A 57671-nucleotide genomic window follows, 5' to 3' on the forward strand; every position below is an offset into this window, starting at 1 on the left:
ACGGGATAAGCGCTGAAAGCATCTAAGCGTGAAGCCCCCCTCAAGATGAGATTTCCCAGTATGTAAGACCCCTTGAAGACGACGAGGTTGATAGGTTCGAGGTGGAAGCGCAGCAATGTGTGGAGCTGACGAATACTAATCGGTCGAGGGCTTATCCTAAAAGCTATCACGAAGTGAAAGCTGCTTCGGAAGCATATGCTTGTTGATCTCAGCTAAGTAAAACCTTTCGCAAAGGTTCGTATCCAGTTTTCAAGGTGGAAGTTGCCCGAGTTTACATACCGTTCCCTGATAGCTCAGTTGGTAGAGCACTCGACTGTTAATCGAGTTGTCACAGGTTCGAGTCCTGTTCGGGGAGCCATTCATGGGGAAGTACCCAAGTGGCTCAAGGGGACCCTCTGCTAAGGGGTTAGACTGCGTAAGTGGTGCGAGGGTTCGAATCCCTCCTTCTCCGCCAGATCTTGTTTTAATGAAAGTAAGGCCCGTTGGTCAAGTGGTTAAGACACCTCCCTTTCACGGAGGTAACAGGGGTTCGAGTCCCCTACGGGTCACCAGCATGGAGGCTTAGCTCAGCTGGGAGAGCATCTGCCTTACAAGCAGAGGGTCGGCGGTTCGATCCCGTCAGCCTCCACCATGAATAGCTTGATTAACGACGCGGGGTGGAGCAGCCCGGTAGCTCGTCGGGCTCATAACCCGAAGGCCGCAGGTTCAAATCCTGCCCCCGCAACCAATTCAGACATTATCGGACAAGTTCCGAAGTGAATATTACGGAGCCGTGGTGTAGTGGCCCAACATGCCTGCCTGTCACGCAGGAGACCGCGGGTTCGAATCCCGTCGGCTCCGCCATTAATTCACTTGCTCAAGCGGCTCGGTAGCTCAGTCGGTAGAGCAGAGGACTGAAAATCCTCGTGTCGGCGGTTCGATTCCGTCCCGAGCCACCATTCTTCAAACGTTTTATCACCATGCCGGTGTAGCTCAGTTGGTAGAGCAACTGACTTGTAATCAGTAGGTCGTGGGTTCGACTCCTATCGCCGGCACCATTTTTCTTCGAGTCATTAGCTCAGTTGGTAGAGCACCTGACTTTTAATCAGGGTGTCGTAGGTTCGAATCCTACATGACTCACTTGTTTTGCGCGCGTATGGCGGAATTGGCAGACGCACCAGACTTAGGATCTGGCGGGCGACCGTGGGGGTTCAAGTCCCTCTACGCGCACCATCATTATGCGGAAGTGGCTCAGCGGTAGAGCATCGCCTTGCCAAGGCGAGGGTCGCGGGTTCGATTCCCGTCTTCCGCTCCATATTTGCGCCCTTAGCTCAGCTGGATAGAGCGTTTGACTACGAATCAAAAGGCCGGGAGTTCGAATCTCTCAGGGCGCGCCATTTTCTTCACAGCAGATTAGCATTAACGGGATGTAGCTCAGCTTGGTAGAGCACCTGGTTTGGGACCAGGGGGTCGCATGTTCAAATCGTGTCATCCCGACCATATCTAATCGCCAAAGCTCCTTGTGCAAACAAGGGGCTTTTTTTGTTGTTACGATTGATGCGCGATAAGGACGTCAACTAATAAATCAACTTCGCGTGATATCGAGATGCATCCGTAGCGCAGGTCCGCCCTGTGTGTTCGCGGCACCGACGACGACGAACCCCGCCGATTCGTAAAATGCTTTCGCGAGGTTGGCGGTTACCTCTATTCGCAATCCGCGACGCGCAAGGTCAGCGATCAGCGCACTAGCGACGCCTTGGCGCATCCAGTCAGGATCGGTGAACAAATCCTCGAGTTCGAGGTAATCATCGACCGGACGCGCCGACGCGAAGCCGACAACCTTGCCGTCAACGACAGCGACATGCGCGAAGGGCAGCATAGCGATGTCCCACACTAGCCATTCGGGATGGGCAGAGATAAGATGGCGGTCGGCTTCGTTTGTCAGCGAAGATCGGCGATAGACGTCACGCAGCATATCGATGTCATCCGCGACCGCGCTCCGAATAACGAGGTTAGACGAAGAGGGGCGAGATTTCGGCAACCCGTCGCCGTACTGATCGATCCATCTTCCTTCACGCTCGAGGTTTTCGATCCTCTCTCGGACCAACACGTAAATGGGACTGTCCGCTTCTCCGTCTACGATTGCTTTCTTTAAGGCTTGAATCTCGATGGAGATGATAAACCGCTTAAGTTCAGCCATATTCATAATGATTCAACGCTCCTCGTCCGTCGTTTAAACGTCCCCGTATACTGGATGTATATTATCACTTCGTGAACGTTAGTCTGTCGATCTCGGATTGCTCAATGCCTTCCTGCCTGAGCCGTGACGTGGTACTTCGATGGGGGCCGCTTATCACGATGTTGGTGAGGGCCATCGACTGTCTGTCAGGGGCGGCGAGATTCGTAGAGGGTATCTACGCGATAGAATAGGATTAAATTTCATAAAAACGTTTTATATGGAGTCAGTTGTTCGTATCAATTTTTGAAAGCGTTTTTATGAATTTTTGCTCTCAACCCCAGTAAGATCAAGGGTTTGATAGTTATAAAAAACGTTTTAGTTTAATGTTGTTAGAAGTAATGTTCTAATGGTAAGATGTGTCTATAAGCATTTGTAAGTGCTTACAATCGATGAATCATCTTTCTCGAGGTGATGGTTCGCGATAAGAGAGTTCATTCTAAAACGTTTTAAGTGTACAGCCTAAGTCATCATTATTCATTCTGGGGGGCTAAGTTCATGCAAAACAAGAAAGTTATTGCAATACTTACCACGGCCGTGCTTTCGACAACGCTGCTTGCGGCATGCGGATCGAACAACAATGATTCGAAGACGAATACGCCGGCGAATACTGCGAATGACCAACCAGCGAACACGAATAACTCGACTGATGCACCGGCGAATAACGCGGATAACAACAAAGCCGACGAGCCCGCAAAAGAGAAAAAGACGATTACGTTCGCGACGATTACGAACTACTACACGGCCGGACTGGAAGTGGCAGCTGAGGATTACAACAAGCTGCATCCGGAAACGACCGTCAAAATCGATATCATCTCGGATAATACGACCTACCAAACATCGTTCCAAGCGAAAATGGCGGCTGGCGGCGACGATGCACCGGATATCGTGCATGCCAACTTGCTCGGCGACAGCCCGGCGAACAACGTCAAGAAAGGTTTTCTTCTGAAGCTGAACGATCTCGTTAAGAAGCCGAATCCGTATAACAACGATACTACGCTGTGGGACGGCGTTGATTCCGCCTACTGGCCGTATGCATATACATCGGACGGCGACATCTTCATGCTTCCGTTCGATCTCGTCGGCACAGGCTTCTTCTACAACAAAGACATTTTCACGAAAGCAGGCATTGCTGACGCACCGGCAACGTGGGAGGATCTGTTCGCGGATCTTCAAAAGCTGAAGGATTCGGGCGTCATTCCGCTCGCGATGTCCCAAGCTACTGGCAGTGACTATGAAGGCTGGATGGTCGGCGCATTCCTTGACTGGTCGACGCGTCAATATGTGCCTGAAACGCTAGTTACGACAGGCGACGCGATTGACACGCCTCAAGTCAATGCGATTAACTCGAAAGTGGCATATGCCGTCGATAATCCATTCTTCGATATCGGCGCCGTAGGCAGCACGGAACGCCAGCTCATGCTGTGGAAATCAGGAAAATACGACGTTAACGGCCCAGCTGAACAGAAAACATGGTCGACGCTGAAACAACTTTCCACGTTCCTGCAACCAGGCTACGCAACGATGAAAGATGCCGATGCGTATCAATTGTTCATCTCCGGCAAAGCAGCCGCATACTGGAACGGCAGCTGGCAGGTCGGTCAGATCCTGAAGGATCAAAAGTCGCTGGGCGACAAATCGTTCCCATGGGGAACGTTCAAGTTCCCTGACTTTGCAACACCGGATCCGAACTTCCCGGGGCATCCGCGCGGTATTCTTGTACCGGGTCACCAACTGTCCGTAACGAACAAGAAGGATACGGATACGGTTGAACGCTCCGAGGACTTCCTGCAATTCCTGTATTCGCCTGCCGAAGCTCAAAAAGTATTCACGGCGACGATCGATGCCGGTCAGTTCGTTCAAGGCCCAAGCTTGGTCAAAGGCGTAACGCTGTCCGACGAAGTTAATGCTTACCTGAAAGGCTTCTTGGTTGCCGGTAACATGACGCCAATCAGTCTGTTGACAGGCGGTAACCCTACCGCTGAAGCAAACGCGACGGCAGAAATGAAGAGCTTGGAGCTGCAGTACTACAACGACAAACTCTCGATCACGGACTACCTGAAGAAGAGAGCGGCTCTCGCGGCGAAAACGAATGAGCAATACATCAAGGACAACAAAATCGACCTGGATCCGAAAACGAATCCTTAATCCGCATCAAACGGCGACGGGGCTGTGGCGAAAGCCACCCCCGTCCCCTCATTTAATCAAGTCATTTGCCATGCAAAGGAGATCCAACCGATGAACTTGGCCAAGTGGAAAAGATACGGAATTTCGTATTTGTTTCTGATTCCCTCGTTTCTGTTTATCGCGACATTTCTGTACTATCCGGTCCTCCTTGCGTTGTTCCATTCCTTCACGAAATGGAACCTCGTTACATCGGAATGGGTAGGACTAGGCAATTTCAAGAAGATGTTTACCGAAGGTTCCTTCACGACGGGCGCGAAAAACCAGCTGATTTATACGCTGACGGATGTATTTAAAGCGGTTGTATTCCCTCTGGTTGGAGCAGAGCTGGTCTATTTGGTCGGCGGTAACAAAATTAAGTACTTGTTTCGAACCGGGTTTATCTTGCCAATGCTATTGCCGGGCGTCGTATCGATCCTGCTCTGGCAAAATATTTACGATCCCACGAACGGGCTGTTGAACCAATTGCTTCACGTTCTGGGCTTTAACTCGACGCATGCTTGGCTGGGCGAAGACAAGACGGCGATATGGTCCATTGTCATGATGGGACTGCCATTTATATCCGGGCTTCCGTTTCTCATTTTCTATGCGGCGATCGGCAACATGAACCAGGAGCAGCTCGAAGCGGCCCGTATCGACGGAGCTAATGGCTGGAATGTGTTTACGAAGATGCACTTGCCGTTTCTTATGCCGCAATTCAAAATCGTTATTATCTTGACGATTCTCGGCAGCTTGCAGGACTATGTGAAAATAATGATCATGACCGGCGGCGGACCTGGCGTCGCGACGACCAATCCGGCAATGATTATGTACAATGCGGCCTTCGGCAGCTCACAATACGGCTACGGATCGGCAATCGGCGTGGCGTTGTTTTTGGTCATCCTCGTCCTCACGATTTTCAACTTGAAATTCCTGAAAACGGACTATTAAAAAGGGGGGCGCTCACATGACTAGTTCATTAACGAAATGGACGGGTGGGGTTCTGCTCACCATTTTGCTCATATTGACATTGGTACCGTTCTTATTGCTCATTTTCTTCTCGTTCAAGACGCAGTTGGAGGTGCTGATCGATTTCTGGGGCATGCCGGATAAGCTGCATTTCGAGAATTACACGGCAGCCTGGAAAGCCGTCAGATCCAGCATTGGAAACTCGTTGTATGTATGCGTTATTACCGTGGGAGGCGCCGTACTGATCGGTTCGTTATCGGGATACGTGTTCGCCAGACATAAATTTCCGCTTAAAGGGCCGCTCTATATGCTGCTGATCGGCGTCATGATGATTCCGTCGCTTCTTACTGTCGTTCCTCTCTATGCGATCATTACGAACCTGCATATGACGCACTCGTTCTGGGGATTGATACTTCCTTATATCTCCGGCACGCAGCTGCTCAGCATCATGCTTTGCCGCACCTTGTTCGAGTCGCTCCCGGAGGAGCTGTTCGAAGCGGCGCGGATTGACGGGGGCAGCGAATTTTATCTGTATTACCGGGTCGCGCTTCCGCTCTGCGTTCCGATCCTCGTCACCATCGGTATCGTCACGTTCCTAGCCGTTTATAGCGATTACCTGTGGCCGTTTATCGTGCTGGATCAATCGCAGCAGACGTTCACGATGGCCGCGGTCGGCTTGAACAAATCGGGCCGGTCGGATATCGGTCTTTCTTTCGCAGCTTATATCATCGGCAGCGTGCCGACCATTCTCGTCATTCTATTCGGCATGAAATATTACATCGAGGGTATGGTTTCGGGCGCCGTTAAATCGTAATTGAAAAGAGGAACAATATGGAGACGCATTCTATCGATACGAAGCTGCCGCAATGGATCTGGCATCCAGAGCGGGAGAAGAGGCTCAGCCTCGTTCTGACCCGCACGTTCAAGGCGGAGCATGATATTACCCAAGTCTCCTTCCATACCGCGTTTACGGGCGGAGCACGCATTCTGCTCGACGGAGCACTGATTGCAACGGTAGACGAACAAGCCGGTAACGCCGGCGCATTCATGCAAATCATATCATTCCCGGGAACGTTGGCAGCCGGGGAGCACGAGCTTCGATTGGAGCTGACCTGTAGCGAGATCGTTCCGCTTGCGGAAGTGAATTATTATTTGTGGGATCGCCGGGTTGGCGCAATCGCGTATTTGCAGGGCGAGGGGCTATGGTTGGCTACGGATGACGAGACATGGAACGCCGACGAATCGCAGGCCGCATTGATTTGTTTGCTTGGCGAGGAGCCTTTCGGCGATCTGGAGAATAGTCCTTCGTCGTTCGTTATCGGCGGATTCGGCGACATTCGGTCTTACGACTTGAGCAATGTCACGTTGCTCCAGGGACATGCGATACAGGCTTCCGTCAGCGGCTCGTCGTTACAGCTAACGGGACTGCATGGAGCGGACGGGAATCTTACGATTCCGGAGCAGGAGCAGCTTCAGCTGTTCTATCATCTTCGCAAGCAGAACGAATGGAAGGCCATGCGAAGCATTCAGAACGAGCTGGCGCTGGACGAAGCTTCGACTGTCGTCCTGGATATCGGGGCGGAGCACAATTGCCGATTCATCGCCGTGAATAACGGCTTGAACGCCGTGAAATTGCTATGGAATGGCGGCGAGTCTCTGCATGAATTGAACCATTATGATGGCTGCATTACGGAATGGGTGGTCGTAGAGCCAGGTCAAACCGCTTGTACGCTGCCGCAAGGCTTTCGCTATATTCAGTTGCAAGTACTTGGCGAAGTCGGCCAGCCGTTCGATCTGGCGCTGACCTTCCAAACGGTTCACGTAGCGCTTAATCAAGTCGGCAAGCTGGAAAGCGATTCGAAACAGATGAATGAGATTTTCGACGTAGCCGCGCATACGAGCCGGATTTGCCATCAAATCGGTTTGTGGGACGGCATTAAGCGGGACCGGCTCAATTGGACGTTCGACTTTTACTTGGCAGCGAAATCCGATTATTTCCTGTGGGATGACTATGCGGTTATCCGCCGTGCGGTGCGGGAGCTCGGCTTCGGCACGCCAACCGGCCATTGGATGAACGGAATCTGCGAATATACGCTCTGGTGGATCAAGACCGTCTGCGAGTATTACGATCAAACCGGAGACAAAGCTTTCGTACTGGAACTGAAGGAGCCGCTGCAGCGCCATATCGGGTGGGTACAGCAAAATACGCGCCCTGGCGACGGGCTGCTCGTGCAAGACGGCATCCTCGTCGAGTGGGTTCCCATCTCCGATCAGGAGAAACGGATTGCCCTGCAAGCGATTTATGCGCTGACGTTGCACGATCTGAAGAAGCTGGCGGCGAACATGCCTGAGCTGGAGCTGACATTCAGCTGGCCGTTAATGTCGCTTGCAAGCAGCGAATTCCTGAAGCCGGATTACGCGCTTGCCGTCAAAACGCTCGGCATCGCCAGCGGATACGTTTCGGACGAAGCGGCGGTCGCGTTCCTTGAGAGCTACTCGCTGCAGGACCCGCTTACCCCGCTGTCGGGGTTCCAGCTGGCGGAGTGTTACTCCCGTTATGGACGACATGAGCAGGCACATGACGTGATTGCCCGCATCTGGGGCGGCATGCTCGATGAAGGAGCAACCACCTTCTGGGAAGCTTGTAAGCTGGACATTACCGGAGCGCAGGATTTCCATGATGCCCTGACGACGTACACGGCTTACGGCTCCTATCGGATGAGCCTGTGCCATGCCTGGTCGAGCACGCCGGTCAAATGGATCGGGGAAATCGTCCTGGGCGTGCAGCCGCTCGAACCTGGCTACCGCAGCGTGCGCATTGCCCCGATGCCGGTCGGAGGCATCCGGGCCTGCAGCGGCACGGTAAGCACGCCGCTTGGACCGCTTACGGTCAAGTGGCATCTGGATGCGGACGGCGAGCTGCACACGTTCGTAACGGCGCCTCCCGGCATGAAGCTTGTGGAGCAAGACCGTTTAGTCGTCGAGCAGGAATCAATTTAACGCATAATTAGCAGTCATTGAACACCCGTCGAAGTGAATGCGGCCGAGGGCATAACGTCCCCTGTCCAGCGCGCTTCGAGGGGTGTTTTCTGCGTGGAGAATAATTGCTAGATAAAGGAAATAGTGCGAATTTTCTAGAAGTAGTAAAGTGATAGCGAATCTTACCATTTCGTATGGCAGAAAGAAAGGCGATCTCATGGAAGTATTCATAGGCGTCAAACAAATCGGCAAACGTCTGCCCGTGCTCGCGGAAAAACCGCTTGTTCTTGACGAGCCGCCGTCGACGCTGCGGCATCTCATTGCGATGATCGTCACGCAGGAGACGCAGCGGTATAACGCGCAAGAGCCGGAGGCAGTTTTCGTGCGCCTGCTGACACAGGACGAGCTGAAGGCTCAAGGAGACAGCGGGAAAATCGGCTTCGGCACGCGATACCATTCGGATCCGCAGGACGTATCGGCTGCGGTGGCTGCGGCTTGCCAAGCTTTCGAGGACGGACTGTTCAGGGTCGTCGTTGGCGATGACGTCATCGAGGAGCTGCATTCGACAGTGCATGTTCATGATCGCGATCGCATTCTCTTCATTCGGCTGACGATGCTGACCGGCCGACTATGGTAGATCGATAAGGAGGAGCAAGAAACATGCTGACGGTTTATGAGCAAGAGCAGCAGCTCGCGCATTATCTCGCGAACCAGCGCGAGCTGGCTTCAAGCTGGCCGGAGACTGCGCGCAAGCTGGCTGAGTGCATACTGGATTACGCGGAGAAGCCGACGGTAGAAGCTGAACAGGCGCTGGAGCGGCTCTTCTGGCTTCCTCAGACGACACGGATCGGGGAGTCGCTGCAGGGGGAACGGCTGGACGTCATCGCGAAACTTCTGGGGGAGGAGCTGGCGCCGCTCTTCAAAGCGGTATGGGACCGGGCGGTCTTGTATCCGTATACGAGCGGTCTCAGCCGCCTTCCCTTTCGCTCCCCGCAGCAGTCCGGCGTCTATCTTTCGCTTAATTTGCGACGGCTATCGGCTGCGGTCCATTTTGCGGCGCAAGGTTATGCATGGGGAGCAGATGCCGTCCTGAAGGATGCGCCGAACCATCCCTTCTTGCATGATTGGATCGCGCTTGGCATCGACCAAGGCGATGAAGGCTTGCTGAAGGCCGTTCTGCACGTCATGCGCGGCGATGCCGCTGACGGGAAACTCACGCGGAATATGATTAAGGGCTGCCTGATGAGCCATAATGCGGAAGCTCGGCAAGCGGTCTATGAGCTCCTGCTGTCAGCAAAGCTCCAGGAAGGTCTGCGCCAGACGATTCTGGAGTGCGTGGACGAATCGACTCGGGAAGCTTTCTGCGAGGTGCTTCTGCTAGTACTGGAGGATGATCTACTCCGCTTCCCTTCGGTCGTACGAGCGTTTGGGACCTGGACCGGAATCGTGCTCGACGTCGAGAAGCCGGGAGAGATCCGCAAGTGCCTGCAGAACGCGTACGATTGCCTAACCGATCGCGAAGCGGCAGCGGCATGCTTGCGAAGCGAAGATGCGCAGCAGTTCTATATCGGTCTATGGTCGATCGCCGTAGACGAGACGGCATGGCTGCAGAAGCCGATCATCGAGGCGGCAGCCAGCGGCCGAACGTATAAAATGATCGCCGCAATGGAGCTGCTGCAGTATACGCAGCAGGGGTTGCTGCAGCATGAAATCGCCTCTGGCTTCATGGAAGATGCCGTGGGCGGCGGCCTGACGCGTCTGCATTTCTTGGCCAAGGTGCTGGAGAATTTGTGGACGCATGACTATGCCGATACATGGGGGTTAATGCAAAATAGTCATAAGTCCAGGGATGCCTCCGAAACGGATCATGTCTTGTTTCGCCAGCTTCGAGGATTGCTGGCGATCGTACCGGATAAGCAGTTGACCTTCTGGGAGGCGGATTATTCCCAGTATACGATTTCGGCGGACCTCGTCTGCCTGCATATGCTCGTCATCGCGATCGATACGGGTCATCCGGAGATGGGCGACGAGCTGTTGGAGCTCGCTTCGCGTATGAGTCCGTCGACTCGGGGCTGCTTCTGCGCGTCCGTCCTGTCGCATGTGCGGACCGGCAAGCAGCGCAGCGCGCTGATTGAATCGCTCGGGGACAAAGGAGGCGCCGTGCGGAGCGCGGCTATGAACGCCGCGGCCAAGCTCGCGCTGACGTCGGCGGAATTCGGACGCATCGAACAGCTGCTGCAGTACAAGGCCGGCGACATGCGCCAGAACGCGCTGGCGCTGCTGTTCAAGCAGGAGCTTCCGGAGCTGCAGGCGACGATCGAGCGATTGTTGGTCGACAAGAAGGAGGAGAAGCGGCTGGCAGGACTGGAGTGCCTGGTGCAAATGCGGGATTCCGATAAGTTCCGTCCGGTGTTCAGTCGCTGTCTGGGGCTGGCGCGGGAGTTAAAGAAACCGACTTCCCGGGAGCAGGTGCTCCTGGATAGTCTGATGGAATCGGACAGCGCCTTGGACGATCCCGAGCGGGGCTTCGGTCTCTACGATCCGTCGCTTCCGGAAGAGCATGCGGTTCTGTCGGAACATCGGACGCTCGAGAACGTCTTTCGTTCCGGAACGGAGGAGCTGAAGTCGGTGCTGCAGGCGTGGAGCAGCCGCATTCATGAGCTGCGCCACGAGGAGTTCGAGCATCAGCTGGAGGACGGTTCGCGTCGAACGGTGCTGATCTCTACGGAGGAATGGGCTTATCATACCTTGCACGGCGGGAAAGGCAAGCCAATGGATGGGTTTCCGTTTGCCGACGATTGGCGTGACCTGGCCCGCTTGCAGGTACTGAATGGAGAGAGGCTCCTCGAGCTCGTGTATCTCATCGAGCTACCGTTATTTCCAATACCCCACCATTTCCAGCATCGGCTGCAAGACTTTAAAGACCTCTATCCGACGCCGCAATTGGACGCCTTATTCGCGCCATCGAGGCAGCCCGAGCTTCAAGCTTTTCTCGAGAAGCTGCCTTATCGGCGGCTCATTGCCCAGCTGTATAGTGCGCTGTTCATGGATTTGCCGGAAGAGGAGCGGTTCCGTATCGTGTATCAGGCCTCTACGGCGATCTATCATGCCTTGGACGCCGATGGCCGCGAGCAGCGGGGAGCCGGACCGAAGATTGCCGGTACGGGATTCGGCAGGGGAGAAGTTCAGTTCGACGATATCGTCGAAGTGGCGGAAATTCGGTTCTGGCTCGACCGGTTGTCCGCATTCGGGCAGGAGGAGCGTTTCCGAGAGGGCATTCGCCTCCGCTTCGAACGGCTGAAGCGGAAGAACCATTATCGGCCAATCGTAAAGACGGAGGAGCTGCTGCAGGCGCTTGAAGCGAAAGATATAAGCGAAAATGAATTTTTCCGGACGCTGTTCGAGGGGTGCAATGCCAGGGAGCATCTGCAGCGATTGACGAGCGAGTCGGTCTATCAGCGAATTCCGATGGCAACCTATCCGGCCGGTCAGCGCCTGACGAACCTTGCGGTCGACCGGATCGCGGAGATCGAGCTGAAGCGCGGCGATATGGTGACGCCCGTGAGCCATCTGGCGGATGCGATTCAGCGGCTGGAGGGCACGCGGCATTTTGTGCAATGCCTGCTCAGTTTGGGTTCCGAATCCCTGGCGCGCGGCTACGATTGGTATGGCGTAAGCACGAAGAAGGGATCGCTCAGCCGGCTGCTGAAGCATGTTCATCCTGGGCCGGGCGAAGACGCAAACACGCTGCGCGCGCTATTAAAGGATCGCGGCATTCCGGAACGGCGCCTGATCGAGGCGGCGATGTACGCCCCGCAGTGGATCGAGCTTGTGGAGCAGGTACTGGGATGGGAGGGACTATCCTCGGCTTGCTGGTATTTCCATGCGCATACGACGGAATATTTGACGGCGGAGAAAGTCACGATGGTTGGGCGATATTCTTCGATTGCCCCTCGTCAGCTGCAGGAAGGCGCGTTCGATATCGATTGGTTTCATCAAGCTTACAGCCGGCTGGGCGAGAAGCGATTCCGATTCGTCTACGACAGCTCGAAATACATCGCCAACGGCGCAAATCACCGCCGAGCGCAGCTGCTCGCCGACGCGGTCGCGGGCAAGCTTCCGCTCCCGGAGCTGGAAACGGAGATGGTGGCCAAACGGAACAAGAACCATGTGCTCTGCTACGGCCTCGTGCCGATGGGGGAGCGGGACGGCGAGCGCCGGAAGGATTTGCTCCACCGTTACGAGGTGCTGCAGCAGTTTCTGAAGACAAGCAAGACGTTCGGAGCGCTGCGGCGTGAATCGGAAGCGGCCGCGGTGCACCTGGCGCTCGAGAATTTGTCCCGTAACGCGGGCTTCTCGGATCTGACGCGAATGATCTGGCATGTGGAGGCTGAGGCGTTCGAGGCATTATCGCACTGCTTCGTGCCGCAGGCGATCGGCGAATGGGAAGCGTCGCTGGCTGTCGATGAATTCGGACAGACGTCCATGGAAGTGACGAAAGACGGCAAGACGCTCAAGTCGGTACCGGCGGGCTTGAAAGCATTCGAAGCATTCAAGGCGCTCAAGAAAACGCAAGCTTCGCTGAAGGATCAACTGAAACGCGCAAGAGCCGCCTTCGAGCAAGCGATGGTGACCCGGGAGGCCTTCGCGTGCGAGGAATTGATCCGGCTGGAACGGAATCCGATTCTAGCTCCGTTGGTCAGCCGGCTTGTATTCCGCTCCGAGCAAGGCTTGGGATGGTTCGCGAACGGGGAGTTGCGCGGGTCGGACGGGGGGCTTTCTGCCGTTCCGGCTGAAGGGCGGCTGTGGATTGCGCACGCATACGACTTGTACGAGAGCGGCGAGTGGCCGCAATTCCAGCGGCAGGTGTTCGCGGGAGCGGTCGTGCAGCCGTTTAAGCAGGTGTTCCGGGAGTTGTACCTGCTGACCGAGGACGAACGCGCGGACGGCATGACATCCAGCCGATACAGCGGTCATCAGGTGCAGCCGCGCAAGGCGGCGGCGCTGTTCCTGGCCAGGCGCTGGACGGTCAGCCACGAAGAGGGGCTTCAGAAGGTCTATCATAAGCAGCGCATCATGGCGAACTTGTACGCGCGGGCCGATTGGTTCTCGCCGTCCGAGGTGGAAGCGCCGACGCTGGAGGCGGTCGAATTTCACGATTTGGATACGTGGAAGCGGATTGCGCTGGCGGACGTGCCGCCCGTGATTTTCTCGGAGGTCATGCGCGATATCGATTTGGCGGTCAGCGTGGCCCATGCCGGAGGAGCCGATCCCGAAGCGAGCCTCTCGACGGTCGACATGCGCGCGGCGCTGGCTGCCGAGCTCGTGCCGCTGCTCAAGCTTGGGAATGTGACCTTCAAGAGCGCCCATGCGCTCATTCAAGGCGCGCTCGGCGAATACAGCGTGCATCTCGGCAGCGGCGTCGTGCATCAGACCGCCGGCGGCGCACTGCATATTCTGGCGGTGAACAGCCAGCAGCGCGGCCGCTTGTTCCTGCCGTTCGTCGACGAGGATCCGAAGACGGCGGAAATATTGGCGAAGATCATCGTGCTGGCGGAGGATCGTAAGCTGAAGGATCCGACGATTTTGCGGCAGATCAGGCAGTATGCGGGCAGGTAGCCCGGCAAGTTGAACGTAGAGGCGTCCTTCAATCATGCGGGCGCCTCTTCTGCGTTTGACGACGAGAATCTAGTAACTTGTAGGAGGAGGCGGTTGTAAAAGCGAGGCATCTCCTAATCTCTCTAGTGTCTTGCTAAATATAGGAAATTTACGGCGGGACTATTGCCAGTAATAGGATTTTTACTTACGATATGGAAAGGTCTTTATTCGTTTTATTAAGAGAGGAAGATATAACGTGAAACAAGCTTGGTTGCGGTCCGTTCTACTCATGGCTGTTTTCATGATCGCATTCGTCCCTGTGCTGTCGTCGATCGGGGAAGCTGCCCCCGCGCAGGCAGGTTCGGCCGCGGTCGTAACGACGAAACCATCGGATGTGGACGGTCATTGGGCGAATGAAACGATTCAAAAATGGTTGGCCAACGGATGGGCAAAAGGATATTCCGACGGGACGTTCAAACCGAATGCGCCGGTAACCAGAGCCGAGCTGACGGCGATGATCAATCGGGCGTTCAACATTCACGCCGAAGAAGCGGTTAAGCTGCCTTTTACCGATGTGCCCGCTGACCATTGGGCGTACGGAGAGTTCGCTGCAGCATACGAAGCCGGATATTTTAAAGGCGACGGAGGAAAGGCGTTTCCGAGCAGGCATGCATCCAGGCAGGAAGCGGCTGTTATTCTTGCCGGGGCCGGCAAGCTGCAGGCCATCGCTCAGCCTGATCTTTCGGCTTTTGCCGACGGAAACGAAGTCTCTCCTTGGGCGCAAAGCGCGTTTGCGGCGCTTGCGGGCAAGAAGATTTTCAAAGGCGACACGAATAATAAGCTCCGCCCTATGGATAACATCACGCGTGCCGAAGCTATAGTCGCGATCGATGGGGCTATCGAATCCGAATCGACCTCCACAAGGAGTTTCGATAAAGCCGGAGAGTACGGCAGTTCCGCTACGACCGAAACGATAAACGGCGACGTCGTTATTTCGGCTCCCGGCGTGACGCTTCGCAATTTCGTCATTACGGGCAACCTGCTGCTTGCCAAAGGCATCGGCGAAGGCGACGTGGATCTGAAGCAAGTCACGGTTAAGGGCACGACGAACGTGGAAGGCGGCGGGGAGCACTCCGTCCATTTGGAAGATTCCGTCTTCGTCCAAATTATCGTGAACAAAGCAAACGGTTCGGTCCGTATCGTGGCTTCCGGCTCGACGACGGTCAAGCAAATTGTCGTGCAATCGGCAGCCGTTATCGAAGAATCCGGCGCTACGGCAGTCGGCTTTGAAAACATCGAGCTGACAGGCCAGCTTCCGGTTCAAGCGGAAGTCGTCTTGGTCGGCGCATTCGGCAACGTCTCCGTTCTGGCGACGACGATCAAAGTGAATCTCCAAAGCGGTTCCATTGGGCATCTTGACGTTGCTGCCAAAGCCGTCAAAAACACGATAACGATCAGTAAGGACGCGCAGCTGATTGAATTGGTGCTGAATGCGGTAGCAAGCCTGGTCGGCGAAGGCAAAGTCACATCGGCAACGGTGAACAAGGGTGCGGAAGGCTCGACATTCGAGCAGGCGCCCGATAAAGTCGAAGGCGATGCCAAGGACAGCATCGAAGTGACGTCGCCTCCTGCCGCAGGCGGTGGATTTTTCCCAGGGGGTGGCATTCCGGGCGGAGGCAATCCTGGGAACGGATCGGGGTCACAAGACGAGGATCAGACAGACGCGTTCTTGAAGTCGCTGACGGTCGGGGACTATGCGCTGACGCAGCGGGATAACGACCATAGGGCGTTAGGGACGGGGTTTAAAAAAGACGTCGTCTTGTATTCGATCAATACGGCACGCAATATGCAAGCCGTGACGGTTCCGGTCGCCGTCGAAGCAGAAGCGAAAACAACTGCCAACGTACACTATGCGGTTATTTATAACGATCCGAAAAACAATATCGACGGAACGTTGAAAGCAACAGAGACATTTTCCGTTCACGTTGAACCCGATGAAGACGTTCATCTCTATTTCTATATTATTAGCGGAGACGGCCATCACGAAAAATATTACGAAGTGAACATTCAATACGAGCGGACGATTCAAGAAGCGTTCCAGATGACCAAATCCACGCTTTATGACTTGAACGGGCCTTACGTTCCGTCTTATTGGCTTGGAAGCTACGTCTATCAACCCGGCGATATCGTAAATGTGTTTCGTTCGGCCGATCTCTCGGATCTATTGCAATCGTGCACCGTGACAGAAGGTTGGTTGTATTGCTCCTTCGTTGCCGGGTCCGCGGGGCTGGAACAAAAGGGACAGATCTACATTCAAGTGTTGCGCGATCACGAAATTTTGGATGAAGGCGACTATGCCTATAACCTGGATCCGCTTCCTTTGCTGGACGATAAAGGGGGCATGAAGGTCGAACGGGCAACAACCGCCGAGCTGGATGCGGCGGTACCTCCGGATCCTTCGATTACCGATATAACCTTTGGATTCAACGTATCGTTCGATACGACCGGCTGGACAAGCGGCGTGTTGGCCGGTGCTCGTTCGTACTCGTTCAATACGGTCTTTACCGATAAGCTCTATCCGAAGATGCAGGCGCCAAGCTACGACAGTTCCAAAAAATCCGCAAATCCATGGGGCTACGAGCAAAGGCCATTCGACCTCGAATGGAACGAAACGGATACATTTAATAGTGCCAAAGTCAACGACGCTTACGTGTATGTGACGATTTACGATAAGGATCTGCAGCCGATCGGGTATTTCGGTCAAGCCGTGCGAATGGACGCCGAGCATCTCTCGACCGGTCATATTCCGTCGCATAACATGGACCCGGCTCTGAATACGGAAGACCGCACGGCGCCGGTTCTGTCGCTGAACGCGCCATCCTACGCGACACCTGGCATCGCTGTCGAAGTTCAATCGAATGAACCGGTTACGTGCTACATGGTTCCCGCGAATACGGAGGAATCGGGACCTGTCATAGCGGCCTTGGTTCAAGACGGTCAAGGCAGAGCGGTGTACCTGCCCGCCGGCAACGAAGATCCCGGTGTTATCGTTACCACCGGCTTAGTGCCAGGAGAGTGGAAGCTGGTCGCCATTGATTCTTCTGGCAATCTATCGGACAGCGTGCCGCTAGAATTAACCGATCCGGCATCCTTGGCGTTAAGCTACCGTTCATTTTATTCTAATGACCATACGGCGACTTTGTCTTTTGACCGATTGGCGTTGAATAACTTTGTTGATATGGAATCGCTCAAAGAAGCCGTCACGTTTTCTGCCGATAATGGAATCACCTATCAGTCGTTGGGCGCTAAAGACGCTGTTCTTCTAATGGAGCAATCGATTATCATTCTATTCGACAAGCCGTTCACGGAGGGACATAATCGAATTAAAATCGCGGCGAATGCGTTGAAAAACGATAAGGGACAAGTACTTGACCGGGAATTCGTCTCGCCGTCGTTCGGGAGTAAATAGTGAGTTTGTAACAAACCATTCAAACAAACCATTCAAACAAACCAAGGCCAAGCGAAGAAGCTTGGCCTTGGTTTGTTTCGGTATGGTCTTGGAATGACTTAGGTCCATGTTATCTTCAGCCGGTGCAAATAATGCTGCAGCGCGGATTGAAAGGCTTCGCCCGGCGCGGGCAAGCCTAGCAGCAACGCTTGGAGGGCCTCTTCCGTCTCGACGCGATACGGAGCTGCCCAGCGTCTGCTTGCGGTTCGCCAAAACAGACGGGAGGCGCACCGATTCAGTGTATCCTGCATTTCCCGATTGCGGCTGAGCGCGATGATTCTGTTGAGCGCTGAGAGCTCGAACGCGCAGAGATCTCTATCGTTTCCGCCGGGTGCACCGGCTTTAAGATTGTTGCGCAGCTTATCGCTTAGGTTGCGGGAGCACTCACGGAGCTCTTCCGGATCCAATTGCCGAACGGTGATAACCGTGAACAGCAGCATGGCCGCAATCAGCTCCAGCAGGTCTCCTGCTCGCTGCGCGGATGTATCGAGAATAAGTACGCCATGCTTCGGAATGATTTTGACGAAGCCTTCCGTCTCTAACTGCTGCAGCGCCGCGCGGACCGGCGTTCGGCTCATGTCCAGTCGAGCGCTGAGCTGCACCTCGGAGGTTACCGTGCCTCTGGCAAGCGTGCCTGCAACGATTTGTTCATAGATGATATGATAGGCTTGATCGCGGAGTGTCGAATCGGGCATTCGGCCTCTCGGAACCTCCTTTCAGGAAATCGCGGTGTATGGTTGAAGTATAGCATAGGCCGTGAAACGTAGAAGACGAAAGTAGATCCGGCGCACGTAACATGTGCATAAAAGGAGGTGGACGGCTTGAGTAAACTGGCGGGAACCGTCACGCTGCGGGAGACGGCGTTCCAGGTCATGAAGAAGCATATCGTGGACGGCGAATGGCCGGGCGGCATGTTCTTGTCCGAGAAATTTCTGAGCGAGCTGCTCGGGATGAGCAAGACGCCGATCCGTTCGGCGTTCGACCGGCTGGAGATGATGGGGCTCGTCAAGCTGTCGCCGAAGCAGGGCGTCTTCGTGCAGGAGCTGTCGCTGAAGAAGATTCTTGAGTTCTACGAGCTGCGATTGTCGCTGGAAACGTACGCGGCCCGGAAGCTGACGGGGCGTATGGATACCGCGTTCTTTCACCGGTTGGACGATAACATCGCGCTGCAGGAAGAAGCGATTCGGCAGGATGACATATCCCGCTATGTGGAGCTTGATCGCGAGTTTCATGCCATGATCGTCGGCGGACTCGATAACGAGGAATACATGGAAGTGATGTCCCGCATCCAGGACAAGTTCCTGCTTGTCGTGCGCATGACGTTCGTCAAAAACAAACGGCGCCTGATCGGCAGCATCGCTGAGCATCGGCAGATCCGGGACGCGTTGGCCGGGCAGGACGCCGCGTTATCGGCACGGTTGATCGAGGCGCATATCGAGTATGTGAAGAAGATTATGTTTTGAGGGTTTCATCTCATAATCGGCGCGTGACGATCAAAACTGCTTACGATGGCCGTTGCAATCAAGCAGCTTCGTTGGGTGTTGATCGCCAGTACAGAGGAAGATGCTTCTGATCGTGGTTGTAAACCTAGCGCCTTATAGCTAACGGTTGTGCCAGGGGCTAAGCTGCTCGAGATGGCCATTTTCGTTCGGTAGCGGTTGCCGGGGAGCTTAATGGGGGAGATTTCTGTGCAAATCGGTCATTTAGCGCTCCATTACGTCTGTCACAACCGTTAGAGATTCTGAAGCCGTGTTATTGGTGGATTAGCAATGCTGACAACCGTTAGGCAGAGGGCAAGCCAATTGCCGGAACCCAAACCAATCGCAAGGGTTATGCTCCCGAAGCGGGGTGAATTCTGCATTCCCTGGCCTCCGCCGAAGAACGCAAACCAATCGCCAAGCCAATGCTCCCGAAGCTGGCGAATGCTGCATTCCCGTCTAGCGACGGAAACGCAAACCAATCGCCTGAACGCAAACCAATCGCCAAGCCAATGCTCCCGATGTAGATGAATGCTGCATTCCCGTCTCGCGACGGAAACGCAAACCAATCGCCTGAACGCAAACCAATATGCTCCCGAAGCTGGCGAATGCTGCATTCTCCGGCCTCCGCCGGAGAACGCAAACCATTCGTCAAGCCTATGCTCCCGATGTAGATGAATGCTGCATTCCATGACATCCGTCATGGAACGCAAACCAATCGCCTCATGTATACAAGTCATACATCTTGTCCCCCCCTCACCGCTGTGCTACGTTGAAGCTAGCAGTTCACTTTGGGGCAAGGGGAGAACAAGGATGAAGATTACCGATATTCGCACGTATATTTTGGGGAACCCATGGAAGAACTGGCTGTTCGTGCTCGTGGACACGGACGAGGGCGTAACCGGGCTTGGCGAGGGAACATTGAACGGCTTCGCCAAGACGGTCGAGGCTGCCATTCATGAGCTGAAGCATCTCGTCATCGGCCGCGATCCGTTCGATGTCGAGACGATCAGCCTGAAGCTGTTCCGCGACGTCTATTCGGACGGCGGGCAAATTCAAGGCTCCGCGCTGGCGGCAATTGAAACCGCTTGCTGGGACATCATGGGCAAGGTGACGAACCAGCCGCTGTATAAGCTGTTGGGCGGTCAATGCCACGATAAGCTGCGCGCATACGCCAACGGCTGGTACCGCGGACCGAACACGCCGGAGAACTTCTTCGAGAAAGCCAAGATCGTGGCGGCCAAAGGATATACGGCGCTCAAATTCGATCCGTTCGGCGCGGCTTGGCGCACGGTGAGCCGGCAGGATTTTGCGGCGGCGGTGGAGAATATCGCAGCGGTCAGGGAAGCGGTCGGTCCCGACGTCGACATTCTCATCGAAGGGCATAACCGCTTCAGCGTATCGACCGCGCTGCAATTCGCGGACGCCATGCTGAAATACGAGCCGACCTGGTTCGAAGCGCCTGTCCCGCCTCATCTCATCACCTCCATGGTGGAGGTGGCTAGACGCAGTCCGGTACCGGTCGCTTGCGGCGAAGACTATTACTCCCGCGAGCAGTTTGCGGAGCTGCTGCGTCATGACGCAGTTCATATCATCCAGCTGGAGCCGCAGTTCCTCGGCATCGCGGCATCGAAGCAGGTATGCGGCATGGTCCATGCGCATAACGGCGTCACGGCGCCGCACAGCGCGCAAGGTCCGGTCTGCTCCGTCGTTTGCAGCCATTTGAACATGGCGACGCCGAACTTTTACCTTCATGAAATATTCGACGAGTTCAACGAGCCTTGGGAAGAGCAGGTGCTGATGCCGCCGCTTAAGGTACAGAACGGCTACGTGCTGCCGCCGGATGGCCCGGGCCTCGGCGTTGAGCTGAATTTGGCGGAGATCGACAAGCATCCGTACCAGGTGGGCAACTGGCTGCCGCTGTTCAAGCAGGGCTGGGAGAAGCGCGAGACGGTCAAATAGAGGAGCGATGGAACGATGACGCAAGAAATCGCGAAGCAGTTCGCGCATGTGGCGGAGCTGCTGCTGGATGCGAAAGCGATATTGGCGGAAGGCCCGCACTGGCATGCGGAGCAGCGCAAGCTGTATTGGGTGGACATTCAAGGCTTGTCCTTCGGCAGGCTGGACGTGGCATCCGGCCGCAACGAGCAGTTCCCGATCGGTAAAACCGTCGGCGCCGTCGTAAGCGATGCGGAGAACGGCGAAATCGTCTATCTCACGACGCGCGACGGGTTCGAGCGCTACGACTGCCGGACCGGCGAGCTGACCGGCGTGGCGGACCCGGAGGCGGATAAGCCGGCCAATCGGTTTAACGACGGCAAATGCGACGCTGCGGGCCGATTCTGGTCCGGTACGATGGAGGACGCGGAAGTGAACGTCGCCGGTGCCTTGTATGTGCTGGACAACGATCTGAGCTGCCGCAAAACGCATGAGAACGTCGGCGTCTCCAACGGCATTGCGTGGAATGCGGACGAGTCCGAAATGTACTATATCGACTCCATGAAAGGGACCGTAACCGCATTCGATTACGACGCGGCTTCCGGAAGCATCGCTTCTCCGCGGATCATCATCGATTTCGCCGGCGAGGAAGGCGCACCGGACGGCATGACGATCGATGCCGAGGGCATGCTGTGGATCGCGCATTGGGGCGGCTGGCAGGTATCCCGCTGGAATCCGCGAACCGGCGAGAAGCTGGATGCCGTGTACGTGCCGGCGGCAAAAGCGACATCCTGCGTGTTCGGCGGGGAAGAGCTGGATGTCTTGTTCATCACGACGGCCCGCATCGGCCTAACGCTGGAACAGTTGGAAGAGCAGCCGCATGCAGGCGGAATTTTCGTCTGCCGGCCGGGCGTGAAGGGGACGCCGACGCATGCGTTTCGCAAGGCTGCAGGCTTAAGCTAAACTTTAACAAAAACCAGACTCAAGTCGGCTATCAAAGTCTCTTAAATGGGGTATAGTAGACATAGAGACGGATGCGGAACGGAAGATGACGCTGCGTCCAGATGCGAGGAGATGGTGTTTGTTATGAAGAGGCATGTACTGGCAATCGCGCTGACCATTCTAGGTGTTTCGGCTTGCATTTCAACGGTGTCGGCTGTTGATAACGAGTACACGCCAGTCAAGCAAACGCCGGATACCATTACGGTGTTCATCCATGGCATCGACGTGAAGAACGGTCACGAAACGCTGCAGGCGGACCCGATCGAGTGGTTCGAAGGCAAAGCGGCAGACGAGGAATTCCTGAAGCGCGAGTCGGATTCCGGTCTCGACGGCGCGCCGGACGGTTATTATATCGTGAACGATGACGAGAAGCTGGAGACGCTCGAGGTGGATCCGCAAGCCGGCGTCGTCATGCAGATCTACGACCGTACGGGCAGCCTGGTGGATGCGACGACGGAGTGGAACCAATCGATCTCCTTGGCGAAGTTCAATGCGATCTACCGGAACAATGCCGTTCTCGACGTGAGCGCATATCCGTATCATCTGACGATCAAGAACGGGAAGGTCGTCCGCATCGTGCAGCAGTTCGTGCCTTGATCGACGGCGCACTCCAAGAACATAATTCCGAACCCTTTCGCGATAGCGGAAGGGTTTTTCGTTTGCCTGGCGTAAGTTTATGGGAGACAGGCTTTAGTTGGCCGACAACGAAGGAGCTGGTTCGCATGTTCGATCCTACGATATTCGATAACCTGAAGGTGGCCGTCGAGAATTACGTTTACGACTTGGACAATTTGGATGCCCGCGTCGTCATTACGAATCGCATCGACCGGCTGGAGATGGCCGTCATGGGACGGGTGTTCGCGCTGCAGTTTACACTGGCGAAGGGCAGCGGCATTACCGCCGAGATTCGGCTGGAGGCGTCGCTGAAGGATTTGGCTGCCGAACTATTGGAACAGGAGGGGGCATCGCCGGGCTGCGCGGTCAGACTCCGTTTCTATATGCCCGTGGAAGAGGTAGAAGCAACATGCGCTTACGTAGAACAGCAGTTGACCGAACTTTGGCAGACGGACATGCCGCCTACGCAAATGATCAGCTATCTGTATGGCGAAGGGGCGGTCCCGTCCTATCAGAACGAGATCGAAGTGCATTTCAACCGCAAAATCAACGAGGAGCAGATGGACGATCTGCCCGGGCTGATCGAGCATATGGTGCAAACGCTGGAAACGCTTGAAGCGTTCGCGGGAGAACTTGCGTAATTGCATAACCGGCAGTGGCAGCCGAGGCATAGGCCAAACCAATGACGGATATAGGTACTTCGTATTTCACGCGCGCCGCTCATCGGATTATGATGGTTATAATCTTGGAGGTGGACGTTATGGATAATATGAACCACGTGCGCGCGACGTTCGACGGCGCGGCCGGCGGCTACGATGAGCAGCGCCGCAAATTGATTCCTTGCTTTGACGATTTCTACGGTACCGCCGTTGCGCTGGCGGAGACGCGGGAATCTCGGCCCCGAATACTCGATCTTGGAGCGGGTACGGGCTTGCTGTCCTCCCTGCTTCTGCGGAAGCACCCCGAGGCTCGGCTGACGCTGATCGACCTGTCGGATAACATGCTGGCCGTCGCGAAGGAACGGTTTGCCGGACGGACAGGCATTGAATACGTGCGCGAGGATTATACGTCGTATACCGCGGAGCAGGCTTGCGATTTGATTGTATCGGGCTTGTCGATTCATCATCTTACGGACGAGGGCAAGCAGGCTGTATATCGGAATGCCTACGACAATTTGAAGCCGGGCGGAATCTTCATCAATGCCGATCAGGTGCTTGGGCATACGCCGTTCATCGATGCGCTCTATAAGGAAGACTGGAAGCGTAAGATCGAAGCGAGCGGACTGACGCGCGCGGAGCTGGATGCCGCGTACGAACGGACCAAGATCGACCGCATGTCGGGACTCGGCGAGCAGCTGGAATGGCTTGCGCGGGCCGGCTTCTCGGATGCGGACTGCGTCTATAAGTCCGGCAATTTTGTCGTCCTGTTCGGCAGGAAGCTATAAGCGGAGGCTTGGCGCTCCTTGCTGCCGGTATTCTTGAGGGAATGCCGGTTTTTTTGTTTCCTAAGGACAGAGCCCTATCCTTATAATCCCGAAGCCCTTGGCCGATATAGTACATGGCACCTAAATTGCAGGCCCGGATGACGTAATCGAATCGTGGAAGAATGTTCTATTTTACCGATGTTGAATTTTTCCAGCGCCTGCTATAATGGTATTCTACCTTTTCAATAGCCTGGAAGGAGATTCTATGCGAATTAAATGGATTGGTTGTCTGGCACTTATTCTTGTTGTCATCGTCGGCGGTTTCGGCTTGCGTACTCATGACGCTTCGGCCGTAACCAAGCTCCCTTATCAAGCGAAAGTCACGGCCACCGCCTTGAATGTCCGAAGCGAGCCTTCTCTGCAGGCTTCCGTCGTCGGGCAGCTGAAGTCGGGGGCCGTAGTAACCGTCACGGAGGAAGACGACGACGGCTGGGTACAGATCAAAGGATCCAGGATTTCCGGCTACGCGGCCGGATACCTGCTGCATCGGACGGACAGCAGCGGCCAAACGGCAAGTTCATCCTCGTCCAGCGTCGGCGGCAAGGCAAGCTCGAGCCCGGGTTCTACCGCGACCGTAACCGCGGATTCCCTGCGCATTCGTTCCGGACCTGGGACAGGCTACTCGGTGATCGGTTCCTTGAAGCAGGGGGAGCAGGTTACCGTCGCGGGCAGCCAAAGCGATTGGCTGAAGATCCGTACGTCGGACGGCTCGACGGGCTGGGTGGCCAAGGAGTACGTCGGTCAAGGCGCGCCGCAGCAGACGCATTCGTCCGGCAAAGGCATTAGAGGCAAGCTGATCGTCGTCGATGCCGGCCATGGCGGCAGCGATCCGGGCATGATCGGAACGACGTACGAGACGCAGGAGAAGGAGCTGACGCTTAGCACCGCGCAGTACGTGAAGCAGGAGCTGACTCGGCTGGGCGCGAAGGTGATCATGACGCGGACGACGGACGTGAAGCCGGAGCTGTCGGAGCGGGTGCGCATCAGCGAATCCAACCGCGCGGATGCGTTCGTCAGCATCCATTACAACTCCTCGGAGAAGAAAACCAGCGGCACGCTGACGTTCTTCTATTCCGAGAAGAAGGACAAGCCGCTTGCGAATGCGATCGAAGCGGAGCTGGGCAAGTCCGGCATCGGTCTTCGCAGCAACGGCCTCTCCTTCGGCGATCTGTACGTGCTTCGGGAAAATAGCACGGTAGCCGCGTTGGTAGAGCTAGGCTTCCTCTCCAACGCCAAGGACGAATCGATCGTCCGCGGGTCGGGGTACCAGAAGAGCGCAGCCGCGGCGATCGCGCGCGGCGTGGCGGATTATTTCAACTGATTCGACGGAAGTTCGGCACGGCGGATAGGACGATGTTCTGTTCGCTGCAGACGCGGCAAGCAACGAACGTCGGCGGTAAAGGTCTTCGGCTATTCATGCTGAAGGCCTTTTTTGCGCGCTGCGGCAGCATTGGAAGATTCGAAGATTCGTCTATAATGGATATCCAATGAGTCACCTCAATTAATTATCCACTATCGGCGGCAATTCCATTACAATGAAGATCAATCAGACCCCGCGGAGGAGAATGCCCGTGAAGATCGATTTTCGTACCATCGCGCCGTACGTCCGATTCGTTCAGGATTATCATGGCTATGACGATTACAAGATACAGCCCCGCGTGATCTACGATCATGAGATCATTTTCGTGAAGAAGGGCAAGTGCGCGTACCGGATCGGCGAGAAGGAATATACGCTCCGCAGCGGGGACGTGCATTTCATGCCGCCGAACGTGCAGCATTCGTGCCATGTGCCGAAGGGGGAAGAATTCTCGTATTTCGCGGTCCATTTCGATCTCGTTTATATGGGGGAAAAGCTGGATTTCTCCGCGGACGACGTCTACGTACTGCTGTATGGCGAGATCGACGAAGTGCCGTACGACGAGGAATTGGCGGGGCGGCCGGCGCCGGAGTTCCGGGAGGTGCAGTTTCCGTTCGTCATGCAGGCTGGCGATACGATCGTGCTGCATGAGTGGTTTCAGCGGATGCTGGCGGCGTACAGGTCGAAGCATTTCGGCTACGAGATGGAGCTGCGCGCGTTCCTGCTGCTGATCCTTGCCCGGATGACGGCCTCGGTCGTGAACAATGCCGGTATTTCGAAGGAACACGCGCATGGCGGCAAAATCGCTTTCGCGATGAACTATATGGAGCAGCGTTATGACGAGCAGGTGGATTTGAGGCGGCTGGCAGACGACGCCGGCATGTCGCCGTCCTATTTTCGTGCTTTATTCAAGGGAGCTACCGGCCGGACGCCGCTGGAATTCCTGACCGCGGTTCGCATGGAGCGGGCAAAGGCGCTGCTGCTCGAAGGGAATTTTCCGATTCACGAGATTTCGGCGCGGGTCGGGTATGCGGACATTCACTATTTCAGCAATTTGTTCAAAAAAATCGAAGGACTCTCGCCGCGAAATTATCGGCTGTCCGTCCAGCGCGGCGCAAGCGGAGGGAAGAGAGACAGCGGTGCAGAATGAGCCTGCAGGGCGTCGATAATTACAACTTTTTAGTCGCGTATCCTTCAAACACCGAAATAAGAAAGCGGTTACAATGATGGAGTCAGCTCATTATCGAAACGAGAGGGGACTTCAGTTATGAACCGATTTTGGAAGAAGCTGTCCGCAAGCGCGGCAGGCTTGGCGCTGCTGCTCGGCGCCGGAGAGGGAATCGGATTGACGGGCGCGGGCGGGATCGCGCACGCGAACAACACGACGTATTACGTCAACAACCAGAGCGGCTCCGGCTGCAGCAATGCTGGAGCGGGCACGTCCAGCGCGGCGCCGTGGTGCGATTTCACGCCGGTCAACGCGGCGACGTTCCAGCCTGGCGATCAGATTCTGCTCGCTCGGGGCGCGGTGTGGAACCAAGTGCTGCAGCTGCACGGGTCCGGCACGAGCGGGTCCTGGATTACTCTGGATGCGTACGGCAGCGGCAGCAAGCCGAAGATTCAGCGCAGCGGCAGCGCAAATGATCGAACGGTGTACATGTACGACCCCTCCTATTGGAACGTGCGCAATCTGGAGGTCGCGAACGCCGGCGACGGCATTCGGGTCAGCTATTCCACGCTCGGGCACGAGGGGCTGCGTTTCGATAACCTCTACATCCATAACATCGACAATGTAGTAAACGCCAGCCCGACCACGCCGGACGGCGTCTATTATTCGACGGGCATTCTGATCGACGCGAACGCGGCGCCGTACCCGACGACGAGCCAATGGGTGAGCCGGGATATCGTCATTTCGAATTCGGAGATCGCCTACACGACCGCGCCGATTACCATTATCGACCAAGTGACGTCGAGCAGCGAGGAGACGAAGAACGCATTTCTGAACGTGCGGCTCAAGAATCTGAACATTCACCATGCCAAAGGGCCGATGGGCGTCCGCAACACGACCGACTTCATCATGATGGACTCCCGGATGGACAGCATCGGCTATGTAGCTCTGCCGCAGGGCACGACGGGCATTTTCGTCTGGAAAACCGACAATTACGGCTTTATCAACAACGTGCTGAACAACGTGCCCGCCACCGGTTCGCCGGACGAGACGATGATCGACATGGAAGGATATACGAACAACACGTACTACTACGGTAATTATATTTCGAATACGAACGGTCCCGGAATGGAATTCCTGCAATTAGGCGGCGGCAATCCGCCGAGAAATCCGGCGCTCGACCATAACACCAACAACACGGTAGCCGGCAATACGTTCGATTCCAATCACGGTTACGCGATGAAGACGATCAACAGCTCCAGCAACCCGACGGGCACGATCAGCGACAATCTCTATTACGAGCCGGGCTCGGGCCTGACGACGGGCAGCTTTGCGGGCTTCACGCAGACCAATAATATCAGCATTTCTTCCGCAAGCAATCTCTACAATGGAGGGAAGCAGTACAGCGGCACGGCCAACACGGGCGGCAGCTCCTGCACGACGGGAAGCGCCTGCTGGTCTTACCAGCTGTATAACGGCAGCAGCTACGGCGCGCTCGGCTACGATTCCGTCAATGATTGGTGGGGCACCTCGGGCGGCAACGTATCGCGGTTCAACCTGCTTCCGAACGCGACGTCCAGCAACTGGGCGGCCAAAGCATGGACGGCGCCGAGCACGGGCACGATCAGCCTCCGCGGACGCGTGCTGAAGAGCGACATTTCCGGCGGGGACGGCGTGAAGGCGCGGATTACGAAGAACGGCAGCGTGATCTGGCCGGCTTCCGGAACGCCGCAGACGATCGCCTTCAACAACCAATCCGGCCATTCGGCGAACTTGGACGCCGTTGCCGTCAGCACAGGCGACGTCATTCGCTTCGAAGTGAACAACGGGGGCAGCGGCAATGCGACGGCGGATACGGTCAGCTGGTCGCCGACGGTCGCTTACACGAGCGTCAGCGGCAGCTGCACGCCGGGAACGAATTTGGCCCTATGCCATACGTACAGCTCTTCCTCGCAATGGGACGGTTCGCAGACGGCGGACCAAGCGTTCGACGGCAATTCGTCGACGAATTGGCAGTCCGCGCCGGGATCGTATAGCGGACAATGGCTGGAAGTGAATTTCGGCGCCAATACGACCTTCGACAAAGTGGTGCTCTCGGAATACGGCAGCCGCACGAGCGGGTTCCGCATCGAATATTGGAACGGCTCCGCATGGACCACGGCCTACACCGGCACGTCGATCGGCAGCGTGGCATCTCCGAGCACGCATACGTTCACGCCGGTCACGGGCAGCAAGGCGCGGATTTACTATACGGGCGGCACGAGCACGCCGATTCTGTACGAATTCGAGATTTACAACTCGGGCTGCGGCGGCGCGAACCTGACGCGCTGCAAGACGTACAGCAGCTCGTCCAACTGGGATGCGACCCGCACGGCGGCGCAGGCGTTCGACGGCGACTATACGACCGTCTGGCAGACGGCCGGCGGCGCGACGGTGAACGGCAGCTGGGTGGAAGTGAATTTCGGCGCCAGCACGACGTTCAGCCGGGCCGTCCTGTCGGAATACGGCAGCCGGACGACGGGCTACCGCATCGAGTACTGGAACGGCACGTCGTGGGCGACCGCGTACACGGGCACTTCAATGGGCAGCGTGGCGTCGCCGAGCACCCATACGTTCACGGCGGTGACGGGGACGAAGGCGAGAATTTATTTTACGTCGGGCATCGATATCCCGTTGATTTACGAATTCGAGCTGTACGCGACTTAATAAATGAAGCAGCATATGACGTAGGATGGCTAAAGGAGATTAACGGGCAAAGACATCAGATACAAATGGCCCATGAAGTCTCAAGGAACTAATGACATCAGGAACAATGGAGGGACTTGCAAGTGAACGAGACGACTGGAACTTTTCTCGCGGGCGCCATCCGGTGGGACGCCTGGTTTCCGACCAACGCTTCGTACCCGGGGTTCGTGGATCCCTCGCTATATGCGCAATACGGCAGCAGGGAGCCGATCGACGGCTGGTTTGATTCGGAAGTGCCGGATCATGCGGAGCGCGTCGACAAGCAGATTCAGGCTGCGGCGGACGGCATGCTCGATTTCTGGGCGTTCGTCTGGTACCCCGACGACGATGCGCACGAAGGCATTCGGAAGCTGAACAACCCGCTCAAGGACTACCTGGCTTCTGCCAAACACGGGCTGCTGCAATTCGCGCTTGTCCTGCAGACGGGCTGGGTGGCGGGACGGCAGCAGCAAGAGCGCAGAGGATGGCGCGAGCGGAACGTTCCGGAATTCCTGTCGCTCATGCAAGACCCTCAGTACGTGCTCGTGGACGGCAACCGTCCCCTCGTGTTCTGGATGGACACGGAATTTCTCGATCACGAGGAACGGGGCTTCGGGGCGTCTTGGGCGGAGGAGCTGGCCTATCTAGCCGATGCCTGCAGGCAGGCCGGGCTGGGAGCGCCGTACTTGGTCGACATGCGCAACGATTACGATTCCGCGGGGCGCTTCGGGTTCGACGGCGTGTCGGATTACGGGCCGGCGTCCCACAAAGGTCAAGGGCATTACAGCTTCGCGGAGCTGGCGCGCCATGACCGCGATAAACGCAAGCCCGAGCACGGGCTTGCGATCGTCCCGGGCGTGAGCGCTGTCATCGATCCGAGCCCGCGCCATAACGACGCGTGGACGAAAACGGTCGGGGCCAGCTACTACGGGTTCTCGTTCGAGTATCCGACGTACGCCGAGTGGTTCGAGCATTTAAGCGAAATGCGGGATTGGCTGCATGCGAATCCGCAGCATACCTGCTCGCCGCCGGTGATGGCCATCTATGCCTGGAACGAGCTGGACGAAGGCGGGCCCGGCATCATGCCGACGAAGCAGGAGGGTACGATGTTCCTGGATGCGATCCGGGCGGTCAAGACGGGCGTTCATCCGGAACGGATCGAGAACCGGGTAAACGACTCCAATCCGGCGATCGATTATGTGGGGTCCTGGCGGCGCGAGCGCGGGATTGCCGGCTGCTACAACGACGATTTTACCTGGAGCGCGACGATAGGGGACTCGTTCTCGGTCACGTTCGGCGGGACGTGGCTTCAGCTGTGCGGCGAGCTTGACGGCGCCGTCGCGGTTATCGAGCTGGACGGTGCGCTGGCAGTGGAGGCGAACGGCCTCGCGGCGCAAGGGGCGGATCGCAACCGTTCGGCGGTATGGTTCGAAGCGGCGGGCCTAGCCCCTGGCGTCCATACGGTGAAGGTGACCGTGGGCGGTCATGCGGAGGGCGGAACCGCCGACTTCCGCGTGGCGCTCGACGTACTCCGATTCGGATGATTTTCACCGTTCGGAAACGCCGCGAATTTCACGCAAAAGTTGCACGGGGTGCACTACATTAGCGGGAGAGCAGCGAATTCGGAGCAAGAGTTGCACTTCGCGCAAGAAGTGCACCCCATGCACTACATCCCCTTGCTCTACACTTATAGGGCCGAATGCCCTGGCAGCGCAAGTGGCAAGGCTGCCGAGACGTAGTTTTACCGCTGCCGAAACGCTGCTCTGGGGCAGATGTTTTTTATTTGCTGGCGTGGCATAAAAAAGAGAAATCCATCGTTAAGTTTAACGTGGGCTTCTCTGCGAATCGAGAAGGAAGGGCCACAGGGCCTTTCCTTCTTTTTTTGTCGGCTTCGCCAAGCGGCGGCTAGTAGGAAAGTTGGACAGCTTCGCTAAATTAACACCGAGTTGTAACTCTTCTGTAACGACATTAATTAGGGGACGTTTTATAATCGTCCATGTAGCCGAAATCAGCGGTAATTGAGACAGCAAGAGGGGTCATTTCCCCTTCTGGAAGGAGAATGCTTTATGCCAAAACCTATTGGAAGCAGCCGGTATATGCCAGGACTCGACGGATTGCGGGCGATCGCCGTTCTAGCAGTCATTGCGTATCATCTTAACCTCTCTTGGGTGCCGGGCGGTTTGCTAGGTGTCGGTATATTCTTCGTCCTTTCCGGATACCTCATTACGGACATTTTACTTAAGCAGTATGCCAAATCAGGACGGCTCGATCTGCGGGACTTTTGGATCCGCCGCGCACGCCGGCTGCTCCCGGCGATGATGATTATGCTCGCCCTCGTTACGGCGTGGCTGCTGATTACCGATTCGCAGCGGCTCGCCTCCATGAAGGGGGAGATCGTCTCGGCGCTGCTCTACTATAGCAACTGGCGTCTTATCTTTCACGATGTCTCTTATTTCGAAAGCTTCGGACCGCCTTCGCCGCTTGGGCATCTGTGGTCGCTTGCGGTCGAAGAGCAATTCTATCTCGTATGGCCGATGGCGCTGCTGCTGCTCATTCGCGGCGTGAAGCGGCGCGGCAGGCTGATCCTGTGGATGTTGGCCGGCGCGGCCGTATCCGCAGGCGCGATGGCATTGATCTATGTACCCGGGCTGGATCCTAGCCGTGTTTATTACGGAACGGATACGCGGGCGTTCGGTCTGCTCATCGGGGCTGCATTAGCGGTCGCCTGGCCGAGCTGGAAGCTGAACGCATCGATATCGCGCCGCAGCAGGATGGCAGTGGATGCCGTAGGAACAGGCGGTTTGCTCATCGTGGCACTGATGATCGCGATGGTCGGCGAATATGATTCGTTCTTGTACCGTGGCGGCATGGTGGTACTGTCCTTTGCGGCAGCCGCGGTCGTCGCCGCGATGGCTCATCCGGCAAGCCGGCTGGCCCGCGCGATCGGCTGCAAGCCGCTGCAATGGCTGGGCGCACGCTCATATGGCATTTATTTGTACCATTATCCGGTAATTGCCCTGACGACGCCGGCCGCGCAGGTCGACGAGTTCCATCCGCTGCGGGCGCTGCTGCAAGTGCTGGCTTCCATGGCGCTCGCGGAATTGTCCTGGCGCTACGTGGAGGAGCCGATCCGCCACGGCGCGCTCGGCAAGCTGCGCAGCTGGCTGTTGACCGGCAGCCGGGGACCCCGGACCGGACGACGAAGACGCGGCGTGATGCTGGCCGGCATCTGCGCGCTCGTTATCGCGAGCGTATCCTGTTCCAATCAGAACAACTTGGTGCAAGGGGACGATGGCAAAACGCAGACGGAAGAAGGCCAAACGGTCAACGCCGGCGCATCCGGCAGCGGGGACGAGGGCACCGTGGATTCAGGAACGCAAGGAACGATCGCGGATGGCGGTTCAGGAGCGACGCATCAAGCCGGCGGTAGCGGAGGCAATGCAACGGATGAATCTTCGGGCGCGAATGCGGGCGGCATGGACTCCGGCGGCACGGGCAGCGAGAAGCCGGGCTCCGATGACGGAGCCGCGACTACGCCGAATGAAGCTGCGGATGGCGGAAAAGACAATGCCGGCAAGCCTATCGATTCCGGCAGCGCGGGCGGATCCGCAGATGGCGGTTCTCATGGAGCGGGAAACGCGGGTTCGGGCTCGAAGGACGGAGACGGCAGCAAAGACGCTGCTGGAACGGATGGCTCAGCCGGTAAACCTGGTGATTCCGGGTCGAACGGAGATTCCACGCCACCCGTCAATAACGGCGGCGACGACCAGCCTGTCATTCCGCCGGCAATTGCCGCCGACGGGGTCACCGTAATTGGCGATTCTGTCATTCTGGATGCGAAGCCTTTCCTGGAGGAACTCATGAAAGGTATCGTCGTAGACGGCAAGGTCGGCAGGCAATTTGCGCAGGCGGACGATGTTGTCGCGGATCTGAAGAAAAAGAACCAGCTGGGCAAGACGGTCGTCATCGAGCTGGGTACGAACGGATCGTTCACCGAGAAGCAACTCGATCAGCTGATGGAGGCCATTGGCCCGGATCGGACCGTTTACTTCGTGAATACGCGCGTGCCGCGCAAGTGGCAGGATACCGTCAATGACATGCTGGCCGATGCTGCCGCAACCATACCGAACACGAAGCTGATCGACTGGTATGCCGAAAGCAAGGACCATTTGGATTTCTTCGGCAAAGACGGGGTTCACTTGAAACGAAGCGGCGGCGAATTCTTCGCCAACCTGATCGCAGGGTCGCTTCAATAGACGATGGTTGAACATGAGGGAGGCCGAGAGGCCTCTCTTGTTTGTTTCCGGATGCAAGCAGCCGCGCGACGCGTGCTCCGCAACAAGAAAAGCGCCGGCATCTGCCAGCGCCGTCAGGCTGCTCGTTCGTTCAGCAATTCGGATAAGGATAGATATCGTTGATCTGATTAAATGGATAATGAAAGGTAGCGAACTGCGAAGCGTACATGTACTGCAGGACGTATACTTCGCCGCCCTGTACGGCGCATAGCTTGCCGGATACGCCTTGGCCGTTTTTTAAGGCTATGCCGACAGGACTGCCGACGAGATACATCGCCTTTTGCTGCAGCTGCGTATTGCCTTGGGATTGACCTGGATTAGGCATGAACATGAAGGAGCACTCCTTAGGAAGCAGAGAATGGAAGCTCTAGTAAACGTATGCCCCGGTACCCGGCTTAGGCACAGCGAATGCCTATTGTAATCATAAATAGATGCCTCACATGCGGTTGGCAGATTCCGGTGTCAAGCTGACATGAAGAGGATCTATTCAGACGCTCGCCATGCTGGCTAGCGTCCCTTGGTAGATCAGAATACGCGCGATTCGGACGTAAAAGCGTACCAATCGGAGGAGGTTTCGTTTGCGGAGTTGACCAAAAGGGTAAATTATTCCTGAAACGGATGTATTTCTGCTGCTCGTCGGTGGGAGCGGGGGAGAAGGTCGTTGCAGCAGCGTGCTGCCATAAGTTCTCTTGAGCTTCTGCTACGATTAATGCGGCCATAAGATTCATGCTTTCATTTAACCATGGACGAGCCGTTGTGTGCGTGGAGCGAAAAAGTCGGCAGAAATTTGGAAGAATTCCATCCTTTCGGGAATACTATCAACGTAAAAGAGTATATGTGAACATTGTGTCACTTAAATTAACATCGATCTCCAAAAGTTCACGTTCTTTTTAACAAAAGCTGTTTACAAAATAGCTAAATCCCCGTATATTTGATACATATCCAAACAAATGTTAAATAGGGATCTTTACAAATGTTCAGGTCAGGGGCGGCAGTACACTACTTAATTTTAAGAAATGAGGCGTTTCAATCATGAAGAAGAGTTTAAGCTTGCTTGTCATCTGCATGCTGGTGTTGGCATTGGCTGCGTGCGGCAGCAAAAATAACGGCGGCAACAACACAGATACAGGCAGCAACAACGGCGGTGCGAACAACGGCGGGGAGAAACCATCATTTAAAGCGGGCATGGTAACGGACTCTGGCACGATTGATGACAAATCCTTCAACCAAGGTACATGGGAAGGCTTGGAGCGCGCGACGAAAGAACTCGGCGTAGCAAGCAAATATCTGAAACCGGCCGGTACGACAGAAGCCGACTACATGAAAGAAATCGGCAACCTGTACGATGCGGGTTACAAAATGATCGTCGTTCCGGGCTTCAAATTCGAAACGGCCATCTATGCCTCGCAAGATAAATACAAAGACGCAAACTTCGTCCTGATCGACGGCTCGCCGCATACGGCTGACGACCCGACGCCTAAAGTCGGCACGAACACGGTATCGATCTTCTTCGCGGAGCATGAGTCGGGCTTCCTTGCCGGCGTAGCGACTGCGGTTCAACTGAAAGAGGGCGAAGCCGGCTTCATCGGCGGCATGGAAATTCCGCCGGTTCAGAAGTACAACTGGGGCTTCCAGCAAGGCGTGAAATACGCGAACGACAACTTCGGCACCAAGATCAGCATTAAGAAAGAGAACGTTGTCTACCAAGGCAGCTTCGACAACTCGGCGGCAGGCGGACAACTCGCGGCGCAAATGTACGACCGCGGCGTGAACGTTATCTTCACGGCGGCAGGCGGCGTAGGCGTAGGCGCGATCAACGAAGCGAAGAGCCGTGCGAAAGCCGGCAAAACGGCATGGATCATCGGCGTCGACGGCGACCAATACAAAGACGGCGTGTACGAAGGCGACAAATCCGTTATCTTGACATCGGCAATGAAGAAAGTCGACGAGGCTTCCTTCGATATGGTAAAAGCACTGAAAGAAGGCACCTTCCCGGGCGGCAAAACGTTGACGTTCGACATTAAGAACGACGGCGTAGGCATTCCGGCGGAGAATCCGAACCTGACGGAAGACACGATGACGAAGGTAACCGAAGCGATCGCGAAGCTGAAAAGCGGCGACGTGAAAGTTGCTGCTGAAAAAGGCGACCTGATCAAGTAAACGATTGCCATAAGCATGTCATATCCACGAAGAGACGGAGGCTCCGTCTCTTTTTGGTTACTATCTATCGATCGTGTACGTAAAGCATGATGCGAAAAAGGCGAAAAGGGGCCGTAACGTATGGATTTTGTAGTGGAAATGCTCAATATTCGCAAAGAGTTTCCGGGCGTCGTAGCCAACGACGACATTACGCTGCAGCTTCGGAGAGGCGAGATTCACGCGCTTCTCGGCGAGAACGGAGCCGGCAAATCCACGCTCATGAGCATTTTGTTCGGCATGTACCAGCCGGATCAGGGAAGCATTCAAATCAACGGGACTCCGGTGAAAATCGCGAATCCCAATGTCGCGAACAACTATGGCATCGGCATGGTCCATCAGCATTTCAAGCTGGTCAGCAATTTTACCGTTACTGAAAATATCATATTGGGCAACGAACTTACGTCGTGGGGCATGCTTAACCTTCAAGGCGCCGCGCGCAGGATCAAGGAGCTGTCCCAACATTACGGGCTGAATGTCGATCCGAATGCGAAGATCGAGGACATCTCGGTCGGCATGCAGCAGCGGGTCGAGATTTTGAAGATGCTGTACCGCAACGCCGAAGTGCTCATTCTCGACGAGCCGTCGGCCGTCTTGACGCCGAAGGAAATCGAAGAACTGATCAAGATCATGCTTAATTTGGTCAAAGAGGGCAAATCGATCATCATTATTACCCATAAGCTGAAGGAAATCAAAGCGGCGGCCGACCGCTGCACCGTCATTCGCCGCGGCAAGACGATCGGCACGGTCGACGTCAAGACGACGAGCGAGGCCAAGATGGCCGAAATGATGGTCGGGCGGGATGTCACGTTCACGGTGACGAAGGAAAGCAGCAAGCCGGGCGAAGTGATTTTGCAGCTGAGCGATCTGACCGTCAAGAACACCAAGAACGTTGCCGGCTTGAAGAACTTCTCGCTCGACGTGCGCGCGGGGGAAATCGTGGGCATCTCCGGCGTGGAAGGCAATGGGCAGACGGAGCTGGTCGAAGCTATTACCGGCCTGCGCAAAGCGGAAAGCGGCAGCATTCTCCTGGATGGACAAGACATTACCCGGGATTCCATTCGTTCGCGGATCGACAAAGGGATCGCGCACATTCCCGAGGATCGGCAGAAGCGCGGACTCGTGCTGGACTACACGCTGGAGGATAACATGATTCTCGAAGTGTATAATCGGGAGCCGTTCTCCAAACGCGGCATTCTGAATCGGCAGGCTATTCGCAAATACGCAAGCGCGATCCTGAGCAGCTTCGACGTGCGATCAGGCCGCGGACCGTTGTCGGTGACCCGTTCGTTGTCCGGCGGCAATCAGCAGAAGGCGATCATCGGGCGCGAAATCGAGCTCAATCCTTCGCTGCTTATTGCCGTTCAGCCTACGCGCGGCCTCGACGTCGGCTCCATCGAATACATCCATAAGCGGCTCATCGAGCACCGGGACAACGGCAAAGCGGTCCTGCTGATCTCGCTTGAGCTCGACGAGGTCATTAACGTTTCCGACCGCATCGCGGTCGTGAATAATGGCGAATTGATCGGCGTCGTCAACGCGGACGAGACGAACGAACAAGAGATCGGCCTCATGATGGCCGGCGTAGGCAGAGGGGGAGAACAATGAGAAACCTCGTCATATCCCTGTGTGCCGTGCTGTTCGGCTTGATTGGCGGCGGCATCCTGATGGCGGCTACGGGGCATGATCCGTTCGAAGGCTATAAATTCCTGTTCCAAGGGGGCCTCAAAAACTCCCAGCGCCTCGGCGATACGCTGGCGACGGGAACGCCGCTGGTCTTCACGGGACTATCGGTAGCGTTCGCTTTCCGAACGGGTCTCTTCAACATCGGTGCCGCTGGCCAAATGCTGTTCGGCGGCTTCTGCGCCACGGTGATCGGCTTGAACATCGACACGTCCAGGCCGCTGCTGCTGCTCATGATGATCGTGGCGGCTATTCTTGGAGGCGCCGTGTGGGCGTTCATCCCGGGGCTGTTGAAAGCCCGGTTCAACGTTCACGAGGTCGTATCCACGATCATGATGAACTGGATCGCCTATTGGACGATCTATTACGCAGTGCCGGCGTACCTCAAAGCAGAATCCGTGGAGACGGAATCCCGTCTTCTTCCGGACAAAGCAACGCTCAAGTCGGCGTTCCTCTCCGACATGTTCGGCGGATCTTACCTCAACATGGGAATTTACGTCGCGGTTATCGTCGTGATCGTCATCGCGTTCATCATCAATAAGACGACGCTCGGATATGAGCTCAAAGCGGTCGGTTACAACCGCCATTCCGCGGAATACGCGGGCATCAAGGTAAACCGGAGCATCATCACCTCGATGCTGATCTCCGGCGCGCTCGCCGGCCTCGGCGGGATGGCGCAATTTGCGGGCAATGGCGCCAACATCCAGATCGGCGTTCTGCCGACGCAAGGGTATGACGGCATTGCCGTGGCTCTGCTCGGAGCGAACTCGCCGATTGGCGTATTGATCTCCGCGTTGTTCTTCGGCCTGTTGTACTCGGGACGGGGCTTCATGAACGCCATGACGGACATTCCCCCGGAAATCGCGGATTCCATCATTGCGATCATTATTTATTTCGCGGCGACCAGCGTGCTGATGGACAGACTGATCACCCGTATCATGAACCGCCGGAGGGCGGCCGCGGGCGCAGGCACAGGCGGACCGGTCAGCGGAAAGGAGAACGCATAACCTATGTGGACGACAATCGAGCAAATTTTCCCGTACGCGATCATGTTCACCATTCCGCTTCTGATCACCGCCCTGGGCGGACTGTTCAGCGAGCGAAGCGGCGTCGTCAATATCGGCCTGGAAGGGCTGATGGTCATGGGATCCTTCATCGGCGCGCTCGCGATCAGCAAGCTGCAGGAGGCATGGCCGACGCATACCGTAGCCGCTATCTGGGTCGGCTTGCTGCTTGCGTTGGCGGCAGGGGTCCTCTTCTCCTTGCTGCATGCATTCGCGAGCGTCCACTTGAGCGCGAACCAGGTCATCAGCGGAACCGCGATCAATATGATCGCAGGCGCCATTACGGTGTTCTTGTCCCGGAACATTACGGGCAGCGGGAACATTCGCCTAACGAACGGTTTCCAGTCCTTCGATGTTCCTTGGTTATCCGATATACCGGTCATCGGGCCGCTGCTGTTCACGAAGACCTACTGGACGACATGGCTCATTCTGGCCGTCGTGCTGATAAGCGCGTTTATCCTGAAAAAGACGCCGTTCGGCCTTCGATTGCGCGCCTGCGGCGAATATCCGCAAGCAGCGGAAGCGGCAGGTGTCAACGTTCGCAGAATGCGTTATATTGGGGTTATGATTTCCGGTGCATTCGCCTCGCTCGGCGGCGCGATTCTGCTAGTCACGATTGCCGGTGAGTTCACGGGCACGGTTGCCGGACTTGGCTTCCTGTCCTTGGCGGCGCTTATTTTCGGACAATGGCGGCCGCTCGGCATCCTGGCAGCGACGCTGTTCTTCGGCTTCGCCAGCACGGTCGCCAACGTATCGCAGGTCATTCCCGCGCTGCAGGATATTCCTCCGATCATCCTTAAACTGTTTCCATACGTGATTACGCTGATCGCGCTCGTAATTTTCTCCAAGAGCTCGCAGGCGCCGAAAGCGGCAGGGGAGGTATTCGATTCCGGAAAACGTTAACGATTGCATGGGATAGGGGAGTGTTGAGAACCAATGTATGACGAACGCACAGACGACAAACGAGGCAAAATGCTTGACGCCGTTCGTATGTATTACCAGTTGGACTACAGCCAACAGGAAATCGCCAAGCAGCTCGGCGTGTCCAGGCCGACAGTCAGCCGTTTCATTCAGCAGGCAAAGGAAGAAGGGTACGTGGTCATCAGCATCATCGACCCGCTCGAGAACAACGATCTGCTTGCCGGCAAAATCGAACGTAAATTTGGGCTCAAGAAAGTCGTTATTGTCAATGTACCGAACTATACGGACGTCGTCGTCAGGAAGTATCTCGGCGTTGCGGCGGCCAAGTACTTGGACAATATCATCAAGGATGGCGATATCGTGGCAGCGACGTGGGGAACGACGCTGTACGAGGTCGCGCTGAACCTGCAGGATAAGCATGTGAAGGATGTCAAGGTCGTGCAGCTGAACGGCGGCGTCAGCCATTCGGAGACGAGCACCTACGCCAGCGAGATCATCAGCTTATTCGGCAAGGCCTTTCATACCATCCCGTACTTCATCCCCCTGCCGGCAATCGTTGACCATCCAATCGTGAAGAAGACGATCGAGACCGACCGTCATATCCGCAATATATTGGAGCTGGGCAAGAAGGCGAATATTGCGATGGTGACGGTCGGAGCCCCTACGGAAGATTCGGTCCTGATCAAGGCAAACTATTTCAACGAGGCAGAGCTGAAGCTGATCTATGAGAAAGGGGCGGGAGACATCTGCTCCCGCTATTTCAATATCAACGGCACGATCTGTTCGCAGGAGCTCGATCAACGTACGATCGGCATCGACTTGAACGACCTGAAGAAGAAGGAACAGTCCATCCTGGTGGCGGGCGGCATTCGGAAGGTGGACGGCATCTATGGGGCGCTGCGCGGACGATACACGAACGTGCTGATTACGGACCAGTTCTCGGCGAAGTATCTGATGGAGCGTCCATAACTTTAGAGATAGAAAGGAAAGATTGGAATGGATAAGGAACTGGCAGGAGCAGCCTTGGCTGCGTACTTTGATCATACAGCGTTGAAGCCGGAGTCGACGTTCACGGACATTGTGAAATTATGCTCCGAAGCCAAGGAGCATGGATTCGCAACCGTATGCGTCAATCCATACTGGGTCGGAGAAGCGAAGGAGCAGCTGGACGGCACGGGAGTCGGCATCACGACCGTGATCGGATTCCCGCTCGGCGCGAACAGCACGTTCATCAAGGTAGCGGAAACGAGAGACGCGCTCGCAAGCGGGGCTACCGAAATCGATATGGTGCTGAACGTGGGCGCCTTGAAATCGGGACGTCTCGACGTGGTGGAGAAAGACGTGCGGAACGTGGCGGAAGCATGCCAAGGTCGCGCTGTGCTGAAGGTTATTCTCGAAGTCGGTCTGCTGACAGACGAAGAGAAGGTAACGGCATGCGAGATCTGCAAGCGCGCAGGCGCCGATTACGTGAAGACGTCCACGGGCTTCGGTCCCGGCGGCGCGACCGTGAAGGATATCGCCTTGATGCGCAAGACGGTCGGACCTAATATGGGCGTCAAAGCGTCCGGCGGCGTTCGCGATCTGGAAAGCGCCCTCGCGCTTATCGCGGCCGGCGCGACGCGAATCGGCGCGAGCGCCGGCGTCGCGATCGTAAACGGTGGCAAGGGCGAAGGATACTGATTCAATAATTGACAGCCATAAACAGCTGCGCGTCGTCAAGGTAAGGCTATGCGCGGGCCAAGCGAATTTCAAACCATACGAGAAGGAGCTGCCCCCGGTCATGTTCATGACACGGGGGCAGCTCCTCGGTTATTTTAGATCACGATTGCAAATAACGTTCGCGGATCACGTTCAAGTGATGCAGCTCGTGGCCGGCGATGACATAGGCGAACGCGCGGGCGGACATCGTCGTATTGCTTGCGGTTCCCTTGCGCAGCCAAGCGTCGGGCGAGACCGTGGCGATGAGGCTGATCGTCGCGGAACGGACGGCTTCGCAGTCATCCAGCAGTTGTCGGAGGGAGCAGGCGTCGAAATTCGCGTTCGCGATGTAATCGTCCTGCTCGAACCCCGGCAATGGCGTGGTATCCCCGCGGGCAATGCGCAGCATGCGGTAGCTCATGATCCGCTCCGTGTCGGCCAAGTGGCCAAGCACCTCTTTGAGGCTCCATTTGTCCGGCGCGTACCGGAAGAGGGCTTGTTCGTCCGTTAGTCCGGAGAAGAGCGATTGCAATTGTTCGCGGTTGTTTTCTAACGGGGTCAGGGCATCTTCTGCTTGTACCAAGCTGATGTACGTTCCGAAGTGGCCTGCAAATTCGGTTGCGTCTGGACGGGTGATCATAATCGGGTCATCTCCTTACAGAGGTTGAATTGAAAGCGCGTATGGGTGTAAGCTACTAGAACAAGCGTAACCCTCGCAGAGGTTAAAGACAAGGAGTGTTTTCAATCATGGCAGGAAGATCGAAGGAAGAATTGCAAGAGGGCGGCATCTCCCACTTGGGCAATCAAGGCACGCAGTATTCGTTTAACTACAGCCCGGAAGTGCTGGAAACGTTCGAGAACAAGCATGTCGGCCGGGACTATTTCGTCAAATTCAACACGCCGGAGTTTACGAGTCTCTGCCCGATCACGGGGCAACCGGACTTTGCGTCCCTCTACATCTCGTACATCCCGGATGTCAAAATGGTCGAAAGCAAGTCGCTGAAGCTGTACCTGTTCAGCTTCCGCAATCACGGCGACTTCCATGAAGACTGCATGAATATCATCATGAACGACCTGATCGCCTTGATGGAGCCTCGCTACATCGAGGTGTGGGGCAAATTCACGCCGCGCGGAGGCATCTCGATCGACCCTTACACGAACTGGGGCCGTCCGGGAACGAAATTCGAAGAAATGGCGCAATTTCGCCTCATGAATCATGACCTGTATCCGGAGAAGGTAGACAACCGGTAAACCTATCCCGCTCTGACAACCGGCAGGCTGTCGACATGTAACGAAGACCCGGCGACTTTCATCTGATAAGCCGCACTCAGCACAAAGGAATTCTCTCTTGCATTCTCGGACGTTTCCGATGATTCGTCATCGCAGCGATCCGGGATTGATGAGGGAAGAAGCTGCGCGAGCCGACGAACGGCAGGCAGCTTCTTCTTATGGCGAAAGGACGTGGCTCTAAGCAATGAAATTTTCGTGGGAACGCAATCTGATCGTACTTTGGACGGGCGTTTTTTTCTGCAGCATGGCCTATTCCATCTCCATCCCGTTTCTGCCGATCTTCCTCAATACGGAGCTCGGCGTGGAGCATCATTTGGAGGCATGGTCGGGCATCGCCTTCGGCATTACCTTCCTTGCCAGTGCGCTGATCTCGCCCTATTGGGGATCGCTTGCCGACAAGTACGGACGGAAGCCGATGCTCATCCGTTCGGGCTTCAGCTTGGCTGCCCTTTATCTCATTAATTATTTTGTTCATGATCCGTATTGGTTCCTGATCATTCGGATCTTCCAGGGGCTGCTGGCCGGCTTCGTACCTGCCTCCATCGCCTTGGTTGCGACGAATACGCCGGAGGAGAAAACGGGTTATGCGCTTGGCATCATGTCGACGGCAGGGGCGACGGGCAGCATTCTCGGGCCACTCGTCGGCGGCCTGGTCAGTCATTATATCGGCAACCGCGAGGCGTTCCTGTTCTCCAGCGCGATCGTGCTCGTCTCCGCCCTCGTCGCCGTGTTCCTCGTGAAGGAGCAGAATTTCAATCGCAAGGCGGCGCGCTCGCATGTGCTGGATGACCTGAAGCATGCGCTATCGAATCGCAGCTTTACGATTCTGCTGATCATGGTGGCCATCAGCACGTTCTCCGTCATGATTCTCGAACCGCTCATCACGGTGTATGTGCTGCGGATGGGCGTCTCCAAGGACACCGCGTCGCTTAGCTCCGGCATCGTCTTCTCGGCGGTCGGCGTCGCTACTGTCATCATGGCGCCTCGTTGGGGGAAGATCGGCCGGAAAATCGGCTACGAGAAGGTGTTGTTCATCGGTCTGATCGGCGGCGGGATCGGGAATATGCTCCAGGTGCTGACGACCAATTATATCGGTTTCGGCATCCTTCGATTCGGCTACGGATTGTTCTTCGCCGCGGTGAATCCGTCCATTAACGCCATGATCGTGCAGACGACGGAATCGGACTTCCGGGGGCGGGCGTTCAGTCTGAATCAGTCTTCCTCCCAAATCGCGACGATGGCCGGACCGATCATCGGCGGACTGCTGGGCGGCTGGATGCCGATACGCTGGATATTCGTCATCAACGGCAGCGCGCTGCTGCTCGCAGCTTTGCTGTTCAAGACAAGAAACCATGGCAAGGCGGCGGTTGCCGCCAGACATAGCTGAGCATCCCCGGAATGCGGATGCATGCGCAAGAGAGGTCGCCTCGTTAAGAGGCGGCCTCTTCGTCATATTTTGACATTTTTCTCTAATTCTCGTTCTCTATTGAATCTGCGCGTGGTATAGTAATCGGTAGAATAAGGCAGATTTTGCCGGTTGGGCAGCGTTGCTTGCGAACGCTTCGCAAGGCAGGCGTTTCATAGATTCCTAGTGTCATCGTTAAGGGGGAAGAAGTCGTACATGGCCAAGAAACAGAGCAAGAAACGGCAGAAGTCGATGCGCAAGGCAGTCCGGTTGATCGGAGCAGCGGCCGCGGCCGCTCCGCTGGCAATTGCCGTTCCGATTATGGCGAGCGCCTATACCGAAGAGGTGCCGCATTCGAGTATCGACGGACTGCTGGCGAACGAGTACAGCGCCGCGCTGATCGCGGGCAACAGCTTTACGATCGATTTGGATGAGGTCTTTGCGAATGCGGACGAGCTTGAGTATGTCGGCGTCGTCGTGCAGAATGCGCCTGTGGCGGATGTGAACGTAGTCGATGACGGCGAGATGGGCAAGAGCCTGCGCATCGGGCTGAATAAAACCGGTGTGACGAAGGTGGATCTGCAGGTACGGGAGCTGGAGAGCGAAACGGTCGTCCATGAGAGATTCACGCTGACCGTTAAGCCGAATACCGACCTGAACAGCACGGGCACCGCGAGTGTTGGCGACGTTATCCGCTACTATAAAGCGCATCCCGAACGCTTCACGACGGCGGAAGATGCCCGCCGTCTGCTGCAGGCAGCCGTAACGAGCTCGATGCCGGCGGTGAATCATGCGCCGGAAACGGATCGGGAGACGCAGGAAGTGCATCTGCTGCTGGACGGCGAAGCGGATACGGCATCGGTGGAGCTGAGCGATTACTTTAGCGACGAAGACGGGGATCTGCTGGAGTACGACATTATAGCAGGCAACGAGAACTCGGCTTCGAGCGGAACGTTCGCCTACGGGAAAATCGTCGAAGGATCCACGTTGGAGCTGCATGCGCGCGGCAGCGGCAGCATGGACTTCGTGGTCGAGGCGTCGGATGGCGGCGAGGTTACGGCGACGAAGACGTTCCATTTGGAGGCCGAGTGGGCGCCGGAGCCGGAGAATCATCCTCCGACTACAGAGGGCATGACAATCGTGACCGATGAGGATAATGCGAAAAGCGGCCAATTGATCGGTGAAGATGAGGACGGCAACGAGTTGTTTTTCGGGAAAAGCGGAAATTCGGAACATGGAGAAGTCGATATCGATTCAAATGGGGCGTTCACGTATACGCCAAATGAGAACTATTACGGAACGGATTCGTTTACCTATTACGTAGATGACGGAATGAATCGAACCGAGGGAACGGTAACGATTACGGTGAATCCGGTGGACGATGAACTGATTATGCATACGATAGGCATCGAGAATACGTTCTCTATCCGATATGGACAATCGGCGGATATCGACCTGTCGCAGATGTTCGAAGATGTTGATGACGATGACATGAGGTACAAATATACGATTGACCCGGAATACTCATTCGATGTCACGCAAGATGGGGAAAATATGGAGGATCTGCACCTTAAGACGACGGGCTCCTCCAGCTTGACGGAACTGACTGTCATGGCCAGCGACGACGGCGGCGAGAGCTGGGTGCCGCAGACGATTACGATTTCGCCTGAATATGCGGACGATCTGGAGAACGTGACGTATTCTAACGCCAGGTCCAGTGCAACGTTTGACTTATCGGAGTATTTTAATGGCAATTATACATTCGGCGCTTTCGTGACAGGAGTACCGACTGAGCCTACGTTTAACGGAACGAAGATGAATCTCGAGCTTACGCCTGATTCTAGCTTCACGGTCTCAGTCAGCGCTTCGGATGAGCATGGCTTGACGATTTCGGACGATTTCCGGGTGGAGGTTAAGTTTGCCGCCGAGGATATTGGTACGCAATATCTGGTTGGGGATGCTGAAGCGGAAGAGGAAGGCTTGTTCGCGACCGTCGATTTGAGCGAGATATTCCCGGGAGCGGCGACGTATAAATTGCTGAATTACAATCGGGATATTTTCGGTGACGAGCTGAGCGAGGATCCGTTCACGGATCCGTCCATGACATTGCGAACGACAAACGGTTATTTCAGCGGGCTGACGACAGTGACGGTAGAAGCGACGAACAGCGAAGGCGCAACGGCGGAATACGATATCAAGCTTCGCCGCAACAGCGCGCCTTACCCGTGGTCCGGTCAATACGGAGAGCCGAGGTCGATCTTCATTCAGAAGGGTAACGAACCGGTAGCGTTGCAAATACGGGATGACGAGGAAGATGAACTCGAATCGCTGACGGCCACAGCGGACGATCCGTCGAAGTTTGACGTCGACCCCAATAAAACGGACGGCATCGTAACGATCAGCGGGACGAAAAGCGGAAGCGGGATCGTGACGATCGACGTATCCGACGGTCATCCTGAAGGAAGCGACAGTTACGAAGTTCATGTTTATGTTTATGACGTTGAGGTTGATTTTACCGATGACATCTGGGAAAGCTCGCTTCAAATATCCGATCTGTCCACTTACTTGGAAGGCTTAGACACATCCGGGACATTGACGTTAGTCCCGCCGACCTCGGACAGCTCGCTCGTAGATGTAAAGATTGAAGACGGAGAGCTTAAATTCTTGGCAAAACCGAATGAGCAATATCCCCAAATTCCGAAGTTCGGCGAGGAACTGCTTGAATTGACCCTGTCGGACGGCACGAATCAACCGAAGACGATCTACGTCTATGTCAATCGCCGCATGGGGCCGGCATAGACGGGAAAGCAGGCCCGGTTTGGGACTGGCAAGGGAAAGGCCAGCTTGCGGAAGCTGGCCTTTCTTGCTGTCCGCGCGGAAGGACATACATGCAAGAAGGAGGCAATGGCATGACGAAGTTAGACCAACATGAGGCCGTCCGGGAAGCGCTGCGTGCTGGCAGATATGACGAAGCCGAGCAGCTCGCCGTCGCGGGCATACAGGCCGAACCGCTCGCTCCGCAGAGCTGGGTCTATCTGGGCGAAGCGCTGCTGCACGGCGGTTATGCTGCAGCGGCACGCGGCGCTTTCGATCGAGCTGCGCTGCTGGATCCGCAGGCGCAATGGATGCCAGCCGTGGAACGGATGCTGGCTTCGCGATCGGCAGGGCCGGAGCGAGCGGATATAATGCGGCTGCTTGCGCCGCCGCATGCCGTTAAGGTTGCAGCGGTTATACTGACGCGCAATGAAGCCCGCTGCATCGGGCGCTGCATCGAGAGCCTCGTCGATGCAGTGGACGAAATCATCATCGTCGATTCCAACTCGACGGACGGCACGATCGAGATCGCAGCGCGTTATCCGAACGTCAAGATATTGCAAGGCGTCGCGCTGAATGATGATTTCGCGGGCAAACGGAATGCCGCGCTGCCGCATATTCAGAGCGACTGGGTGCTTTGGGTGGATGCTGACGAATGGCTGTTTCCGGAGGATGCGAGGGCGGTCCGGGAGACGGCAGGTATCTTCCACCGAGTGCACGAGCATATCGTGCTGAATATCAGCCAGGTCAATCGCGTGTCGGGCAAGCAAATGACGGACTTCGGCATGCCGCGTCTATTTCCGATGCGCCGGGCCTTGCGTTATTACGGCCGGGTGCATGAGCAGGTCGTCATCGAGGGCCGGGACATGTACGACGAAGCGATTCTGCGCCGCAATGTGCGCATTCGCGTGCATCACGACGGCTATGAGCCGGAGCGTATGGCGGAGAAAGGCAAGGTTGCGCGCAATCTGCGACTGCTCGCGATCATGGCCGAAGCGGAGCCGGGCAATCCCGGATGGCTGCTTTATTTCGCGCGCGAATCCCTCGCAGCCGGGGAACGCGGTGCCGCGAAGGAAGCGCTGCTGAAGGCGGAGGCGGCCTCCGAGTCTACGCCGGGCTTCGGCCGGCGGCTGCAAATCTACCAGCTGCTGCACAAAATCTATATGTCCGAGCAGGCGTTCCGCGAAGCGGAGCTCGTATGCCGCAAGGCGCTGGAAGTGCAGCCGGACTTTCCGGATGCGTTGTATCATCTCGCCCAGGCTCAAGCTGCGCTTGCTGCGGAGACGCTGCGTCAGGCGCAGCAGCGCGCAGAAGAAGCAAAGTCCGCCTTTCGCACCTATAGGGGAGCGGTCTCGGCGGATGAAGCGATCGCGGACTGGAAGGCGGATTTGTTGATTGCCGACCTGGAATCGTTGAGAGGAAGACGGACGGAGGCGAAAGCCAAGTACGAAGCGCTGTTTGCCCGTCATCCGGAGCTTGCCGAGCGGCGCATGAAACGGCGGGAGAAGGAACGTTCATGAATGTTCGCGCTTCACTGACAGGCTGTTGTCAGGGGAGATGGGGTATAGTAGAAACAAGAGCGGCCTATTAGAACTATTGGAGGCGAACCATGATGTTTACAAGTGTGAAAACGTTTATCGACGAGTACCGTAATGAGTCGGACTCGACGCAAAAGCTGCTGGATGCCTTGACGGACGAATCGCTCAAGCAGCCGATCGCACCGGGCTACCGCACGCTGGGTTACTTGGCTTGGCACCTCGTGCATGACGAGGCAGGCATGCTGCAGCGCATCGGATTGAAATTTCAAGCGCCGTCGGCATCCGCGGAGCCGCCGCAATCGGCTGCCGCCATCGCGGATGCGTACCGCACGACGACAGCATCGCTTTTGGACGCAGCGGCAGCATGGAGCGATGATAAACTACTGGAGGTCAACAACATGTTTGGCATGCAGTGGGCAAATGGTTTTACGTTGTACTCGTTCGTGAAGCACGAGATCCACCACCGCGGACAACTCACGGTTCTGATGCGGCAAGCCGGCTTGCCTGTTGCGGGCATGTACGGCCCGTCCAAGCAGGAATGGGAAGCCATGGGCATTCCGGCGCCGACGAAGTGAACGAACGGAAGCAGGTTAGCTTGAAGTCCGGAAGCGAAAGCCTGGGACCGATGAAATGGAACTTTGGATTCGCTAATGCAAAGACCGCAGTCCCAATGGGATTGCGGTCTTTGCTGCATGTATGGAGATGCCATCCGTACGAGCGAACGTAGTCGGCAAGATCACTCACGTGTGCCGGAAACGGGGCGCTAATCCGAACACGCTAATGAAACCTACTATCCTTATTGCGCCGAAAACGGCCGCTTCTCCAACCTAACGAAACTCCGTATCGTTATTTGGCAGAAAACCGCGGAGACGGGGAGCATGCATTTGGGGCATTAAAGCTTATGAGGTTCATTGCGGTTTTTTAAACCTGACATTCGAGGCCAATAACGTTCGTCTGGTTCGTTAGCGAACCGACACCGCGGCGCCTTGGTCTTAGCGGGGAAACGGGCGGCGATGAGCGCGTCCGCCCGTTTGACTTCTCCGAAGATGAAGCCTATGCCGCCTGCGGCATGCTTTCGTTCCGCGACTGCCAGGCGTTTCGCCAGGTGAGCAGCTTAGATTTCAATTTGCGCAACTTTTTCATAGTCGTCGATGAACCTCCCAACCGCTTCATTTTGCTGCTTTCAGCTTAACGCGGCATTGTTATCGGGCCGTTAGCGGAGCGTTAGGAGGGCGAGAAGAAAATGTAAAGATCCCGCGTTGGCCGATTACGGCGGCGCGGGATCTTTTTGTTGCGAGCATTGGCCGAGCTAGGTACCCAGCCCGCTACTTCTCGGAGGCGGCTTGGCGCAGGAGCGCTTCGTTTGCCTGCCGTCCGAAATGCTCGGCCCAGCCGAGCGGCGTGCCGCCGTGTCGGGCATCCTTCAGCGAGAGATCCGCGCCGCGGCGGAGGAGCATGGCCGTCAGCTCCGGATTGTCGCCGGCCGCTGCCCAGTGAAGCGCCGCCGCGCCGGTCCGGTCGAAGCCGGAGGGGACGCCGTTCACGTCGGCGCCGCGATCCAGCAGATAGGCGGCGCATGCCGGACTGCCGCCGATGGCGGCATAGATGAGCGCTTGCTGCAGCAGCTCCTCCGGCTTGGCGCCGCCCGGAATCGGAACGTTCACCGGTTCGCGATGGCGTCCGGCGCTTGGAAGCAGCTCCCCGTCCGCGCCGAAGAACGAGGGGAGCAGGTCGACGCGTCCCACGGCCACGGCCAGCTCCAGGTCCAGCGCGGCTCCGCGCTGCAGCAGCAGGTCTCTGACCTTGTGGCAGCCGTACCAAATCGACTGGGCGAGCGGTCTCCTGTCGTCGTTCAGTCCGTCGACGGGGGAACCGGCATCAATCAGGAACTCCGCCATGCCGGCGTCGTCATTGCTGGCCGCCCACTGCAGGCCAGTTTCCCCCTGCTCGGGGTCGATTGCCCGGGCGTTGACGTCGGCACCGGCTGCAATCAGCACCTTCCCTGTCTCGAGCTGGCGCGGATAGTGCCCCGGCCAATCGCACAGCTGATGCAGCAGCGTGCGGCCTTGGACCGAGCGGGCATTCGCGAGCCCGGGATGCTCAGCCAGAAGCTCGCGCAGCCGTTCGGCTTCGCCGAGCTTGACGGCTTGATATGCGGAGCGATAGCTCTCTCGAAGGCTATCGTTCGCGGCTTGGTCATCGATATCGTTGGCGCAGGTCAACGGGATCAGCTCCTTTTTTTGGGAAGGACAGGTTTCGTATTGCCTTCACTCTATCATGAATCGCCGTACGGGAAAATACGATGTAATAAGCGGTTGTAGGCATGGGGCGCTCTGTCTGTTTCGGGAAGGGGGCGTTATGCGCATGGAATTCGGGCTTTCGGAGGAACAATCGATGATCCGGGACATGGCGGCGCGGTATGCGGACCAGGAGGCCGCGCGCCGGGCCGGACCGTTAGACGAGTCGGAAACGTTCGACAAGGAGTCGTTCGGCGAGCTGGCAGAGCTGGGCTTTACGGCGCTGCCGTGGCCGGAGGAGGATGGCGGAGCGGGCGGCGGCTTCGCCGGCTTCGCGCTGGTGCTGCAGGAGCTGTCCAGGGCGAACGCCTCGCTTGCCGCGGCGTTATGGGCCCATGTTTATTTGGCCGCTTGGCCGCTCATGCGGCACGGAGGCGAAGAGGCGATTCGGCGGTACAGAGAACCGCTGCTTTCGGGAAGCATGCTTGGCAGCGGCGTATTGCCGGGAGCGGCTGGCAGCGCTTCACGGCTGAGGGTAGGACTGACGGCAAAGCGGGACGGTCCAGATTACGTGCTGGAAGGGCAGCAGAAATACGTACTGGGCGGCTCGCAGGCGGATCTCTTCGTCGTATACGCGGAGACGAGCGGGCAAGAGCGAATAAGCAGCGGCCGTAAACGGTACAGCGCCTTCATCGTCGGCAAAGATTGTCCCGGGCTCGACATCCAGCCCGTGACGAAGAAGCTGGGTCTGCGCGCCGCGGGCATGGCGCATCTGACGTTCAAAAGCTGCCGCGTTCCGGAGGGCTGCCGCCTCGGCCGCGAAGGACAGGGAAGCCTGCTTGCGCGCGGAGCCGCGGCAGGCGTGCGCTGCGGATTGGCGGCCATCGCCGCAGGCATTGCGCGGGGAGCCGCGGATGCGGCACTTGGCTACGCGAGGACACGGACGCAGTTCGGCAGGCCGATCGCGAAGCATCAGGCGATCGCAAGCATCCTCGCGGATCTGGATACCGGCGCGGATGCCGCGCAGCTGCTCGTGCATCAGGCCGCATGGCGCGCGGATGCCGGGCTTCCGGATGAAGGAGCGGCGGGGCTGGCGCTTCGTTATGCCGCCGACGCCGCGATGTCGGGCAGCATTCAGGCCGTGCAGGTCTACGGCGGCTACGGCTACATGAAGGAATATCCCGTCGAACGGTACATGCGGGATGCGAAGGCGGTGCAAATGTTCAAAGGGCTCGACGGGCCAGATCTCATGCTGCCGCAGCGGCGGGCGGGGAAGGGAAAAGAACGTGTCTGAAACGGTCATCATCGGCAGCGCGCGCACGCCTTTCGGCAAATTCGGCGGCGCTCTGAAGGGGAGAACGGCGGCGGAGCTTGGCGGCATTGCGCTGCAAGGCGCGCTGAGGCGGAGCGGATTGGTTTCCTCATCGATCGACGAAGTAATCATGGGCATGGCGATTCAGGCAGGAGCCGGGCAAAATCCGGCGCGTCAGGCGGCCTTGCATGCCGGTTTTGGCGCTCAGGTCCCTGCGGAGACAGTGAACAAGGTCTGCGCCTCCGGTTTGCGCAGCATCACCATGGCTGCACAGATCATTGCGGCGGGAGATGCGGAGATTATCGCTGCCGGCGGCATGGAAAGCATGAGCAGCGTGCCTCATGCCCTGCGGGACTACCGCTTCGGCCGCCGCATGGGCGATGGCGCCGCAGCGGATCTGCTGCTGTGCGACGGACTGCGCTGCGCTTCAGGGGGCGGGCATATGGGCGATTACGCCGACAGCCTCGCGGCTGAATACGGCATCTCCCGCAAGGAGCAGGACGAGTGGGCGCTGCGCAGCCACGAGCGGGCTGTGCAGGGCATTTTGCACCGTATTTTCGAGACGGAGATCGTTCCGGTTCCGCTCGAGGACGGGACGCCTGCCGCGAGCCATGTCTTCGCCGTCGATACCGACGAGCCGCCGCGCGGCGACACCAGCTTGGAGAAGCTTGCGGCGCTGCGGCCGATATTCACGGCTAGCGTCACTGGCACGTCGGACGCAGGCACGCCAGGCAGCACAGGCACGGGAACGGGCAGAGGCACGATTACGGCGGGCAACGCGCCGGGGGTGAACGACGGCGCCGCGGCGGTAATCGTCGCCTCGAAAGCAATTGCGCTGCGCGAAGGATGCGCGCCGCTTGCGACGATTATCGGGCATGCGGCGGTCAGCGTGGAGCCGCATCTGTACCCGATCGCGCCGGCGCTGGCCGTGCAGAAGCTGCTTCAACGGAAGGGACTGCAGCTGCAAGCGATCGACCGCATCGAGCTGAACGAAGCGTTTGCCGCCGTCGTACTTGCGTGCGGCAAGCTATTGGGCTGGGATGCCGACAAGGTGAACGTACACGGCGGTGCCATCGCGCTCGGGCATCCCGTCGGGGCGAGCGGGGCGCGGATCGTCGGTACGCTGATCAACGGTCTGCGGCGGCGCGGCGGTGGACTCGGCATTGCCGCAATCTGCAGCGGCGGCGGTCAGGGAGATGCGCTGCTGATAAAGGTCGAGGGCTAGCGGGAAGAAGCGGCGGTAAAGAAGACGCGCATACTGCTGCCCGATGCTCGCTGAATTTCATGTTCATGCAGGAGCAATTCCCAGGAAGGAGCTGGCATGGTGACGATTCAGAACGTATCCGTCGTCGGAGCGGGGCAGATGGGCAGGGGCATCACGCAGGTCGCGGCACTTGCGGGCTGCCGGGTGCTGCTGCACGATACCGACGATGCGCGCGTCTCGGCGGCGCTCGAGGCGATCGGCAATGCGCTGGCATCCGGCGCGGCCAAAGGCCGCCTGTCTCCGGAAGAGGCGGCGATGGCGCTCGCGCGCATCGTCCCCTGCGGCAATTTGAGCGCGGCGGCCGAAGTCGAGCTGGTCATCGAAGCGGCGACGGAGAACATGGCGGTGAAGAAAAAGATTTTCGCCACGCTGGACGGGATCTGCGGGAGACGGACCATCCTGGCGAGCAACACGTCTTCGCTGTCCTTGACGGAGCTGGCGGCGGTGACCCGGCGGCCGGAACGGGTGATCGGCATGCATTTTATGAACCCCGTGCCGGTCATGAAGCTGGTCGAAATCATTCGCGGGCTGCGAACGAGCGACGAGACGTACGCCGAGGCGGCGGCGCTCGTGGCGAGGATGGGGAAGACGGCACTGGAGGTGCGGGATTTTCCGGGCTTCGTGAGCAATCGGGTGTTGATGCCGATGATCAACGAGGCCATCTATACGGTGTACGAAGGCGTGGCGACGGCGGAAACCGTAGACGGCATCATGAAGCTGGGCATGAATCATCCGATGGGGCCGCTTGCATTAGCTGATCTGATCGGGCTGGATACGTGCCTGGCCGTCATGGAGACGCTGCACGAGGGATTCGGCGATTCCAAATACAGGCCGTGTCCCTTGCTGCGAAGCTACGTCCACGCAGGCTGGCTCGGGCGCAAGAGCGGTCGAGGGTTCCACGTCTATGGCGATGCGGAGGGGAGCTGAACTCCCGATGAGGTTTCGGTTTACGGAAGAGCAGGAGGCGCTGCGGGCGCGTGTAAGGGCGTTCGCAGCGACCGAAGTGGCGCAGGCGGTTCAGGGAATGGAAGAAAACGATGCTTTTCCGCGCGAGCTGGTGACGAAAATGGGGCAACATGGCTTGCTCGGCCTGCCGATCGCGTCCGAATGGGGCGGAAGCGGCTGCGACATGGTTTCCTACATGCTGGCAATCGAGGAGGTCTCGCGAGTGAGCGCGGCGGCGGGGGTGATCCTGGCGGTGCATACGTCGGTCGGCACGCTGCCGATCGTCTACCATGGCACGGCCGAGCAGCGAAATCGCTGCTTGCCGCTATTAGCCTCGGGCGCCTGGCTTGGCGCTTTCGCGCTGACGGAACCGCATGCCGGCTCGGATGCCTCGGCCATCCGGACGGTTGCCCTGCGCAGGGATGACGGCTACGTGCTGTCGGGCACCAAAGTGTTCATCACGAACGCCGGCGAGGCGGACCAGTACGTATTGTTCGCGGTCGTGCAGGATGATGCGCAGCAGACTCAGACAGGGGGCGGCAGTGGCAGCAATAGCTGCAATGGAGGTGGCGGCGGAGGCATCACGGCTTTTCTGGTGAGCAAAGACACCCCTGGCTTCACGGTGGGCCGCAAGGAGAAAAAAATGGGACTTCGCGGCTCTAACACCTGCGAGCTCATATTGGAAGAAGCAAGAGTTCCGGCGTCGCAGCGGCTCGGCGCGGAAGGGCAGGGCTTCCGCATTGCCAAATCGGCGCTGAGCGGCGGCCGCATCGGCATCGGCGCGCAGGCGCTCGGCATCGCGCGCGCAGCGCTGGCGCTGGCGGAGCGCGAGCTGCCGCAGGTGTCGCGGCGCCAGCGGGCAAGGGCGGATGCGGAGCTGCTGGACATGGCAGCCGCGACGGAGGCCGCCGCGCTGCTCGTCTACCGCGCGGCGGAGCTGCTGCAGCGCGGGCGTCCCTGCACGAAGGAGGCGTCCATGGCGAAAATGTTCGCCAGCGACACAGCCGTTCGCGTCGCGACGCGGGCGCTGCAGTGGTGCGGTCCGGAAGGGCTGACGGAGGAGCATGCGGCGGAGCGGCTGTTCCGAGATGCGAAGGTGACGCAGATTTACGAAGGGACCAACGAGATTCACCGCATTGTTATCTCGGGCGAGCTGCTGAAAGGGTAGCGGCATAGTGGGGAAAGGAGGGAATTCCATGGACGGAGGCGGCATGAACGGATATCGCTGCGGCGCTGACAGCGGGAGTGGGTTTGGTGGCGAAGGAAGCAGTAGCGATAGCGATAAAGGCATGATCGGCTCAAGCGACGGCGGCAGCGCTGAAGGTGTACGTGGCAGCAGGGCTGGGAGTGATTCGGCAGGAACTCATGGCAGCGAGGCCGCGGGCAGTACGGAAGGCAAGCGCGAAAGTTGGGCTGTTCGCGGTGCAGAACGCGCTAGCGGTACCGGCGGCACTAGCGGGAGCGGGGCCGGCAGCGGCAGCTCTATCAGCACCAACGCCACTGCTGCGGGCATGCCTCGAAGCGGCAGCAGCAATCGGGCCTCCCCCGGCTGGCGCTTCAGGGAAGCGCTCCGGCAGGAGAAGCCGCTGCAGATCGCGGGTGCCGTCAATGCTTACGCCGCGATGCTGGCGCAGGCGACCGGCTTTCGCGCCTTATACGTCTCCGGCGCCGGCGTGGCGAACGCATCCTTCGGGCTGCCGGACCTTGGCATCACGACGCTGAACGACGTCACGGAAGACGTGCGGCGCATCGCGGGCGCGGTTGATCTGCCCATCCTGGTGGACGTCGATACGGGCTTCGGGTCTGCGTTCAACATCGCCCGAACGGTGCGGGAGATGATCCGCGCGGGCGCTGCGGGCATCCATATCGAGGACCAGGTGGCCGCGAAGCGCTGCGGCCACCGGCCGAACAAGGCGATCGTGCCGCCGGGCGAGATGGCGGACCGGATCGCCAGCGCGGCGGACGCCAGGCACGACGCGGATTTCGTGCTGATGGCCCGGACGGATGCGCTGGCCTCGGAAGGCATGGAAGGCGCGGTTACGCGCGCGCTGGCTTATGTGGACGCGGGGGCGGATATGATCTTCCTGGAGGCGGCGACAACGCTCGAGGAGTACCGGACGTTCGCCGATCGGGTGAAGGTCCCGGTGCTCGCGAACGTGACGGAGTTCGGCCGCACGCCGCTTTTTACCGTGGAGGAGCTGGGTGGAGCCGGCGTGGCAATGGCGCTGTATCCGCTGTCGGCGTTCCGGGCGATGAATGCGGCCGCGCTGCAGGCGTATCGGACGATCCGGGAGAAGGGGACGCAGGCGGACGCCGTCCATCTCATGCAGACGAGGGAGGATTTGTACGGGTATTTGGATTACTACGCGTACGAGCGCAAGCTGGATGCGCTGTTCGATTCAGGGAGGAAGCCGGAGGAGGGATGAAGGATGGCGGTGAAAAAGCCCGGGGGGCTGGCCGGCGTCGAGGCAGGCACGACGGCGATCAGCACGGTGGGAAAAGACGGCTGCGGGCTGACGTACCGCGGCTATGCGATCGAAGATTTAGCGGAGCACGGCAGCTTCGAGGAAACGGCGTACCTGCTCGTACGCGGCAAGCTTCCGAATGTCGACGAGCTGACGGATTACCGGCGCAAGCTGGAGGCCGCAAGCCGGCTGCCGGCAGCGCTGCAGCGGATCTTGGAGCTGCTGCCGGCGGACGCGCATCCCATGGAGGTGCTGCAGGCCGGCTGCGTCGCGCTCGGGACGCTGGAGCCGGAAACGCCGGAGCGGCCGGCAGCCGATCTGGCGGACCGGCTCATCGCGCTGACGGGCCCGATGCTGCTGCATTGGTACCATCATCACCGGCGGGGAAGCAAGGACGAAGGCACTGGCAGCAATGGAAGCGGGCAGTTAGCGGTTCAAACCGCCGACGATCAGCGGCCGATATTCACGGCGGATACGGATGACGGCGTGCCCGAATTCGGCGGCCCGGAGGAGGATGCGTCCAATGCGCTCGCGTCCGGTTCAACCGCTGGCCGGGCCGCGGATAACGGGCCGCTGTCCCATAGTGGCGCCAATGGTGCCGGGGCGGGCGAGGAAGCCGAGACAGCCGGCAGCGGTTCAGGTCCGGGCGGTCTCTCGGCTGGCGCTGCTCAGCCAGCCCACGGCGGAGCTGCCAGCAATTCTGCCAGCAGCCCCACCGGCGGCTCTGCGCCAAGCAGCAGCTCCACGGCCCGCAGCTCCTCGCCGGGCAGCCCGCAGTCCGCGGGCCCCGCAGAGGAAGCAGCCGACGAGGACTACACCGTCGCCGGCCACTTCCTCTATATACTTCACGGCAAACACGCCGCCATCCGGCATCGGCGCGTGTTCGATATCTCGCTCACGCTGTACGCGGAGCACGAGTTCAATGCTTCCACCTTTGCCGCCCGCGTCACCGCGTCCACGCTGTCGAATTTTCACGCCTGCATCGCGACGGGCATCGGCACGCTTCGCGGCAACCTGCACGGCGGCGCGAACGAAGCCGTCATGGAGCTGATCGAGCGGTTCGGGACGCCGGAGGAAGCGGCGGAGGCTACGCGCGCCAGACTGTCGGAGAAGCAGCTGATTATGGGCTTCGGCCATCGGGTGTACAGCGTGTCCGATCCGCGCTCCGACATTATCAAGAAATGGTCCGAGACGCTGTCGTACTGGTCGGAGGAGGGGTACTTGTACCCGGTATCGGAGGCGGTCGAAGCCGTCATGCGGGAGGAGAAGGCCCTATTCCCGAATCTCGATTTCTACAGCGCGACAGCTTATCACTTCATGGGCATTCCGACCGCCATGTTCACGCCG

Annotated in this window: 40 protein-coding genes, 13 tRNA genes and 1 rRNA gene (1 of these 54 running past the window's edge); 49 read left to right on the forward strand and 5 right to left on the reverse strand. The window is 57.5% G+C overall.

Features of this window, described 5'->3' with window-relative positions:
* From AC0YNU_RS11190 to AC0YNU_RS11255, 14 genes are all read left to right on the forward strand, one after another.
* Positions 1-159, forward strand: a 23S ribosomal RNA gene (locus tag AC0YNU_RS11190); the annotation flags it as partial.
* Positions 160-282: 123 nt separating this feature from the next.
* Positions 283-358 (forward strand) — tRNA-Asn (locus tag AC0YNU_RS11195).
* A gap of 5 nt (positions 359-363) precedes the next feature.
* Positions 364-454: transfer RNA gene (locus AC0YNU_RS11200), tRNA-Ser, on the forward strand.
* Positions 455-476: 22 nt separating this feature from the next.
* Positions 477-551: transfer RNA gene (locus AC0YNU_RS11205), tRNA-Glu, on the forward strand.
* A gap of 4 nt (positions 552-555) precedes the next feature.
* Positions 556-631 (forward strand) — tRNA-Val (locus AC0YNU_RS11210).
* A gap of 19 nt (positions 632-650) precedes the next feature.
* Positions 651-727, forward strand: a tRNA-Met gene (locus AC0YNU_RS11215).
* 39 nt (positions 728-766) lie between these two features.
* Positions 767-843: transfer RNA gene (locus tag AC0YNU_RS11220), tRNA-Asp, on the forward strand.
* A gap of 19 nt (positions 844-862) precedes the next feature.
* Positions 863-938: transfer RNA gene (locus tag AC0YNU_RS11225), tRNA-Phe, on the forward strand.
* Between the two features lie 23 nt (positions 939-961).
* Positions 962-1037: transfer RNA gene (locus tag AC0YNU_RS11230), tRNA-Thr, on the forward strand.
* A gap of 9 nt (positions 1038-1046) precedes the next feature.
* Positions 1047-1119, forward strand: a tRNA-Lys gene (locus AC0YNU_RS11235).
* A gap of 10 nt (positions 1120-1129) precedes the next feature.
* Positions 1130-1212, forward strand: a tRNA-Leu gene (locus tag AC0YNU_RS11240).
* Between the two features lie 7 nt (positions 1213-1219).
* A tRNA-Gly gene (locus AC0YNU_RS11245) sits at positions 1220-1294 on the forward strand.
* Between the two features lie 5 nt (positions 1295-1299).
* Positions 1300-1376: transfer RNA gene (locus tag AC0YNU_RS11250), tRNA-Arg, on the forward strand.
* Positions 1377-1402: 26 nt separating this feature from the next.
* Positions 1403-1479, forward strand: a tRNA-Pro gene (locus tag AC0YNU_RS11255).
* Positions 1480-1564: 85 nt separating this feature from the next.
* Here the strand turns inward: AC0YNU_RS11255 and AC0YNU_RS11260 are convergent.
* Positions 1565-2185, reverse strand: a complete 621-nt coding sequence (locus AC0YNU_RS11260; RefSeq protein ID WP_475756293.1) for a GNAT family N-acetyltransferase — start codon at positions 2183-2185, stop codon at positions 1565-1567.
* Between the two features lie 528 nt (positions 2186-2713).
* Here AC0YNU_RS11260 and AC0YNU_RS11265 point away from each other — a divergent pair.
* The 7 genes from AC0YNU_RS11265 to AC0YNU_RS11295 all read left to right on the forward strand — a co-directional run bounded on the left by AC0YNU_RS11265 (position 2714) and on the right by AC0YNU_RS11295 (position 17393).
* Entirely contained in the window at positions 2714-4363 is a 1650-nt protein-coding gene (locus AC0YNU_RS11265) for an ABC transporter substrate-binding protein (protein ID WP_475756295.1), read from the forward strand.
* Positions 4364-4453: 90 nt separating this feature from the next.
* Positions 4454-5329, forward strand: a complete 876-nt coding sequence (locus AC0YNU_RS11270) for a carbohydrate ABC transporter permease (RefSeq protein WP_475756297.1) — start codon at positions 4454-4456, stop codon at positions 5327-5329.
* 16 nt (positions 5330-5345) lie between these two features.
* Positions 5346-6161, forward strand: coding sequence for a carbohydrate ABC transporter permease (locus AC0YNU_RS11275; protein WP_475756301.1), 816 nt, complete (start codon positions 5346-5348; stop codon positions 6159-6161).
* A 17-nt stretch (positions 6162-6178) separates the two neighbouring features.
* Positions 6179-8347: an alpha-L-rhamnosidase-related protein gene (locus AC0YNU_RS11280; protein ID WP_475756304.1), complete on the forward strand. Its 2169-nt coding sequence runs from the start codon at positions 6179-6181 to the stop codon at positions 8345-8347.
* Between the two features lie 196 nt (positions 8348-8543).
* Positions 8544-8963, forward strand: a complete 420-nt coding sequence (locus tag AC0YNU_RS11285) for a hypothetical protein (protein ID WP_475756308.1) — start codon at positions 8544-8546, stop codon at positions 8961-8963.
* A gap of 23 nt (positions 8964-8986) precedes the next feature.
* Positions 8987-13945 carry a DUF5724 domain-containing protein gene (locus AC0YNU_RS11290; protein ID WP_475756311.1) on the forward strand — a complete coding sequence of 1653 codons (4959 nt, stop codon included), beginning with the start codon at positions 8987-8989 and terminating at the stop codon, positions 13943-13945.
* Between the two features lie 235 nt (positions 13946-14180).
* A complete protein-coding gene (locus tag AC0YNU_RS11295) occupies positions 14181-17393 on the forward strand; it encodes an S-layer homology domain-containing protein (protein WP_475756314.1) in 3213 nt (1070 codons plus the stop codon).
* 98 nt (positions 17394-17491) lie between these two features.
* Here AC0YNU_RS11295 and AC0YNU_RS11300 read toward each other — a convergent pair whose 3' ends face one another.
* Entirely contained in the window at positions 17492-18127 is a 636-nt protein-coding gene (locus AC0YNU_RS11300) for a GntR family transcriptional regulator (RefSeq protein WP_475756318.1), read from the reverse strand.
* A gap of 126 nt (positions 18128-18253) precedes the next feature.
* Between AC0YNU_RS11300 and AC0YNU_RS11305 the strand changes: the two genes are divergently transcribed.
* From AC0YNU_RS11305 to AC0YNU_RS11355, 11 genes are all read left to right on the forward strand, one after another.
* Positions 18254-18895 (forward strand): GntR family transcriptional regulator, encoded by a 642-nt coding sequence (locus AC0YNU_RS11305; RefSeq protein WP_475756320.1) that lies wholly within the window; start codon positions 18254-18256, stop codon positions 18893-18895.
* 828 nt (positions 18896-19723) lie between these two features.
* On the forward strand, positions 19724-20872 hold the full coding sequence (locus AC0YNU_RS11310) for a mandelate racemase/muconate lactonizing enzyme family protein (protein WP_475756322.1): 1149 nt from the start codon (positions 19724-19726) through the stop codon (positions 20870-20872).
* Positions 20873-20887: 15 nt separating this feature from the next.
* Entirely contained in the window at positions 20888-21811 is a 924-nt protein-coding gene (locus tag AC0YNU_RS11315; protein ID WP_475756324.1) for an SMP-30/gluconolactonase/LRE family protein, read from the forward strand.
* Between the two features lie 123 nt (positions 21812-21934).
* Positions 21935-22447 carry a hypothetical protein gene (locus AC0YNU_RS11320; RefSeq protein WP_475756328.1) on the forward strand — a complete coding sequence of 171 codons (513 nt, stop codon included), beginning with the start codon at positions 21935-21937 and terminating at the stop codon, positions 22445-22447.
* A gap of 125 nt (positions 22448-22572) precedes the next feature.
* Positions 22573-23106 carry a hypothetical protein gene (locus tag AC0YNU_RS11325; RefSeq protein WP_475756330.1) on the forward strand — a complete coding sequence of 178 codons (534 nt, stop codon included), beginning with the start codon at positions 22573-22575 and terminating at the stop codon, positions 23104-23106.
* A 119-nt stretch (positions 23107-23225) separates the two neighbouring features.
* Positions 23226-23909 (forward strand): class I SAM-dependent methyltransferase, encoded by a 684-nt coding sequence (locus tag AC0YNU_RS11330; protein ID WP_475756332.1) that lies wholly within the window; start codon positions 23226-23228, stop codon positions 23907-23909.
* 244 nt (positions 23910-24153) lie between these two features.
* The gene (locus tag AC0YNU_RS11335; protein WP_475756334.1) at positions 24154-25269 is read left to right on the forward strand and encodes an N-acetylmuramoyl-L-alanine amidase; all 1116 of its coding nucleotides are present in this window, start codon (positions 24154-24156) and stop codon (positions 25267-25269) included.
* Between the two features lie 250 nt (positions 25270-25519).
* Positions 25520-26455, forward strand: a complete 936-nt coding sequence (locus tag AC0YNU_RS11340) for an AraC family transcriptional regulator (RefSeq protein WP_475756337.1) — start codon at positions 25520-25522, stop codon at positions 26453-26455.
* Positions 26456-26572: 117 nt separating this feature from the next.
* Positions 26573-29179, forward strand: a complete 2607-nt coding sequence (locus AC0YNU_RS11345; RefSeq protein WP_475756340.1) for a discoidin domain-containing protein — start codon at positions 26573-26575, stop codon at positions 29177-29179.
* Positions 29180-29301: 122 nt separating this feature from the next.
* Positions 29302-30741 (forward strand): glycoside hydrolase family 71/99 protein, encoded by a 1440-nt coding sequence (locus AC0YNU_RS11350; RefSeq protein WP_475756342.1) that lies wholly within the window; start codon positions 29302-29304, stop codon positions 30739-30741.
* 522 nt (positions 30742-31263) lie between these two features.
* Positions 31264-33453 carry an acyltransferase family protein gene (locus tag AC0YNU_RS11355; protein WP_475756345.1) on the forward strand — a complete coding sequence of 730 codons (2190 nt, stop codon included), beginning with the start codon at positions 31264-31266 and terminating at the stop codon, positions 33451-33453.
* A 130-nt stretch (positions 33454-33583) separates the two neighbouring features.
* Here the strand turns inward: AC0YNU_RS11355 and AC0YNU_RS11360 are convergent, their stop codons facing one another.
* Positions 33584-33823, reverse strand: a complete 240-nt coding sequence (locus tag AC0YNU_RS11360; protein ID WP_475756347.1) for a hypothetical protein — start codon at positions 33821-33823, stop codon at positions 33584-33586.
* Positions 33824-34524: 701 nt separating this feature from the next.
* Here AC0YNU_RS11360 and AC0YNU_RS11365 point away from each other — a divergent pair.
* From AC0YNU_RS11365 to deoC, 6 genes are all read left to right on the forward strand, one after another.
* Complete coding sequence (locus AC0YNU_RS11365) at positions 34525-35652, forward strand: BMP family ABC transporter substrate-binding protein (protein ID WP_475756350.1); 1128 nt, start codon at positions 34525-34527, stop codon at positions 35650-35652.
* A 120-nt stretch (positions 35653-35772) separates the two neighbouring features.
* Positions 35773-37296 carry an ABC transporter ATP-binding protein gene (locus AC0YNU_RS11370; RefSeq protein WP_475756352.1) on the forward strand — a complete coding sequence of 508 codons (1524 nt, stop codon included), beginning with the start codon at positions 35773-35775 and terminating at the stop codon, positions 37294-37296.
* A complete protein-coding gene (locus tag AC0YNU_RS11375; protein WP_475756354.1) occupies positions 37293-38378 on the forward strand; it encodes an ABC transporter permease in 1086 nt (361 codons plus the stop codon). The genes AC0YNU_RS11370 and AC0YNU_RS11375 overlap by 4 nt, the downstream gene beginning before the upstream one ends.
* Positions 38379-38381: 3 nt before the next feature.
* A complete protein-coding gene (locus AC0YNU_RS11380) occupies positions 38382-39338 on the forward strand; it encodes an ABC transporter permease (RefSeq protein WP_475756356.1) in 957 nt (318 codons plus the stop codon).
* Between the two features lie 33 nt (positions 39339-39371).
* Complete coding sequence (locus AC0YNU_RS11385; RefSeq protein WP_475756358.1) at positions 39372-40325, forward strand: sugar-binding transcriptional regulator; 954 nt, start codon at positions 39372-39374, stop codon at positions 40323-40325.
* A 27-nt stretch (positions 40326-40352) separates the two neighbouring features.
* Positions 40353-41036 carry a deoxyribose-phosphate aldolase gene (gene deoC / locus AC0YNU_RS11390; protein WP_475756360.1) on the forward strand — a complete coding sequence of 228 codons (684 nt, stop codon included), beginning with the start codon at positions 40353-40355 and terminating at the stop codon, positions 41034-41036.
* Between the two features lie 139 nt (positions 41037-41175).
* Here deoC and AC0YNU_RS11395 read toward each other — a convergent pair whose 3' ends face one another.
* Positions 41176-41694: a DinB family protein gene (locus tag AC0YNU_RS11395; protein WP_475756362.1), complete on the reverse strand. Its 519-nt coding sequence runs from the start codon at positions 41692-41694 to the stop codon at positions 41176-41178.
* A gap of 107 nt (positions 41695-41801) precedes the next feature.
* On the opposite strand from AC0YNU_RS11395, the gene queF reads away from it, so the two are divergent.
* The 5 genes from queF (at position 41802) to AC0YNU_RS11420 (ending at position 48676) form a co-directional block, all read left to right on the forward strand.
* On the forward strand, positions 41802-42305 hold the full coding sequence (gene queF / locus AC0YNU_RS11400; protein WP_475756364.1) for a preQ(1) synthase: 504 nt from the start codon (positions 41802-41804) through the stop codon (positions 42303-42305).
* A gap of 223 nt (positions 42306-42528) precedes the next feature.
* A complete protein-coding gene (locus AC0YNU_RS11405) occupies positions 42529-43731 on the forward strand; it encodes an MFS transporter (protein WP_475756366.1) in 1203 nt (400 codons plus the stop codon).
* 234 nt (positions 43732-43965) lie between these two features.
* Positions 43966-46548, forward strand: a complete 2583-nt coding sequence (locus AC0YNU_RS11410) for an Ig-like domain-containing protein (protein ID WP_475756368.1) — start codon at positions 43966-43968, stop codon at positions 46546-46548.
* Between the two features lie 110 nt (positions 46549-46658).
* Positions 46659-48083 (forward strand): tetratricopeptide repeat-containing glycosyltransferase family 2 protein, encoded by a 1425-nt coding sequence (locus tag AC0YNU_RS11415; RefSeq protein WP_475756370.1) that lies wholly within the window; start codon positions 46659-46661, stop codon positions 48081-48083.
* An 89-nt stretch (positions 48084-48172) separates the two neighbouring features.
* Positions 48173-48676 carry a DinB family protein gene (locus tag AC0YNU_RS11420; protein ID WP_475756372.1) on the forward strand — a complete coding sequence of 168 codons (504 nt, stop codon included), beginning with the start codon at positions 48173-48175 and terminating at the stop codon, positions 48674-48676.
* A gap of 750 nt (positions 48677-49426) precedes the next feature.
* Here AC0YNU_RS11420 and AC0YNU_RS11425 read toward each other — a convergent pair.
* Entirely contained in the window at positions 49427-50323 is an 897-nt protein-coding gene (locus AC0YNU_RS11425; protein ID WP_475756374.1) for an ankyrin repeat domain-containing protein, read from the reverse strand.
* Between the two features lie 142 nt (positions 50324-50465).
* On the opposite strand from AC0YNU_RS11425, the gene AC0YNU_RS11430 reads away from it, so the two are divergent.
* From AC0YNU_RS11430 to AC0YNU_RS11455, 6 genes are all read left to right on the forward strand, one after another.
* Positions 50466-51632 carry an acyl-CoA dehydrogenase family protein gene (locus tag AC0YNU_RS11430; protein ID WP_475756376.1) on the forward strand — a complete coding sequence of 389 codons (1167 nt, stop codon included), beginning with the start codon at positions 50466-50468 and terminating at the stop codon, positions 51630-51632.
* Positions 51625-52875: an acetyl-CoA C-acyltransferase gene (locus tag AC0YNU_RS11435; protein WP_475756378.1), complete on the forward strand. Its 1251-nt coding sequence runs from the start codon at positions 51625-51627 to the stop codon at positions 52873-52875. Before AC0YNU_RS11430 ends, AC0YNU_RS11435 begins: the two co-directional genes overlap by 8 nt.
* A gap of 99 nt (positions 52876-52974) precedes the next feature.
* The gene (locus AC0YNU_RS11440; protein WP_475757954.1) at positions 52975-53841 is read left to right on the forward strand and encodes a 3-hydroxybutyryl-CoA dehydrogenase; all 867 of its coding nucleotides are present in this window, start codon (positions 52975-52977) and stop codon (positions 53839-53841) included.
* Between the two features lie 7 nt (positions 53842-53848).
* The gene (locus AC0YNU_RS11445) at positions 53849-55027 is read left to right on the forward strand and encodes an acyl-CoA dehydrogenase family protein (protein ID WP_475756380.1); all 1179 of its coding nucleotides are present in this window, start codon (positions 53849-53851) and stop codon (positions 55025-55027) included.
* A gap of 28 nt (positions 55028-55055) precedes the next feature.
* Positions 55056-56285 (forward strand): methylisocitrate lyase, encoded by a 1230-nt coding sequence (gene prpB, locus AC0YNU_RS11450; protein WP_475756382.1) that lies wholly within the window; start codon positions 55056-55058, stop codon positions 56283-56285.
* Between the two features lie 3 nt (positions 56286-56288).
* Positions 56289-57671 carry the 5' portion of a citrate/2-methylcitrate synthase gene (locus tag AC0YNU_RS11455; RefSeq protein WP_475756384.1) on the forward strand. The gene runs 138 nt beyond the window's last position, so only the first 1383 of its 1521 coding nucleotides appear in the window; it begins with the start codon at positions 56289-56291; the stop codon falls past the right edge of the window.

The organism is Paenibacillus sp. J31P316 (assembly GCF_056269105.1).

Coding starts and splice junctions, on each gene's coding strand:
- AC0YNU_RS11415 (WP_475756370.1), top strand. CDS start 46,659: ATGACGAAGTTAGACCAACATGAGGCCGTCCGGGAAGCGCTGCGTGCT.
- AC0YNU_RS11270 (WP_475756297.1), top strand. CDS start 4,454: ATGAACTTGGCCAAGTGGAAAAGATACGGAATTTCGTATTTGTTTCTG.
- AC0YNU_RS11355 (WP_475756345.1), top strand. CDS start 31,264: ATGCCAAAACCTATTGGAAGCAGCCGGTATATGCCAGGACTCGACGGA.
- AC0YNU_RS11280 (WP_475756304.1), top strand. CDS start 6,179: ATGGAGACGCATTCTATCGATACGAAGCTGCCGCAATGGATCTGGCAT.
- AC0YNU_RS11265 (WP_475756295.1), top strand. CDS start 2,714: ATGCAAAACAAGAAAGTTATTGCAATACTTACCACGGCCGTGCTTTCG.
- deoC (WP_475756360.1), top strand. CDS start 40,353: ATGGATAAGGAACTGGCAGGAGCAGCCTTGGCTGCGTACTTTGATCAT.
- AC0YNU_RS11310 (WP_475756322.1), top strand. CDS start 19,724: ATGAAGATTACCGATATTCGCACGTATATTTTGGGGAACCCATGGAAG.
- AC0YNU_RS11330 (WP_475756332.1), top strand. CDS start 23,226: ATGGATAATATGAACCACGTGCGCGCGACGTTCGACGGCGCGGCCGGC.
- AC0YNU_RS11320 (WP_475756328.1), top strand. CDS start 21,935: ATGAAGAGGCATGTACTGGCAATCGCGCTGACCATTCTAGGTGTTTCG.
- AC0YNU_RS11420 (WP_475756372.1), top strand. CDS start 48,173: ATGATGTTTACAAGTGTGAAAACGTTTATCGACGAGTACCGTAATGAG.
- AC0YNU_RS11285 (WP_475756308.1), top strand. CDS start 8,544: ATGGAAGTATTCATAGGCGTCAAACAAATCGGCAAACGTCTGCCCGTG.
- AC0YNU_RS11375 (WP_475756354.1), top strand. CDS start 37,293: ATGAGAAACCTCGTCATATCCCTGTGTGCCGTGCTGTTCGGCTTGATT.
- AC0YNU_RS11300 (WP_475756318.1), bottom strand. CDS start 18,127: ATGCCCGATTCGACACTCCGCGATCAAGCCTATCATATCATCTATGAA.
- AC0YNU_RS11315 (WP_475756324.1), top strand. CDS start 20,888: ATGACGCAAGAAATCGCGAAGCAGTTCGCGCATGTGGCGGAGCTGCTG.
- AC0YNU_RS11325 (WP_475756330.1), top strand. CDS start 22,573: ATGTTCGATCCTACGATATTCGATAACCTGAAGGTGGCCGTCGAGAAT.
- AC0YNU_RS11385 (WP_475756358.1), top strand. CDS start 39,372: ATGTATGACGAACGCACAGACGACAAACGAGGCAAAATGCTTGACGCC.
- AC0YNU_RS11365 (WP_475756350.1), top strand. CDS start 34,525: ATGAAGAAGAGTTTAAGCTTGCTTGTCATCTGCATGCTGGTGTTGGCA.
- AC0YNU_RS11380 (WP_475756356.1), top strand. CDS start 38,382: ATGTGGACGACAATCGAGCAAATTTTCCCGTACGCGATCATGTTCACC.
- AC0YNU_RS11405 (WP_475756366.1), top strand. CDS start 42,529: ATGAAATTTTCGTGGGAACGCAATCTGATCGTACTTTGGACGGGCGTT.
- AC0YNU_RS11360 (WP_475756347.1), bottom strand. CDS start 33,823: ATGTTCATGCCTAATCCAGGTCAATCCCAAGGCAATACGCAGCTGCAG.
- AC0YNU_RS11430 (WP_475756376.1), top strand. CDS start 50,466: ATGGAATTCGGGCTTTCGGAGGAACAATCGATGATCCGGGACATGGCG.
- AC0YNU_RS11290 (WP_475756311.1), top strand. CDS start 8,987: ATGCTGACGGTTTATGAGCAAGAGCAGCAGCTCGCGCATTATCTCGCG.
- AC0YNU_RS11260 (WP_475756293.1), bottom strand. CDS start 2,185: ATGAATATGGCTGAACTTAAGCGGTTTATCATCTCCATCGAGATTCAA.
- AC0YNU_RS11370 (WP_475756352.1), top strand. CDS start 35,773: ATGGATTTTGTAGTGGAAATGCTCAATATTCGCAAAGAGTTTCCGGGC.
- queF (WP_475756364.1), top strand. CDS start 41,802: ATGGCAGGAAGATCGAAGGAAGAATTGCAAGAGGGCGGCATCTCCCAC.
- AC0YNU_RS11335 (WP_475756334.1), top strand. CDS start 24,154: ATGCGAATTAAATGGATTGGTTGTCTGGCACTTATTCTTGTTGTCATC.
- AC0YNU_RS11395 (WP_475756362.1), bottom strand. CDS start 41,694: ATGATCACCCGTCCAGACGCAACCGAATTTGCAGGCCACTTCGGAACG.
- AC0YNU_RS11445 (WP_475756380.1), top strand. CDS start 53,849: ATGAGGTTTCGGTTTACGGAAGAGCAGGAGGCGCTGCGGGCGCGTGTA.
- AC0YNU_RS11275 (WP_475756301.1), top strand. CDS start 5,346: ATGACTAGTTCATTAACGAAATGGACGGGTGGGGTTCTGCTCACCATT.
- AC0YNU_RS11410 (WP_475756368.1), top strand. CDS start 43,966: ATGGCCAAGAAACAGAGCAAGAAACGGCAGAAGTCGATGCGCAAGGCA.
- prpB (WP_475756382.1), top strand. CDS start 55,056: ATGGACGGAGGCGGCATGAACGGATATCGCTGCGGCGCTGACAGCGGG.
- AC0YNU_RS11345 (WP_475756340.1), top strand. CDS start 26,573: ATGAACCGATTTTGGAAGAAGCTGTCCGCAAGCGCGGCAGGCTTGGCG.